General features: G+C 36.6%; 42 protein-coding genes and 1 tRNA gene (1 of these 43 running past the window's edge). 27 read left to right on the top strand and 16 right to left on the bottom strand.

The features are described 5' to 3' along the window. The 3 genes from FB2170_RS02775 to FB2170_RS02765 all read right to left on the bottom strand — a co-directional run. Positions 1-4, bottom strand: the start of a protein-coding gene (locus FB2170_RS02775) for a PSD1 and planctomycete cytochrome C domain-containing protein (protein WP_013304983.1). It extends 2,342 nt beyond the left edge of the window; only the first 4 of its 2,346 coding nucleotides appear in the window; its start codon is at positions 2-4; its stop codon lies off the left edge, out of view. 188 nt (positions 5-192) lie between these two features. Beyond that, positions 193-909 carry a LytR/AlgR family response regulator transcription factor gene (locus FB2170_RS02770; RefSeq protein ID WP_013304982.1) on the bottom strand — a complete coding sequence of 239 codons (717 nt, stop codon included), beginning with the start codon at positions 907-909 and terminating at the stop codon, positions 193-195. Beyond that, a complete protein-coding gene (locus FB2170_RS02765; RefSeq protein ID WP_013304981.1) occupies positions 909-1,994 on the bottom strand; it encodes a sensor histidine kinase in 1,086 nt (361 codons plus the stop codon). The genes FB2170_RS02770 and FB2170_RS02765 overlap by 1 nt, the downstream gene beginning before the upstream one ends. 211 nt (positions 1,995-2,205) lie before the next feature. On the opposite strand from FB2170_RS02765, the gene FB2170_RS02760 reads away from it, so the two are divergent. The 13 genes from FB2170_RS02760 (at position 2,206) to FB2170_RS02700 (ending at position 27,931) form a co-directional block, all read left to right on the top strand. Further along, the gene (locus tag FB2170_RS02760) at positions 2,206-4,458 is read left to right on the top strand and encodes a GH92 family glycosyl hydrolase (RefSeq protein WP_013304980.1); all 2,253 of its coding nucleotides are present in this window, start codon (positions 2,206-2,208) and stop codon (positions 4,456-4,458) included. A 6-nt stretch (positions 4,459-4,464) separates the two neighbouring features. After that, a complete protein-coding gene (locus FB2170_RS02755) occupies positions 4,465-6,342 on the top strand; it encodes a sodium:solute symporter family protein (protein ID WP_013304979.1) in 1,878 nt (625 codons plus the stop codon). A gap of 25 nt (positions 6,343-6,367) precedes the next feature. Further along, complete coding sequence (locus FB2170_RS02750; RefSeq protein WP_013304978.1) at positions 6,368-7,330, top strand: glycoside hydrolase family 130 protein; 963 nt, start codon at positions 6,368-6,370, stop codon at positions 7,328-7,330. 6 nt (positions 7,331-7,336) lie between these two features. Beyond that, the gene (locus tag FB2170_RS02745; protein ID WP_013304977.1) at positions 7,337-8,410 is read left to right on the top strand and encodes a carbohydrate-binding family 9-like protein; all 1,074 of its coding nucleotides are present in this window, start codon (positions 7,337-7,339) and stop codon (positions 8,408-8,410) included. Further along, positions 8,407-10,731, top strand: a complete 2,325-nt coding sequence (locus FB2170_RS02740) for a GH92 family glycosyl hydrolase (protein WP_013304976.1) — start codon at positions 8,407-8,409, stop codon at positions 10,729-10,731. The genes FB2170_RS02745 and FB2170_RS02740 overlap by 4 nt, the downstream gene beginning before the upstream one ends. 1 nt (position 10,732) lies before the next feature. Further along, the gene (locus FB2170_RS02735) at positions 10,733-12,079 is read left to right on the top strand and encodes an alpha-L-fucosidase (RefSeq protein WP_013304975.1); all 1,347 of its coding nucleotides are present in this window, start codon (positions 10,733-10,735) and stop codon (positions 12,077-12,079) included. A 58-nt stretch (positions 12,080-12,137) separates the two neighbouring features. Continuing rightward, positions 12,138-13,343, top strand: a complete 1,206-nt coding sequence (locus FB2170_RS02730; RefSeq protein WP_148232046.1) for a PNGase F N-terminal domain-containing protein — start codon at positions 12,138-12,140, stop codon at positions 13,341-13,343. 59 nt (positions 13,344-13,402) lie between these two features. Beyond that, a complete protein-coding gene (locus FB2170_RS02725) occupies positions 13,403-15,628 on the top strand; it encodes a GH92 family glycosyl hydrolase (RefSeq protein WP_013304973.1) in 2,226 nt (741 codons plus the stop codon). Positions 15,629-15,773: 145 nt separating this feature from the next. Continuing rightward, positions 15,774-16,982 (top strand): glycoside hydrolase family 18 protein, encoded by a 1,209-nt coding sequence (locus FB2170_RS02720; protein ID WP_013304972.1) that lies wholly within the window; start codon positions 15,774-15,776, stop codon positions 16,980-16,982. Positions 16,983-16,999: 17 nt separating this feature from the next. After that, entirely contained in the window at positions 17,000-19,231 is a 2,232-nt protein-coding gene (locus FB2170_RS02715) for a DUF4838 domain-containing protein (RefSeq protein ID WP_013304971.1), read from the top strand. 244 nt (positions 19,232-19,475) lie between these two features. Beyond that, positions 19,476-22,592: a SusC/RagA family TonB-linked outer membrane protein gene (locus FB2170_RS02710; protein WP_013304970.1), complete on the top strand. Its 3,117-nt coding sequence runs from the start codon at positions 19,476-19,478 to the stop codon at positions 22,590-22,592. A gap of 11 nt (positions 22,593-22,603) precedes the next feature. Next, the gene (locus FB2170_RS02705; RefSeq protein WP_013304969.1) at positions 22,604-24,517 is read left to right on the top strand and encodes a SusD/RagB family nutrient-binding outer membrane lipoprotein; all 1,914 of its coding nucleotides are present in this window, start codon (positions 22,604-22,606) and stop codon (positions 24,515-24,517) included. Positions 24,518-24,619: 102 nt separating this feature from the next. Beyond that, positions 24,620-27,931 (top strand): VCBS repeat-containing protein, encoded by a 3,312-nt coding sequence (locus FB2170_RS02700; RefSeq protein ID WP_013304968.1) that lies wholly within the window; start codon positions 24,620-24,622, stop codon positions 27,929-27,931. Positions 27,932-28,006: 75 nt separating this feature from the next. Here FB2170_RS02700 and FB2170_RS02695 read toward each other — a convergent pair. Next, positions 28,007-28,080 (bottom strand) — tRNA-Arg (locus FB2170_RS02695). 63 nt (positions 28,081-28,143) lie between these two features. Between FB2170_RS02695 and FB2170_RS02690 the strand changes: the two genes are divergently transcribed. Next, positions 28,144-28,656: an adenine phosphoribosyltransferase gene (locus tag FB2170_RS02690; RefSeq protein ID WP_013304967.1), complete on the top strand. Its 513-nt coding sequence runs from the start codon at positions 28,144-28,146 to the stop codon at positions 28,654-28,656. Here FB2170_RS02690 and FB2170_RS17130 read toward each other — a convergent pair. The 4 genes from FB2170_RS17130 to FB2170_RS02675 all read right to left on the bottom strand — a co-directional run bounded on the left by FB2170_RS17130 (position 28,653) and on the right by FB2170_RS02675 (position 32,729). Next, positions 28,653-28,796 carry an SsrA-binding protein gene (locus FB2170_RS17130; protein ID WP_148232137.1) on the bottom strand — a complete coding sequence of 48 codons (144 nt, stop codon included), beginning with the start codon at positions 28,794-28,796 and terminating at the stop codon, positions 28,653-28,655. The two genes, FB2170_RS02690 and FB2170_RS17130, sit on opposite strands and share 4 nt — an antisense overlap. Before the next feature lie 77 nt (positions 28,797-28,873). Beyond that, on the bottom strand, positions 28,874-30,211 hold the full coding sequence (locus tag FB2170_RS02685) for an SPFH domain-containing protein (protein WP_013304965.1): 1,338 nt from the start codon (positions 30,209-30,211) through the stop codon (positions 28,874-28,876). A gap of 446 nt (positions 30,212-30,657) precedes the next feature. Next, positions 30,658-32,370, bottom strand: coding sequence for a M56 family metallopeptidase (locus FB2170_RS02680; protein ID WP_013304963.1), 1,713 nt, complete (start codon positions 32,368-32,370; stop codon positions 30,658-30,660). Further along, the gene (locus FB2170_RS02675; RefSeq protein WP_013304962.1) at positions 32,370-32,729 is read right to left on the bottom strand and encodes a BlaI/MecI/CopY family transcriptional regulator; all 360 of its coding nucleotides are present in this window, start codon (positions 32,727-32,729) and stop codon (positions 32,370-32,372) included. Before FB2170_RS02675 ends, FB2170_RS02680 begins: the two co-directional genes overlap by 1 nt. Positions 32,730-32,889: 160 nt before the next feature. On the opposite strand from FB2170_RS02675, the gene FB2170_RS02670 reads away from it, so the two are divergent. After that, positions 32,890-33,828, top strand: a complete 939-nt coding sequence (locus FB2170_RS02670) for a calcium/sodium antiporter (protein WP_013304961.1) — start codon at positions 32,890-32,892, stop codon at positions 33,826-33,828. Between the two features lie 11 nt (positions 33,829-33,839). Next, positions 33,840-35,450, top strand: a complete 1,611-nt coding sequence (locus FB2170_RS02665) for a carboxypeptidase-like regulatory domain-containing protein (RefSeq protein WP_013304960.1) — start codon at positions 33,840-33,842, stop codon at positions 35,448-35,450. A gap of 63 nt (positions 35,451-35,513) precedes the next feature. On the opposite strand, the gene FB2170_RS02660 is transcribed toward FB2170_RS02665, so the two are convergent. Continuing rightward, positions 35,514-36,524, bottom strand: a complete 1,011-nt coding sequence (locus tag FB2170_RS02660) for a glutamine synthetase beta-grasp domain-containing protein (protein WP_013304959.1) — start codon at positions 36,522-36,524, stop codon at positions 35,514-35,516. Positions 36,525-36,736: 212 nt separating this feature from the next. Here FB2170_RS02660 and FB2170_RS02655 point away from each other — a divergent pair, with 212 nt between their 5' ends. The 9 genes from FB2170_RS02655 to pyrF all read left to right on the top strand — a co-directional run bounded on the left by FB2170_RS02655 (position 36,737) and on the right by pyrF (position 45,784). Then, on the top strand, positions 36,737-38,923 hold the full coding sequence (locus tag FB2170_RS02655) for a glutamine synthetase III (protein ID WP_013304958.1): 2,187 nt from the start codon (positions 36,737-36,739) through the stop codon (positions 38,921-38,923). A 109-nt stretch (positions 38,924-39,032) separates the two neighbouring features. Continuing rightward, positions 39,033-40,211, top strand: coding sequence for an AIR synthase related protein (locus FB2170_RS02650; RefSeq protein WP_013304957.1), 1,179 nt, complete (start codon positions 39,033-39,035; stop codon positions 40,209-40,211). A 49-nt stretch (positions 40,212-40,260) separates the two neighbouring features. Further along, positions 40,261-40,701 carry a ubiquinol-cytochrome c reductase iron-sulfur subunit gene (locus tag FB2170_RS02645; RefSeq protein WP_013304956.1) on the top strand — a complete coding sequence of 147 codons (441 nt, stop codon included), beginning with the start codon at positions 40,261-40,263 and terminating at the stop codon, positions 40,699-40,701. Positions 40,702-40,724: 23 nt separating this feature from the next. Continuing rightward, the gene (locus tag FB2170_RS02640; protein ID WP_013304955.1) at positions 40,725-41,159 is read left to right on the top strand and encodes a thioredoxin family protein; all 435 of its coding nucleotides are present in this window, start codon (positions 40,725-40,727) and stop codon (positions 41,157-41,159) included. After that, the gene (locus tag FB2170_RS02635) at positions 41,156-42,151 is read left to right on the top strand and encodes an FAD:protein FMN transferase (RefSeq protein WP_013304954.1); all 996 of its coding nucleotides are present in this window, start codon (positions 41,156-41,158) and stop codon (positions 42,149-42,151) included. The genes FB2170_RS02640 and FB2170_RS02635 overlap by 4 nt, the downstream gene beginning before the upstream one ends. 9 nt (positions 42,152-42,160) lie before the next feature. Further along, entirely contained in the window at positions 42,161-42,370 is a 210-nt protein-coding gene (locus tag FB2170_RS02630; protein WP_013304953.1) for a DUF4266 domain-containing protein, read from the top strand. A 119-nt stretch (positions 42,371-42,489) separates the two neighbouring features. Continuing rightward, complete coding sequence (locus FB2170_RS02625) at positions 42,490-43,770, top strand: DUF3570 domain-containing protein (protein ID WP_013304952.1); 1,281 nt, start codon at positions 42,490-42,492, stop codon at positions 43,768-43,770. Positions 43,771-43,872: 102 nt separating this feature from the next. After that, on the top strand, positions 43,873-44,949 hold the full coding sequence (gene prfA / locus FB2170_RS02620; protein ID WP_013304951.1) for a peptide chain release factor 1: 1,077 nt from the start codon (positions 43,873-43,875) through the stop codon (positions 44,947-44,949). A 10-nt stretch (positions 44,950-44,959) separates the two neighbouring features. Next, positions 44,960-45,784: an orotidine-5'-phosphate decarboxylase gene (pyrF, locus tag FB2170_RS02615; RefSeq protein WP_013304950.1), complete on the top strand. Its 825-nt coding sequence runs from the start codon at positions 44,960-44,962 to the stop codon at positions 45,782-45,784. A gap of 3 nt (positions 45,785-45,787) precedes the next feature. On the opposite strand, the gene FB2170_RS02610 is transcribed toward pyrF, so the two are convergent. Next, positions 45,788-45,982: a hypothetical protein gene (locus tag FB2170_RS02610; RefSeq protein ID WP_013304949.1), complete on the bottom strand. Its 195-nt coding sequence runs from the start codon at positions 45,980-45,982 to the stop codon at positions 45,788-45,790. 227 nt (positions 45,983-46,209) lie between these two features. Here FB2170_RS02610 and FB2170_RS02605 point away from each other — a divergent pair, with 227 nt between their 5' ends. Both FB2170_RS02605 and FB2170_RS02600 read left to right on the top strand, forming a co-directional pair. Further along, the gene (locus FB2170_RS02605) at positions 46,210-46,998 is read left to right on the top strand and encodes an alpha/beta fold hydrolase (protein WP_013304948.1); all 789 of its coding nucleotides are present in this window, start codon (positions 46,210-46,212) and stop codon (positions 46,996-46,998) included. A gap of 18 nt (positions 46,999-47,016) precedes the next feature. After that, positions 47,017-47,529, top strand: a complete 513-nt coding sequence (locus FB2170_RS02600) for a hypothetical protein (protein WP_013304947.1) — start codon at positions 47,017-47,019, stop codon at positions 47,527-47,529. Between the two features lie 289 nt (positions 47,530-47,818). Here the strand turns inward: FB2170_RS02600 and FB2170_RS02595 are convergent, their stop codons facing one another. The 6 genes from FB2170_RS02595 to purU all read right to left on the bottom strand — a co-directional run bounded on the left by FB2170_RS02595 (position 47,819) and on the right by purU (position 57,596). Then, a complete protein-coding gene (locus FB2170_RS02595) occupies positions 47,819-48,694 on the bottom strand; it encodes a hypothetical protein (RefSeq protein WP_013304946.1) in 876 nt (291 codons plus the stop codon). 11 nt (positions 48,695-48,705) lie between these two features. After that, positions 48,706-50,373, bottom strand: coding sequence for a SusD/RagB family nutrient-binding outer membrane lipoprotein (locus FB2170_RS02590; protein ID WP_013304945.1), 1,668 nt, complete (start codon positions 50,371-50,373; stop codon positions 48,706-48,708). 21 nt (positions 50,374-50,394) lie between these two features. Then, the gene (locus FB2170_RS02585) at positions 50,395-53,607 is read right to left on the bottom strand and encodes a SusC/RagA family TonB-linked outer membrane protein (RefSeq protein WP_013304944.1); all 3,213 of its coding nucleotides are present in this window, start codon (positions 53,605-53,607) and stop codon (positions 50,395-50,397) included. A 602-nt stretch (positions 53,608-54,209) separates the two neighbouring features. Next, positions 54,210-55,637 (bottom strand): helix-turn-helix domain-containing protein, encoded by a 1,428-nt coding sequence (locus tag FB2170_RS02580; protein WP_013304943.1) that lies wholly within the window; start codon positions 55,635-55,637, stop codon positions 54,210-54,212. 376 nt (positions 55,638-56,013) lie between these two features. Further along, a complete protein-coding gene (locus FB2170_RS02575) occupies positions 56,014-56,721 on the bottom strand; it encodes a DUF4197 domain-containing protein (RefSeq protein WP_013304942.1) in 708 nt (235 codons plus the stop codon). 23 nt (positions 56,722-56,744) lie between these two features. After that, entirely contained in the window at positions 56,745-57,596 is an 852-nt protein-coding gene (purU, locus tag FB2170_RS02570) for a formyltetrahydrofolate deformylase (protein WP_148232045.1), read from the bottom strand. Between the last annotated feature and the right edge of the window lie 75 nt (positions 57,597-57,671).

The raw sequence follows: 57,671 nt of genomic DNA, 5'->3' as shown, positions 1-57,671 counted from the left end.
TCATAGCGTATGCACAGCAATTTATAAATGATGATGATTGATGAATAAAGACAAAAAGGTATTCTAACTGTATTAAAGTCCTAACAATAGCATGGAGTAGCAATTAAATTCGACTAATAACCAATCTAGTGGGCTGAATATTAGTGTTTAACTCGCCAATTGGTCAAGCGGAATTTTTAATACAAAAAACCTTTAGGAAATGGAGTTATTCAATATCTTACTTTTTACATCATTGAGGTAACTTCTACCAATCGTGTACCTGGTGTTGTCTATCTCAACGCTATTACCCTCAACAACCTGTACTTTATCAATGGAAATTGTGAATGATCTGTGTATCCTGATGAATTGATCTGATGGTAATTCGTCGGTAAAGCTAGTGAGCGTTTTGTGAATTATATATTTACCTGTGGTGGTTTTAATTCGGATATAATCTTTAAGGCTTTCGACCACTATGATTTCATCCAAATAGATTTTTTGCAACTTCTTTTTGTCAACTTTTACAAATATACTTGGGTGATCATGTGGGCCATTTCTATCATTCGAATGGTTCATCTGCTTCAATTTCATGATTCTGTTCACAGCTTTCATGAATCTTGGAAAGGGAATAGGTTTAACCAAATAGTCGATAACCTCAAGATCATAACTCTCCAGGGCAAATTCTTCATGGGCAGTGGTAATAACCACCATAGGCGCATCTTGCAGGGTTTTTAAGAATTCCAACCCATCCAAAATTGGCATATGAATATCAAGAAATATGATATCAATTTCATTCTCTTGCAAGAATGAATAGGCATCCACCGCGTTGGAAAATGAATTTACAAGCTCTAATTCCTTGATTTGTTGAATGTAGTTCTTTAGCACGTTTATTGCCAATGGTTCATCGTCAATAATTATCACTTTCAATTCCATTATACTTTTAGTTTTAATTCAACATGAAATTTTTTATCCAATTCCGAAATTTTAAGGTCATACTCATTTTTACCATAACCCAATTCGAGTCTTTTCTTTACATTGGAAAGCCCAATACCCCCAATTTTTTTTTCAGATTTTTCTTTTTTTCTTTTCTCAGGTACCGTATTCGAGACATTAAAATACAGAAAATCTTCTTTAACACTGATATCAACATCAATATGCATTTTACCAATATTTTTGCTGGCCCCATGTTTGAAGCAGTTTTCAATAAGAGGAATCAGCAACATTGGCGCTATTTTTTTATTCTCTAAATCGCCAGAAATCTGCATATTCACCTCTAACGAATCATCAAAGCGTATACGCTCAAGGTCAATATAGTTCTGAATACAGTCTATTTCATTTTTCAGGTTTTGTTTTGGCTTTTTTGTGGCATATAAAAGATACCGCATAAGCTCAGAAAGTTTTAAGACCACTTCCGGTGCTTTATCTGACTTTTCAAGCGTTAATGAATAAATATTGTTGAGTGTATTGAAGAAAAAATGTGGAGAAACCTGAGACCTTAAAAATTTAAGTTCGGTTGTCAATTGTCGTTTTTCAAGGTTATGAAACTTATTGTTTTCTTGTAACCAGTCCGCAGTTATTTTAATGGCCGTAACAAACGAGACCACATATAGCTCACCCAGCATTGTGGTGATAGCATAATTTAAGGTAAGGGTATTAACAATTTCATCGGCCTCGGGCATTACATTGGTACTAATAAAATAATAGGTGAGGTTGAATTTTACCAAAAGCATAACCCCAAGTGATATAAAGATTAAAAGGGCATAGGTGAAGTATTTTTTTTGAAATACGAATTTGGGCATTAAGTAATACACATTGAAATAGGAGAGGGCAATATGAATTGGAAAACCAATGAGATTGGTCTTTAAAGAATATATTAAATCATCATGAACGCTTCCCCATCTGAGTGCGTTGAATGCAAAATAAATAAGCCAAAAAACAATGTGGTGTTTATATGATATTTCATATCCTTTTGGTTCGTCACCACTTAATATATCATCTAATCTTTCATTTATCCGCATCTGTTCCTGCTAATGATTTTATTGCTTTTATTGACGTTTGGCATTGGTGTATAGTTGTTGGTCTAAAATTGTTTTTGATACGACCTAAAGTATAAATATTTAATATGCCCAATAAAAAAGTGAAGATACTTATTTTAGTTTAATCACCTTTATGCAGTGTTTACAATCCAATCAGTTAAATTGACCTTTAAAACCCTTTAAAACCCTTTAAATGCCAATCTCCCGAGTTTTTTTATTAATTACTGTTTTGCTGTTTTTATCATGTAAAAACGAGAAGGGCAATGATGATACAAATGCCCTTGTGACATATGTTGACCCATTTATCGGTACAGGAGGTCATGGTCATACATATCCAGGTGCAACTTCGCCTTTTGGCCGCGTTCAACCTAGCCCGGACAACGGTACACCAGGTTGGGATTGGTGTTCTGGTTACCATGTTAGTGATTCTGTTATATCAGGTTTTGCACAGCTGCATTTAAGTGGGACGGGAATAGGTGATTTGGCTGATGTTCTTTTGATGCCCACCAATAAAAAAGTGGATTTGACTTTATTTGGGAAAAGTAAGGATTCTTTACCCTACGGGTCAAAATTTTCACATGAAAGCGAAAAAGCGATCCCTGGTTATTATGCGGTGAAATTGGATGACTCGAATATTGATGTTGAACTTACTGCCAATGACTATGTTGCCTATCACAAGTATACTTACAATACTGCTGAAACACCTTCTTTTATTGTTGATTTAGGCTATGCTGTGAATTGGGATAAACCATTGGAAACAAGCCTGAAAGTCGTTGGTGACAACAAAATTGTTGGCCATAGAAATAGTACGGGCTGGGCGAAAAACCAGAAAGTATTCTTTGTTATTGAGACATCTTCGCCAATCATTGATTCTAATTTTGTTGCCGACGGAGCGGAAATGAAATCTAAAGATGGAGCAAAAGGAATAAAAACTGGAGGACAGTTTTTCTTTAAAAAAGAAATAAGTCAGGTTGAGGTTAAAATATCGGTTTCTTCGGTAAGTATTGAAAATGCTGGGTTGAACATGGAAGCCAGAGGAGGTTCTGGTTTTGATACCGTTACCGCTTCTACAAAAAACGAATGGGAAGAGGTACTTTCAAAAATACGGGTCGAGACTCCAATTGATTCATTGAAGACCATTTTTTATACGGCCTTATATCATACCCAGATTGCACCTACAATTTATAATGACAAGAACGGGGAGTTTAGAATGCAGAATGACAGTATTGCCATTGCAAAAGACTTTGCTCAGTACTCATCACTCTCTCTTTGGGATGTTTTTAGGGCGGAAACGCCATTATTGAGCATTATGGAGCCAAATCGTATTGACGATATAGTAAAATCGATGCTCGCTTATTACGACGAAAGCGGTTTAATACCAATTTGGGTTTTATCCGGTAACGAAACAGGTACTATGCCTGGTTTTCATGGTGTGTCCGTGATAGCAGAAGCAATATTGAAAGGACATCAGGGTTTCGATATTGAAAAAGCTTATGAGGCTATGAAAGTCACTATGATGGATGATAGTAGAGGTCTCGAGGCCTATAAAAAGCATGGATACATTCCCTATGACGTAATGGATCAGTCTGTTTCAATTAGTTTGGAATATGCTTATAACGATTGGTGTGTTGGCCAAGTGGCCAAGAAATTGGGTAAGGAAGAGGATTATCAATATTTTGACAAGAGATCCAAAGCCTATCAAAATTTTTATGATGTTGCTTCGGGTTTTTTGAGAGGAAAATCCTCTGATGGCAAAACTTTTCACGAACCATTTGACCCTAAATCATCAAACCATATAGAGGATACTGATTATACCGAAGGTAATGCCTGGCAACACAGCTGGTATGTTCTGCATGATGTTGAAGGGCTTATAAACCTTCACGGAAGAAAGGAATCTTTTACACGAATGGTAGAACAGCTCTTTACAGAAAGCTCGGATTTGAGCGGGCATAATGTATCTCCTGACATTTCTGGGTTAATAGGCCAATATGCACATGGTAATGAACCAAGTCATCATATTGCCTATATGTTGAACAAAGCAGATGCTCCTTGGCGTACGCAATACTGGGCAAGGGAAATCATGAACACCCAATACAGTACCCAACCTGATGGTTTAAGTGGTAACGAGGATTGTGGTCAAATGTCGGCTTGGTATGTAATGAGTGCATTGGGCATTTATCCCATGAACCCGGGATCGGGCGAATATGAAATTGGAAGTCCAATTTTTGAAAAGGCTACCGTTCAGCTTGAAGGGGAGAAAACATTTGAAATTTTAGCACCTAATACCTCTGCAGAGAACATCTATGTACAATCAGTAAAATTAAATAGCACAATACTAAATAGAACTTTCATCCTTCACGATGAAATTATGGCCGGTGGCACTTTGGAGTTCGAAATGGGACCAATGCCAAATAGGTCATGGGGAATTTCCGCAGATTCAGAATAAAGATTTATGAACATAATAGACATATCAATAATTGCCATTTACATAATTCTCACCCTAGGAGTCGGTATTTGGGTATCCAAAAAGGCCTCAAAGGGATTGGAATCCTACTTTTTGGGAGATAATGGCATTAAATGGTACTACCTAGGGTTAAGTAATGGGTCGGGAATGTTCGATGTATCTGGTACCGCATGGATGGTAGGTATTCTTTTTCTATATGGGGTAAAGAGTTTTATGTTCATGTGGCTATGGCCAATTTTCAATCAGATTTTTGTTATGATGTTTTTGGCCATGTGGATTCGACGGTCAAATATTATGACAGGCTCTGAGTGGATTTTAACCCGTTTCGGAAATGATAAGGCAGGAAGGGCGTCCCATTTAATTGTTGCTGTTTTCGCCATTGTTTCAGCTATTGGTTTCATAGCATATTTTTTCGAAGGCGTGGGTAAGTTCATGACAATTATACTTCCGTGGGACTTTTCTTTGTTTTTAGGAGAATCTTTATTACTTAGTTCCGAACAGTCCTATGCCTTGATCATAATAATCCTAACAACAATTTATACGATTAAAGGAGGAATGTTTTCAGTGGTAGCTACTGAAGTTCTACAATATATTATTATGGTCATTGCGGGCATATTGGTGGCTGGCTACGCCTTTTTTGCAATTAGTGATGTTGAGATTACCAATGTTATAACCGAAGAGTGGAGAAATATCTTTTTTGGTTGGGAATTGGGAACACATTGGGACGAGAAATATCAAGCATTTAATAATTTGATTGATTCTGAGGGATACAAAATGTTCGGGGCCTTTATCGGAATGTCACTTTTCAAAGGATTTTTTGCAAGTATTGCAGGACCTACGCCAAGTTTTGATATGCAGCGTATTCTATCCACAAAGACTGTGAAAGAGGCAGCATATATGAGTGGTTTTACCAATTTGGTATTGTTTATTCCTAGGTATTTATTAATAGCGGGTATTGTTGTAATAGCCTTAGTGGTATTAAGTCCGGGAATGATTGCTAACCCTTCTTTGGCCGGTGGCGATTTGGAAATATTGTTGCCGCAGGTGATTAATTTTCATGTGCCCGTAGGAATCAAAGGTTTATTGTTGGCAGGCCTCTTGGCAGCTTTTATGTCCACGTTCTCGGCTTTTGTTAATGCAGGCCCGGCGTATATTGTAAACGATATTTATAAAAAATACTTTAAGCCTTCAGCATCAGATAAGCATTATATTAAGGCAAGTCATATTGCATCCTTCGCAGTTGTAGGACTTGGTGTATTTATGGGTTTTTTCGCAGAATCAATTAATTCGTTGACGCTTTGGATTACCAGTGCACTTTTCGGTGGTTATGTTGCCGCCAATTTCTTGAAATGGATATGGTGGCGTTTTAATGGATGGGGATACTTTTGGGGCATGCTCGCTGGTTTGATCATAGCCACATTACAGTTTGTTTTAGATCATAATAAGGGAAGTTTTTCTGAAGACACTTGGCTGAATGAGCTATCGCATTTACACGCTATTTATTTGTTTCCGATTATTTTCGGCTTCTCTTTGTTGGGTTCTTTCTTAGGCACCTATTTGAGCAAACCAACGGATATGAACGTGTTGAAGTCATTTTATAAAAATGTACATCCTTGGGGTTGGTGGAAACCGGTTTTGCATGCACTTAAAGAAGATGGAGTTGCAATAAAAAGGAATAATGAATTTTGGATGGATATGTTGAATTGCGGGATAGGAATTGTTTGGCAGTCCAGTATGATTGTGCTTCCAATTTATTTTATGATACGTGATTATCCTAAAACGTGGATTGCTTTGGCGGTATTTGCCCTAACATCAATTATTTTGAAGTATACTTGGTTAGATAAAGTGAGGAAAATCCCGAATTAACAGAATTAAGAATTAATAGTAAAGAATGAAATTACCTTGGCAAGATAGACCTGATAATTGTGATGATGTGCTTTGGCGTTTTTCAGAAAACCCAATCATAAATAGAAACGATATACCATCATCGAACAGTATTTTTAATAGTGCTGTTGTACCATATAAAGATGGGTATGCAGGAGTTTTTAGATGTGATAACAAAGCAGTGCAAATGAATATTTTTGCGGGCTTTAGTAAAGATGCAATCCATTGGGAAATCAATCACGAACCCATTGTAATGCAAGAGGGAAATACCCCAATGATCGAGTCCGATTATAAATATGACCCACGTGTGGTTTTTATTGAAGATCGGTATTGGATTACTTGGTGTAACGGCTGTCATGGTCCAACCATTGGTATCGCTTATACTTTTGATTTTAAGGAGTTTTTTCAGTGTGAGAACGCCTTTTTGCCCTTCAATAGAAATGGGGTTTTATTCCCTTCAAAAATTGGCGGAAGATACGCTATGCTAAGTAGACCCAGTGATAATGGTCATACACCTTTTGGAGATATTTATGTGAGTTTTAGTCCAGATATGAAATACTGGGGTGAACATAGATGTGTAATGAAAGTCACTCCTTTCGAGGAAAGTGCATGGCAAAGTTGCAAAATCGGTGCCGGTACGGTTCCGTTTATGACCGACGAGGGTTGGTTAATGTTCTATCATGGGGTAATAAATACATGTAACGGATTTAGATACTCAATAGGGTCTGCCATTCTTGATGCAAATGAACCTGATAAGGTTAAATACAGAACACAACCTTATCTTTTAGCACCTACAGAACTATATGAGCAAGTAGGTGATGTTCCTAACGTAGTATTTCCGTGTGCAGCACTACATTCTTTAGAAGAAGATAAAGTGGCAGTATATTATGGTGCGGCCGATACGGCAGTAGCAATGGCATTCGGACGTATTTCTGAAATTATAGAATTCACAAAGAAAAATAGCATTTAAGAGGTCATGAATAAGTTTTTAGACAATAAGAAAATAGTGAGTCTCATTCTCTTTTTACTGTATATAGGATGTGTTTGGGTGGCTGCCCAAGAAGTACCTAGGTCACATATTGTTTATAAATCCATTGATGAAATCAGTATAGATGGTTTAGGTAATGAAGCTTCATGGCAAAAAGCCCCTTGGAGCGATACTTTTATTGATATTGAGGGAAAAAAAGAACCAACCTATAAGACCCAAATGAAAATGCTCTGGGATGATACCTGTCTGTATTTCTTTGCTAAAATGGAAGAACCACATGTTTGGGGAACTCTAAAGAAAAGGGACACTGTAATATTCTATAATAATGATTTTGAGATTTTTATTGATCCCGATGGAGATTCTCACAATTATATGGAGTTTGAAATGAATGCCTTGAACACAGTTTGGGATTTATTTTTGACCAAACCCTATCGCAATCATGGAAAAGTGTTGGACAGCTGGGATATTCAAGGTATAAAAACTGCTGTCAATATTGATGGTACTTTAAACAATTCAAGTGATAAGGATAAAGGGTGGAGTGTTGAGATAGCTATTCCATGGGAAGTGCTAAAAGAGGCAAACACGCATAACAACATTCCGGTAAAAGAATTTTGGCGATTCGGTTTTTCAAGGGTGAACTGGGAATATGATTTAAATGATGGAAGGTACTCTAGAAAGAAGAATAAAGACGGAAAATACCATCATGAATACAATTGGGTATGGTCACCACAATGGGTCATAAATATGCACGAACCTGAAAAATGGGGGTATATATATTTTTCAGATAAAGAATCTGGAGAGAATGATGCTTTCGAGATTCCGAAAGGAGAATATGTGAAGTGGCACATGTACAGTTTGTATAGAAAATTGCTTCAGGCCAAGGAAGATTTTAGAAGTGTGAAAAATAAAGTCATCGGAATCTCTAAAACGATTCATGGAGAGATCATCAAGGTTAACTTCGAATCCCATTCTTCAGGTTGGAATTTGTCTACAATAGATCCTTTTACCAGAAAAAAACTGATCATCAAGGAAGATGGAAAATTTATAAGCACAAACAAATGAGGCTCACAATAGGAATTTTACTGATCTTTCTGATTGGTTGCAAACAAGAAAAGGTAGTAGAAAAGAATAGGAGCGCCGATGAAGTTTCATTAGTGGAATATGTGAATCCTTTAATGGGTACCGATTCTGATTTTAGTCTATCAAACGGAAATACGTATCCAGCAATAGCCACCCCGTGGGGTATGAATTTCTGGACGCCAATGACCTCAAAAATGGGTGATGGGTGGACGTATAAATACCATGACAAAAAGATCAGGGGAATAAAACAGACGCATCAACCCAGCCCGTGGATCAATGATTACGCTGCTTTTTCGTTGATGGCAGTTACCGGGGATTTAAAGTTTCAGGAAGATGAGCGGGAATCTTATTTTTCACACAAAGCCGAAACAGTTCGTCCAGATTACTACAGCGTGTACTTGGCTGATTATGACGTAGTAGCAGAGGTTGCGCCCACAGAAAGGGCAGCACACTTTAAATTTACATTTCCTGAAGATCAATCGTACATTCTTCTAGATGGTTTTTTCAAAGGCTCGATGGTCAAGATCATTCCAGAGGAAAGAAAAATTATTGGCTATTGCCGTAATAATAACGGAGGCGTTCCAGAGAATTTCCATAATTATTTCGTGGCCGAGTTTGATGTCGATTTTGAGTTGACGCATACTTGGGGTGATGAATGGAAATTAGTTGAAAATTCTAAAGAAAATGAGGGTGATCATGTTGGGGCCATTGTCGGTTTTAAAACAAAAAGGGGGCAACAGGTAAATGTCAAGGTAGCTTCATCTTTTATTAGTCCAGGGCAGGCACAATTAAATCTTGATAGAGAAATTGGCGAGGATACTTTTAAGGCAACCCAGGAGAAAGCGAAAAATGCTTGGCAGAAGGAATTGAGTAAAATTCAGATTGAAGATGATAACATAGATCATATTAGAACTTTCTATTCCTGTTTGTATCGCGTATTGTTATTCCCTCGTAAGATGTATGAGTTGGATCAGGCGAACGAAATTGTTCATTACAGTCCGTATAACGGTGAAGTTTTGCCAGGGTATATGTTTACGGATAATGGATTTTGGGACACTTTTAGGGCAGTTTTTCCATTTTTTAATTTGATGTATCCAGAGCAAAATGGCCATATAATGGAAGGCTTGGCCAATACCTATAAAGAATCAGGATGGTTGCCAGAATGGGCAAGTCCGGGGCACCGGGATTGTATGATCGGATCAAACTCATCACCCATTATTGCCGATGCCTTCTTAAAAGGAATTGATTTGGGTGATACAGAGGTATTGTTGGAGGCTATGGTCAAAAACGCTACAACATCGAACAATAGACCTTTGTCAAACGGTAATGTAATACGCTCTGTTGGTCGAGAGGGAGTCGACTATTACAATAAGTTAGGTTATGTTCCTTACGATGTAGGCATCAATGAAAATGCCGCGAGAACATTGGAATATGCATATGCCGATTTTACGATTGGTCAGATGGCAACCAAGTTGGGGAAAACTGAATTGGCCAATACGTTTTACAAACGCTCGATGAACTACAAAAACCTGTTTGATCCGTCAACAAAATGGATGCGTGGCAAAAATGAAGATGGGACTTTTCAAAGTCCATTCAATCCTTTAAAATGGGGAGATGCCTTTACCGAAGGAAACAGTATTCATTATACATGGTCTGTATTTCACGATATTAACGGCTTAATGGATTTAATGGGTGGAAAAAAAGAATTTGAGAACCAGTTGGATGCCGTTTTTGATATGCCACCAGATTTTGATCATTCGTATTATGGGTTTACGATTCATGAAATTCGTGAAATGCAGATTATGAACATGGGTAATTATGCTCACGGTAATCAACCTATACAGCACATGATCTATTTGTACAATTATGCAAATGCTTCTTATAAAGCCCAGGAAAAAATAAGAACCGTTTTGACCAAATTATATGCCGCTACACCTGATGGGTATTGTGGTGATGAGGACAATGGGCAAACATCAGCTTGGTATGTGTTTAGTTCCCTTGGTTTTTATCCAGTTACACCGGGTGTTGATGAGTATGTGATAGGTAGCCCATTATTTAAAAAGGCCAGTATTTATTTGGAAAATGGCAATCGTTTTGAAATTTCTGCACCAGAAAATTCCGGAAAGAACTTTTATATACAATCTGCAAGTTTAAATGGTGCTGAGTATGACAAATCCTATTTAAAATACGAGGATATTCAAAAAGGTGGAAAATTACAATTCAATATGGATAATCAACCCAATAAAAACTGGGCAAATGAAGATAGTTCGGTTCCATATTCCTTAAGTAATAAATTGAATTAAGATGGGAAAATATAGTTTGTTGTTTTGTTTTAGCCTTTTCATGTTTGGTGTTGCAATGGCGCAAACGAATGAAAATAATCAGCGACTGGATTGGTTCGAAGATGCAAAATTGGGTGTATTTATCCATTGGGGATATTATGGGGTGAACGGCATTACAGAATCTTGGTCTCTTTATCATAAGCGGATAGCCTATGATGATTATATGGCACAGGGTAAAAAGTTTACAGCCGCCAACTATGACCCAAACAAATGGGCACAATTATTTAAAAAAATAGGAGCTGATTACGTTGTGATGACAACCAAGCATCATGATGGAGTGGCCTTGTGGGATACAAAATTGAGCCATCTGAATGTGTTGGACAAAACTCCCGCAAAACGCGATCTTGTTGCACCTTATGTTGATGCATTGAGGGCAAACGGACTTAAAGTGGGATTATATTATTCTTTGTGCGATTGGTCACATCCTGATTATGATGTTGTTTTTCCCAGACCGAATACAAAGAAGAATTATCCGCAAAAAGGGCAAAAAAAGATGGATGCCTGGGAGCGGTTTGTCTTGTTCAACCAAGGGCAGATGAGGGAGTTGAGTTCTCAATTCAACCCGGATTTGTATTGGTTTGATGGAGATTGGGAAAAGTCTGCGGAACAATGGCGTTCTAAAGCGTTAAAAGATTCATTGTTAAAGTGGAATCCAAACGTAATCGTAAATTCGAGATTGAATCAATATGGGGATTATAAAACCCCAGAACAAGGTGTTCCAGTTGTTAGACCAGAGGGCCCTTGGGAGTTTTGCATGACCATGAACGACAATTGGGGGTATTATCCATCAGACACCAATTATAAGCCCATTTCGCAAATCGTGAGAACATTTGTTGAGGTAATTTCAAAAGGTGGGAATATGCTTCTTAATATTGGTCCAAAACCGGATGGCACCATTGCCGCGGAGCAACTGGAGCGCTTAGAAACTTTGGGTACATGGATAAATAAACATAAGACTGCTGTTAAAGAAACCACAGCTGGACTACCGTATGGTCATTTTTTTGGGCCTACTTTGCTTTCCAAGGATAAAAAGAAAATATACCTCTGCTTGTTCGATGAGCCAAAGAACTTCATTCAATTAAAGGGAATTCAGAATAAAGTAACCGGTATCAAAGTTCTTGGTTCAGATGAGGAATTGACATCGGTTAGAAATGGAGGCGCAGCCTGGAACAACATCCCAGGAATCCTTAGAATATCTCTCCCAAAAAATGAGAACTTGGACAAATACGTAACAATCGTTGAGGTTTCCCTTGAAGATGAATTGGTATTGTACAGAGGCCATGGCAATGCAGTAGAATTGAATAATTAACCAAGAGCACAAAAAATTCCTATCGATTTTTTTATCCTTTAGTTTATTACAAATGAAAATGATTAGACTTTTCAAATTAGTATGGTTACTGACATTTTGTTTATCTGCAGGGGCAATAAGTGGACAAGAACAAGATGGATTTAGGTCAATTTCTGTTTTTGAGAATGTTCCCGTAAATTTTAATGGTGAAACCGGAGATACAATATCCTTAAAACGATTACAAAGTGGTCGCTTGGTTTTGAAGAAAGTAACGCTGCCTGTTTTTGAAAAGGGGACCGATGTTTCTTTAAAATTACAATTAAGGTCCAATGGTGATCCATGGGATAAATCAGGATCTTGTTTTGTAGTGACCGATCCTGAACAAATTGACATCTTGGATGTAGCTTTGGGAAAAGAAATATTCCCTGAAACATCAGGAATCAATGGGGATTATCTAGGTGTTTTACGAACGGATTCATATTTTCCACCAGTGGAACTATTACGTTTTATGACACCATTTGGCGTTGGCCATTTTAGTGATGAACAAAAAAATCCAAGAGTTAAATACAATAGACCCGTCTATGTGCCAAAATGGGAAAAGGAAGTGGTCTGGGAAAAAGACATCTCTGAACTTGAGTCATTGGTCACAGGAACTTTTTACATTGGTGTTTGGATAGATACTTGGACAGCGGAAGGTTATATCATAGATCTTTCTTTAGAATATTCAGGAAGAACAAGACCTAAGTTAAAAGTAGTGCCACTGGTAAATACTATATATTATGTAGCTGGTCAAAAAATACCTGATCTGTTTGCAAAGTCTACCCTGAATCTAGATTTTTCAATTAACGACAGCTATAAAAATGTTGATTTATACGTTACCACAACCGGCCATGGGGGGCATAGTGGTGGGGATGAATTTATTCAACTGCCTAATCGGGTCGTTTTTGATAATAACAAAATATTGGATACTATTCCTTGGCGTGATGATTGCGCATCTTTTAGGAGGTTCAATCCATCTTCGGGAGTTTGGACCAAGAAGGATACGGCTTTTGCTTATAACAAAAACCATGAAAAGGAATATAGGGAAATAGAGGAGCGCTTGGCCTCTTCAGATTTATCCAGATCAAATTGGTGCCCAGGTTCATTGGTAAACCCATATAAAGTAAGTCTTGGGGATTTGGCAAAGGGCAATCACAAACTTGTCGTAAAAATTCCCGCAACTTCAAATGAAGGCGATCAGCTCAACCATTGGTTGGTATCTGCATATTTGACGTATGAGGAGTAAGGATTTAATTTTGGAGCGGAAACTCTGTTTTTAAATGGATTGGCTAAATAAAATACAATATGCGGAATAAATTGATTTTTCTTTTTTGTTTGACAACTTCACTGGTAATGGGTCAATATCAACCCGTTGACTATGTAAATCCGTTTATTGGTACTTCAAATTTTGGCACAACAAACCCAGGGCCAATTGCTGTGCGTGGTATGGCCAATGTATCTCCTTTTAATGTTGCTGGTCCACAGAATTTACCATTAGAGAAAGATAGCCGATGGTTGTCTACCCCTTATGTTCATGAAAATAAATTTTTAACGGGGTTTAGCCATGTGAATTTGAGCGGTGTTGGGTGTCCAGAATTAGGGGTTATTCTAGCAATGCCAATTACTGGGGAGCTAGAGACCGATTATTTGAAATATGGCAGTACCTATTCCAATGAAGAGAGTAAGGTTGGGTATTATTCGACCACACTGGATAAATATGATATAAAAGTTGAAGCGACTGCAACGACTAGGGTAGGGGTCAGTAAGTATTCATTTCCTAAAGGCTATTCAAATATATTGCTCAATTTAGGTTTAGGACTTACCAATGAACAGGGAGCAAGTGTAAAAGTGGTTTCCTCTACCGAAATAGAAGGAGTTCGCTCGGTAGGTTCATTTTGTTATTATAAGCCAGAAGAAGCATACCCAGTTTATTTCGTGGCTCGTTTTTCAGAACCTGCCGCTGAATTTGGGGTATGGAAAAGACCAACAAAATATAAAGGTGAAGAGGCACAATGGATGGGATATAATGGAAAAACCCGAATCATGAAAGGCTATACCAAAGAAGTTGTTGGGGACAGTATTGGGGCTTATATGCATTACAATTTTGATAAACCTACACAAGTTGAAATGAAAGTGGGAGTTTCTTATGTGAGTCTTGAAAACGCACGTGAAAATCTAGAAAAAGAAACTTCTGACAAGTCTTTTGAGGAGTTGTTGCAAGAAGCACAAGATGAATGGAACACCTATCTTTCAAGAATTGAGGTTGAAGGTGGTAGCGAGGATGATAAGACAATTTTTTACACTGCATTATATCATACATTGATACACCCAAGTACGTTGAACGATGTAAACGGAGACTATCCTAAAATGAAGACGCGTGAAACCTTGAAAACCAAAGGAACACGATACACCGTGTTTTCACTATGGGATACATACAGAAATCTGCATCAACTAATGAGTTTGGTATACCCAAAGCAACAATCGAATATGGTGAAGAGTATGTTGCAGATCTATGATGAAAGTGGATGGTTGCCAAAATGGGAATTGAATGCAACCGAGACAACTACAATGGTTGGTGATCCAGCAGGTATCATCATTGCCGATACCTATTTAAAAGGAATTAGGGATTTTGATGTCGAAAAGGCTTATGAGGCAATGGTTAAAAGTGCCGACCAATTGAAGGACAACCCTCTTCGGCCGGGGATTGATGATTATATTACAAAAGGGTATTTAACAACAAAAACTACTAAAAGTGGGTCTGTATCAACAACACAAGAATACAATATAACAGATTATGCCATAGCACAACTTGCTTGGGAAATGGGGTATAAAAAAGATTACAAGCGATTTTCGAAAAGGTCTATTTCATACCGTAATTTATTTGATAAGGAGTTTAATCTGCTAAGGCCCAAAAACGATGATGACAGTTGGTTAACCCCTTATAACCCTGAATCGGGAGCCAATTTTGAGAAGAACCTAGGTTTTATTGAGGGGAATGCTTGGCAATATACCTTTATGGTCACTCATGATGTGAAGGGACTTATACGATTAATGGGCGGACAAAAGAATTTTGCACAACGATTGCAAGATGTTTTTGATAAGAACCAATTTGATATGGCAAACGAGCCCGATATTGCCTATCCATACTTATTCAATTATGTAAAAGGGGAAGAGTATCGAACACAGAAAATGGTTCGCGATCTATTAAAAAAACACTTCAAAAACAGTCCTGATGGCATTCCTGGCAACGACGATACAGGTACGATGTCTTCGTGGGCCGTATTATCAATGATGGGGATTTATCCCGTTAATCCATCTGAAGCATCTTATGCGATTACGAAACCTAAATTCGATAAAATCACAATGCATCTAGATGACGAATACTACAATGGAAAAACCTTGGAAATCAAAACGAAAAGGGAATCTAACAAAGAAGCTATAAGAAATATCATGATTGATGGTAAAGCTCATAAAGGGTATTTTATTGAGCATCAAAAATTGGTAAAGGCATCAGTAATTACCATTGATTAAAAGTTGATGTTTGTTCTTTAAATGAGTTTCCATTTTGGTAAACAACTTGAAGTTTGTTGTTTATACTTTCGCAAGTGCCCTCGGTCTAATAGATATAGATAATCCTCATTAAAATGAGTAAGTTTTATATTTAAAACCCGTTCTCATGAAAATCGTCAAAATTCTAGGATTCCTTTTTTTGGGAATCGCACTCGTTTCATTCACTTTTAATCTTGACTTTGATAAAACCGTTGAGGAAAGTACTACCGTGGTAATGGCTTACTATGTGCCTGAAAAAGAGTATGCACCTGAAAAACTTCCCTTGGGGCAATTGACTCATATTATTTTTTCATTTACCAATGTTATTGATGGTGAAATGAAATTTCGGCATGAAGAAAATGGTGGGAAATTAAAGCAGTTGGTTGCGCAACGTAAAAGTCATCCAGATTTAAAAGTAATGATAGCCTGTGGAGGTTGGGGTGCAGATGGTTTCTCTGATATGGCGCACACAGCAGAAAATAGAAAAAAGTTTGTTGAAAGTGTTGTTGCATTTAATGCCAAGTATGAACTCGACGGTTTGGATATGGATTGGGAATATCCTGCCATTCCTGCTGCAGGTACTGGAGCACGACCAGAAGACAAAGAGAATTTCACGCTGTTGATGAAAGAACTGCGAGAAGGGTTGAATACCTTAAAAAGGGTACAGACCTTGACTTTTGCATCAGCTGGTTGGGAACGGTATTATAAGAATGTCGAAATCAATGAGGTGATGAAACATGTTGATTATATGAATGTGATGACCTATGATCAGATTGGTTCAACATCTCCGTTTACAGGCCATCATACAGCACTAGGATTAATTAAACTGGAACATATTCAAGGTACTCCTGCTTGGGATTTTTTGGAAAGTAGAAAGGAAGAAATGAAAAAACGAGGCTATACTTTTAAACCACGGTCTGTAAAGAGTATAGTTGATTTTTGCATAGGACAAGGTGTTGATCCCAAACAGATTGTTATAGGGTCAGCGTTTTATGGCAGAGCATGGAAAGGTGTTCCGCCTAAAGACAACGGGTTGTATCAAGAAAATTCAGGTTCCCATATTGGATGGAGTGGCTATAGCCAAATTCGAAAGGAGTTTGAAGTCAATAAGAATTATAAAAGATACTGGGATCCCGTTGCGGAAGCACCTTATTTGTATAGTGCAAAAGACAGTATTTTCATTAGTTATGACGATACCGTTTCGGTTCGTTTGAAAACAGAATATGCTCTAAAAAAGAAATTAGGAGGTATAATGTTTTGGCAATTGGGAAACGATACCAAAGAAGTGAACAGTCTTTTAAAATCTATGTACGATGCCTCTGTGAAAGGTCTATAAATATCTAAACTACCATCATGAAAATTAATTTAATAATCGCTTTTGTTGCTGTTGTAATCTTAAATACTTCTTGTTCTGATTCCTCGATAAACCTTGTTGAAAATGGTGTGTCGGACTATGAAATTGTTTTTAAGGGCGATGCTACGAAGGAAGTTTATAAATCTGCTGAGGTATTACAAGCTTATCTAGAAAAAATTAGTGGTGCTCGGCTAGATATTGTTGATGAGAGTTCTCAAACTGTTAAAAACAAAATATACATCGGCAATATCAATGATGAGGAATTAGGGGTTCATCAATTAAAAATCACCACCTCAGATGAAAATCTGATTATTTCTGGAGGCTCAGATAAGGCAATCAATAATGCAGTTTATGTTTTTTTGGAAAATTATTTAGGGTGCAAATGGTACTCACCTACAGTTGAAAAAATTCCAGAGTCTAATTCTGTTTCAATACCGTTAACTATCAATTATTCATTTACTCCAGAAATCACAACCAGAACGGTTCATTCAAGGTTGTTTTATGAAAACCATGATTATGCCGATAAGCAGAAAGTTACGTATGAAGCATTTCCCAAATACGTTCCCAAAGCTCGGGTACATACATTCCACCGATTTGTTCCAGAAGAAAAATTCTATAAATCCAATCCTGAGTTTTATGCCTGGCGAGGCGAAAAACGTTTGCCAACCCAATTGTGTTTAACCAATGAAACTGTATTGAGCATTGTAAAGGATTCTGTTAAGGCGATGTTTGAAAGAAACCCTGAAGCTTCGGTCATATCTGTGAGTCAAGATGATAACCAACAATACTGTTTATGTGATTCCTGTAGTGCCATAGACAAAGCGGAAGGAAGTCCTGCGGGCACCATGATCCATTTCGTGAACAAGGTAGCTGAGGCATTTCCAGATAAAATCATTTCAACCTTGGCCTATCAGCATACAAGGAAGCCGTGTAAAACGCAACCTGCTGAAAATGTGTTGATAACACTTTGTTCTATTGAATGTGACCGTAGTGGTCCCATAGAGGATAAATGCGCTGATTTTTCTGAAGACTTAAAAGGTTGGGGGAAATTAACCGATAATATTCGCATTTGGGACTATACCACCCAATTCACGAATTTTTTAGCGCCCTTTCCAAACATCCACACACTTAAACCCAATATTGAATTATTTAAGAACAATGGCGCCCAGTGGATTTTTGAACAGCATAGTAATAATCCCAGTGAATTGTTTGAATTACGTTCTTATATCACTGCAAAACTCTTGTGGGATCCTACATTAGAATTGAATGGGTTAGTGACTGAGTTTACGAACGGTTATTACGAAGAGGCAGGTGATTTTATAAAACAATATGTTGATTTAGTGCACACAAAAATAAAAGCTGATCCAGAGTTTTTCCTCTTTTTATATGGTGATCCATCACAAGCATTTGATTCATTTTTATCAGCCGAATTACTATCAGAATACTCTATTTTGTTTGATAAGGCGGAAAAGGCTATAAATGATAGTCCGGAAGTTTTAAAAAGAGTGAAAAGAGCGCGATTAGGTATTGACTATGCAGTGCTTGAAGCTTCTAGAAAAGGGATTTCCGAGCAGTTTAAACTTATTGTTAATGAAGGCGGGAATATGAAAATCAATCCTTTGGTTGAAAAATTGCTCAATGATTTCAAAAAGACCACAGACGAGGGTGAAATACTATTGATGAACGAAATGGGATTCACGGTTGCCGAATATTTGAGTTCTTATCAAAAAGCTTTGGATGTTGCCATCCAGCCCAATATTGCTTTGGGCAAAAAAGTGCAATTATTGACAACGCCAAAGAAATACGCCGATGAAGATCCACAGGTATTGACTGATGGAGCCTTGGGTGGTAATGGGTTTTATGCCAATTGGTTAGGTTTTGAAGGCAATGATTTGGAAGCCGTAGTTGATTTAGGAACTAGTCAAGAGATAGCCTATATCTCGGTGGCTTTTTTACAAGTAACGAACCATGTTGTTTTCTACCCGACCAAAGTAACCTATTATGGCTCTGCGGATAATAAAAACTTCGAGGTTTTGGGAACGTTGGAAAATAAAAATCCGCTCTCCAAAAAAAGTAAGGTAAACGATATTCAGTATTTTGATCTAAAAGAGATAAATAAGAATATTCGATATTTGAAAATAAGAGCGAATAATATGGGGCAGCCACCATATTGGCATCATGCGGCAGGAACGCCAGCTTGGATATTTGCCGATGAGATTCTAGTTAATTAGTAGGGGGAAATAGTATGTTTTTTGGAGTTTAAGTCCTCAATTATTTTAGTATTTCAACAAGGGTCTATTTGCGATGGTCAAGCGTTAGTATTCAAACGTTTTCGCATTACTGTTCTTTAGCTTTTAACTAGGGTTATTGGTCGAATTTTTTTTTAAATCCATTATCATTTCGCAAAATTCGTATCTTAGGATAATTTTAACATTCTAGAGATTCAAACAATTAACTAATCAAAACAAAACTAACATGAATCAAAAATTTAAGTATTTATTGTTGTTTGTTGCTTTGCTCTTTATTCAGGGAGCAGTAGCTCAGACTATTTCCGGTACGATAACGGACGGGGATTCTGGAATGCCAATTCCAGGTGCAAACGTTATTGAAAAAGGAACAACTAACGGTGTGGCTACTGATTTTGATGGTAATTACACCATCGAAGTTTCTGACTCGGCTGCTACCTTAGTGTTTTCTACTTTAGGATTTACATCCCAAGAAATTTCCATTTCAGGTAGAACCACTATTAATGTAGTGTTAATGGTAGATGCTGAAATGCTTGATGAGGTAGTGGTAACAGCTTTGGGTATTAAAAGAGAACGTAAATCTTTGGGATATGCCGTTCAAGAAATCAAGGGTGCTTCTATTGTAGATGCTAGAGAGCCAAACATGGTTAACGCATTATCTGGAAAAATAACAGGATTACAGGTTATTAAAGGAAGTAATGGTCCTGCTGGATCATCTAAAATTGTATTAAGAGGGTATAGTTCATTAACTGGTGACAACCAACCATTGATTGTAGTTGATGGTACTCCCTTGGATAACTTTACAGGTTCAAGTAGTGAAGGTTTCTGGAGTCCTTCTGCTGATTTAGGTAATGGACTAGCGGATGTGAACCCAGACGATATTGAATCTTTATCAGTTTTAAAAGGAGCTTCTGCGGCTGCATTGTACGGTTCGCGAGCGGGTAATGGTGTTATATTGATTACGACTAAAACTGGTAAATCCAATCAAGGATTGGGTATTTCATACTCAGCAACAACTGGTTTTCAAACTATATTTACAAAACCGGAATTGCAGAGCAGTTTTGGGCAAGGTTCTTTAGGTGCTTATGGTGAATATGATAGTACTAGTTGGGGACCAAGAATTTCTGGACAAACAGAAACAGGTCCTGAGCAAGGGTCAGTTGTTTTTGATAAGGCTTATGATAATGTAGGGAACTACTATAAAAATGGGCTTAGTCAAAACCATAGTATTTCAATCCAAAATCAAACGGATTCAGGTTCTTATTATACCTCTGCAAATTATTTGGATGATGAGGGTATTTCTCCTTCGGCCACTTTAGAACGTTTAAACATGACGGCGAGAGGTGTATCCAAATTTGGAAAGGATAAAAAATGGACTGTTGATACAAAAGTACAGTACAATAAGACTACGGCCAATAATAGGCCAAGAACTGGTTTTGGGTCCCTAAGCCAATATCAAACCATCATAAATTTTCCACGATCACGTGATATTACACAATATTCTGATGGCGTGGACGAATTTGGTAATCAAGTATGGTATGATCCCAACTCCTCACAAATTAATCCTTATTGGGCGAACGAAAGACGTTTAAGCTGGGATTCCAGAGATAGGTTTATTTTAACAGGATCATTAAAGCATGAATTTAACGATTGGTTGAATGCAGAAGTTAGAGGTGGTGTAGATATGTATACCACGAATACTGAATCAAAAGTATTTGCAGGAACTTCAAGTAATTCCACTTATGGCTTAGGTAAAAGTACTTTTAATGAGCAAAATTACAGTGCTTTGCTAGTAGCTGCTAAGGACAATATTTTTGGAAAATTAGGAGGGTCTGTTACTTTAGGTGGTAACTTAATGAATACTGAGAATAGTAGAATAAGTAGTAATTCTGGTACCCTACTGGTTCCTAATTTATTTAGCTTAAATAATGGGGTTAATCCAGCAAGTGTTTCTCAAGGATTTAGCGAAAAGAAAATAAATTCATTATACGGTCTTTTCCAAATAAACTATGATGGCTATTTCTTTATAGATGTTACAGGTCGTAACGATTGGACTTCTACATTAAGCGAGGAGAATAGATCGTTTTTCTACTCATCTGCAAGTGCCTCACTTGTAATTTCTGATATGATTACCAATAATGGCGGTGAATTGCCAAGTTGGTTTACTTTCGGTAAGCTAAGAGGTTCTTATGCCGAGGTAGGTAATGATTTAAGTCCTTACCAGTTGTACAATTCATTTTCAATAGGTAATGACTCACAAGGTAACACCACGGCTTCAACAAATAATACTTTGCTTAACCCAGATGTTGTAAATGAGTTGATCAAATCTGTTGAGTTTGGTTTAGATGCGCGTTTTTTTAACAATCGTGTAGGATTGGATATTGCTTGGTATAAATCCAATGCAACGAATCAATTGATAGATCTTCCTTTAGATCCTTTTAGTGGGTTCAATTCTAAAAAGATAAATGCAGGTGATATTCAAAATAAGGGTGTTGAGGCAACTTTAAAGACCAAAATTTTGGATAATGATGATGGTTTGTCTTGGCATATGGATGTTAATTACTCGAAAAACGAAAATACCATAGAAGAATTGGCCGACGATGTTACTGAATATACCTTAGGAGGTTTTGATAACTTTAGAATTAGAGCAGATGTTGGTGGCGATTATGGGGTCATCGTAGGGACCAAGTTCCTAAGAGTTGAAGATGAAGCCAGTCCTTTCTTTGGAAGAATATTGGTTGATGGTGAAGGCTTACCGTTAGCTACAGCAGACAGACATGTTTTAGGTTCTCAGGTACCTGATGCATTATTGGGCGTTACAAATATGTTTACTTATAGGAACTTTGCTTTCAGTTTCCTATTTAGTGCGAGCATAGGAGGAGAAATTTTCTCTGGTACCAATCATGCCTTGCAGAGATCTGGTTTGGCCGCTGTTACTACAGTTAATGGAGATAGAGGGGACATTGTTGTTGATGGTGTTGTAGATGATGGCGCTGGTAATTTAAGTGAAAATACCGTTGGTGCCACACCACAAAACTATTGGGCAGCTATTACAGGTCGTTCAGGGAATTTAGGTATTAATGAGGCCAATGTATATGATGCAACACATTATAGACTAAGAAATGTTAATTTAACCTATACCTTTGATAATAAATTTTTAGATAGAACACCTTTTAAAGGGTTATCTGTTGGTGTATCGGCCAACAATGTATGGATGATTTCAAATAATCTAAATGGTGTGGATCCCGAGGCTGTAAATGGTACTCGATCTAATGCCAATGGTTTTGAGAACTTAGCACCACCAACAACCAGAACGGTGTTTTTTAATGTAGCGGCTAAATTTTAAAAAAAAAAGATATGAAAAATGTATTAAGTAAAAAACTGGCACTATTCAGTGCTTTGCTATTGATTTTTTCTTGTAGCGATTTTGAGGAAATCAATGAGAACCCCTTGGCTGCAACCGCAGAGCAAGTAGAAGTAGAATTTTTTATTAACAATTCTATTCAAGCAGCACAACAAAACCCACATATAGCTGAACGTATTTTTCGTCTATATTGGATGGATGCAGGGAGGTCAGCACGTGTAGGTACCCTATCGGAAGGTTTTACAAACGATGGATGGACCAATGACTATTTTCAAAGTTATGTATCCAGATGGTTGCGTGATATTACTACCGGTGTTTCTGTAGCAGAGGAGAAAATTGCCACTGGAAATGTCAAGGAATATACCGAGAATTTACTGCATGTTGCACGAATTTGGAGAGTCTATATTTTGAGTGAAATGACTGATAACTTTGGGCCAATACCTATTGATGGCTTCCAAGGTGAAAACCCTGAATACAATAGTGTTGAGGAAGTATATACTTTTATGTTGGCAGAATTGGCAGATGCTGTTAGCCAAATAGATGAATCAAATACATTCAAGCCTGATGGTAATCTTGATCCTGCTTTTGGATATGATTATGCTAAATGGAAAAAGTATGGTAATTCTATGCGTATGCGTTTGGCTATGCGTTTATCTGAAGTTGCACCTGGTGTTGCCCAACAGCATTTTGAAGCTGCAGCGAATAGTGGAGAGATTATTGCTGTACCGGGCGATGACATGAGTGTTTATGAAGAAGGCGGATGGAATAACTATACCAATGTAATGTCTAGACAATGGAATAGTAATTATATAAGTGCTACTTACAAAAATATAACTGTAGGCTTGGGTAGTGTTACGTCTTTGGATCAGTTACCGGTTGAAGATCAAATTAATATAAAACCTGCCGGTTACCTAGGTATGAAATTTGATGATCACTTTACACAACTTACGAATGACCCAGCTAAAGGTTTCTTTTTTGATGGACTACCAAATACAATTGATCCTAGAGCGTATAAGACGTTCCCAATTCCTGGAAATCAGGATGATCCCCAGTTTAGTAATTTCCCAACTTGGAGTAGTAATCATACGTTGACGGAAAGAGATTTATTGGATGATGCTGGCGAGGTTCAACTTACTTTGGATTGTGCTTTTACCTATAATGCTTTTGCAGCTGGTGAATGGGGAGATTTTGGAACGAAGAACCAATTAATAGCCTCAGGGTCTTACCCACGTTTAGGACTTAATTTCAGAGGAGCTGGAGAAACCAAAAGGCGAATATTTTTCCCTTCTTGGGAGACACATTTCTTAATAGCGGAAGCTGCTGTTAGGGGTTGGAATGTTCCAATGAGTGGCCAGGCAGCCTACGAGCAAGGTATTGCAGATAGTTTTGCATATTTTGGGGTTTCTGATCACTTAGGAACGTATATTGCTTCTCAGGATTATAATAATGCTGGAACATCAGTAAGTTGGAGTCATACGACCGAACCTCCTGCAAGTGTAACTATGGATTATGTTGATGGATATACGGGTACGCCAGGTACTTATGAATTTACATATCCTGAAAACACAATTTACGAAGGTGGTACTGTTAAAAATGATCTTTTGACTAAGATTATTACTCAAAAGTATATAGCACAAACACCATGGTTAGGTTTGGAAGCATGGAGTGATCATAGAAGGTTAGGTTTGCCATTCTTTGAAAACCCTGCTATTGAAAACCCAATTCCGGAATTGCCAATACTAAATAGTGGTAATGTGTTGACTAATCAAATAGGCTTCTTTGGACAACGTTTAAAATACCCTTCGTCTTTTGAAAATAATGTTCCAGCTGGTCACGCGCAAGCTCTAGGGCTATTAGGAGGTGCAGATAATGTGCATACACCATTGTGGTGGGCACAACAAAATTAGATTCTTAATGTTATTTCATTATTTATATAATTAGTTTAAAAAGGGAGAACTGTTCATGTTCTCCCTTTTTTTTTACCATAAATTTGATTTTTTATAGAAATTATGTTGAAACAAATACCTCAATTCTTCTCTCTTTGTATTTTATTGGTTGGCTGTAATAATTCTAACTATAAAGTACTTAATCACCTTGATGAAAAGGACTCGATAAACGACACCCAATTCTCCTTAATACCTGTGAGTCAATCTTCCATTGATTTCAACAATAAGATTGAAGAAACCGAAGCACTGAATTTTTTGAATTTTTCCAATATTTATAATGGAGGCGGTGTAGCGACGGCCGATTTTAACAATGATGGCTTGGTGGATGTGTTTTTTGTGGCCAATCAACTATCCAATAAACTGTATTTGAACAAAGGCGAGTTTAAATTTGAAGATGTTACTACTGGATCTGGATTGGAAGATGTAGAAGGATGGTCTACAGGCGTTTCTGTTATTGATATTAATAATGATGGCTGGCTTGATATTTACGTGTGTAAATCGGGTGAAATAGAGAATAGTGCCCTCAGGGAGAACAAACTATTCGTTAACCAAAAGAACAATACATTTAAAGAAGAGGCTGAAAAGTGGAAAGTCAACGATCCTGGTTTTAGTACTCAAGCATATTTTTTTGATTTTGATAAAGATGGTGATCTGGATATGTATTTGGTTAACCACCGAATCGATTTTGAAAACACTTCACGACTTAATATGCAAATAGAAAGAGCTTTCAATAGATTGAACTCTGATATACTTTATAGAAATGATGGTGATTTCTTTACTGAAATAACCCATGAAGCAGGAATGGTTAATAAGGCATGGGGCTTAAGCGCATCAATTGGTGATTTTAATAACGATAATTGGCCAGATGTATATGTATGTAATGATTTTCTAACTCCAGATATGCTTTACATCAACAATAAAAACGGAACGTTTTCCAATCAAATTTTGGATAGAATAAACCATATCTCTTATAGTAGTATGGGATCAGACTTTGCCGACATCAATAATGATTTATTGCCAGATTTAATGGTGCTGGAAATGGCTAATGATGACCATAAGCAGAGTAAACAGAATATGGCAACCATGAGTACTGGTAATTTTAAGGCTTTGGTAGAGAAGAAGTATCATTATCAATATATGGTAAATACACTACAGTTGAATAAAGGTAATGGTCAATTTAGTGAAATTGGACAGTTGAGTGGGCTGGCCAAAACTAATTGGAGCTGGGCGCCACTCATTACCGATTTTGATAATGATGGTTTTAAAGATGTTTTTGTTACCAATGGGATTTTAAAAGAAATGGGGAATCAAGATTTTAGGATAGAACTCTCAAAAAGATTTGCACAAAAAAACAAACCGGATTTTAATGAAGTCAGTAGTATGATGCCCTCTTTTAAAATCAATAATTATAGCTTCAAAAATAATGGCGATTATACCTTTACAAATACATCAAAAAAATGGGGTTTTGATGTAAAAACGCAATCCAATGGAGTGGCTTATGCAGATTTTAATAACGACGGTAATTTGGATTTAGTTATAAATAATATTAATAGTACGGCCCAGGTATATAAAAACAATGAGTCCAATAACTTTATTCAAATCAGGTTAGAGGGAGACATAAAAAACACACTGGCCATCGGTTCCAAGGTAACAATTAACGTAAAAGGTAAAAAACAATATCAGGAACTATACTTGAGTAGAGGGTTTTTGTCATCAGTCCAAAACGTGATGAATTTTGGTGTAGGAGATGCTTCTATGATTGATGAGATTCTAGTAGAATGGCCTAACCAAATGGTGACCAAAATTGAGAACATTGAGGTAAATCAAGTAATTAAAGTAGAACAAAAAAATGCAATAGCTTCAATTGAAAAAGACAAGTCAGAAGAGAAAACACTATTAACTGAGATGAATTCAGAAAAAAGAGGAATATCGTTTAAGCATGCTGAAAAAGATATAGATGATTTTAAAAAGCAAGTACTTTTACCTCATAGCCAATCACATAATGGTCCGTTTATAGATAAGGCGGATGTTAACAATGATGGTTTGGAAGATTTTTTTGTTGGAGGAGCTGCCGGACAAAGTGCTGAGTTGTATGTTCAAACTAATGACGGAAACTTTAAGAAACAAATTTCTTCAACCTGGGAAAACGATAGAGCTCATGAAGATTTAGGAGTTTTATTTTTTGATGCAGATGGCGATGAAGATCAAGATTTATATGTAGTTAGTGGTAGTAGTGAATTTTCTGAAGGCGACAGTTTATTTCAAGATAGATTATATGTCAATAATGGTGAAGGTGAATTTGCAAAGAGTGTAAACAGCTTGCCATTAATCAATTCAAGCGGACAAACTGTAAAGGCATCGGATATGGATAATGATGGGGATATGGATTTATTTGTGGGGGGTAGAATTATCCCTGATAAATATCCCTACGCGCCAAAATCTTATATTCTCATTAATGAAGGTGGGAGGTTTATTGATAAAACAAAGACGATTGCTCCGGAAATTGCAAACATAGGAATGGTCACAGATGCTATTTTCTCAGATTTTGACCATGATTCAGATGAGGATTTGATACTTGTTGGTGAATGGATGCCAATAACAATATTGGAGAACAATGAAGGTATATTCCAAAGTAAAACCATTGAATCACTTAAGAATACTACTGGAATTTGGTTTAGTGTAGCGTCCCATGATATTGATAACGATGGGGACATAGATTATTTTGCAGGTAATTTAGGATTAAATGCAAAGTATAGAGCTAATAAGAAAAAGGAGCTCCATATTTTTTGTGATGATTTTGATGGCACCGGAACCTACGATATTGTGCTATCAAAGAATTACAAAGGAAGTTTGGTACCAGCAAGAGGAAGAGAATGTTCATCGCAACAAATGCCATTTGTTTTAGATAAATTTCCAAATTTTAAAATGTTTGCAGAGGCGGATCTCTATGATATTTATGGTGAAGACAAACTGAGTAATGCCCTTCATTACCAGGCAGACCTTTTAGAAAGCATTTATCTTGAGAATTTAGGTAACGGGGAATTTAAACTAAGAATACTACCGAATACCGTTCAAATTGCTCCAATAATGGATTTTAAATTTATTGATTTGGATAATGATGAATTAGATGAAATAATTATTGTGGGTAACCATTATGATTCGGAGGTTGAAACGGTACGCTACGATGCTTCTTATGGCTCAATATTGTCGTACCAGAAAGATGAATTTGTTTATAGACAATTTACAGAAACAGGATTTTTTAATAATGGCAATGCAAAAGACATGGGTACTGTCAAGACTAAAAATGAAGATTTGATCATTGTTACAAATAACAATGCTGGTTTGCGAACTTTTTCGTTGGATGCTTCGCTTTAAAGAAAGTTACTTTGAAAAAAAAGCGAGCTTCTTTTTGAAACTCGCTTGCATTTCCACTTTTTTGTGGTTTATTCGTGACCTCGACAGGATTCAAACCTGTAACCTTCTGAGCCGTAATCAGATGCGCTATTCAGTTGCGCCACGAGGCCATTTATAGGGCTGCAAATATATTTCTTTTTAACTTTACCACAAAATAACCAGAACCTATTTAAATGAATTTAAAATCCTTTGTTCGCGATATACCTGATTTTCCATCAAAAGGAGTGATTTTTCGTGATATAACCCCACTTTTGAAAGACCCAAAGGCCATAGAATATGCAAAAAAAGCATTGTTGGAACTTTTAGGAAATGTTAAAATTGATAAAGTTGTCGGAATGGAAAGCAGGGGGTTCTTTTTTGCACCTATGCTTGCTACAGAGTTAAATGCTGGGTTTGTACCTGTTCGGAAACCTGGGAAATTGCCTTATGACACAATAAGACAGGATTACAGCTTAGAATATGGCACCGACGCCCTAGAGATGCATTCTGACGCCATTTTGAGAGGTGACAAGGTTTTGGTTCATGATGACGTTTTGGCTACGGGAGGTACAGCCAAAGCCACTTGCGAACTAATTGAAAAAATGGGTGGGGAGATTGTTCAATGCAATTTTTTATTGGAACTTGATTTTCTTAATGGAAGAGGTAAATTACCGGATTACGATGTGAAGTCTTTATTACTCTATTAACCCAACGCTTTTGTAGTCACAAAGTAGCGCCACCCGATAATCGCCAATTGCATTTTGGAAGCCTTAGAAAGGTCTAGCCTTTTTTTGGAGTAAGATGGTAGTATTGCCTTATTGATTTTTGCCAGTATTTTATACACGATTATCCAATTTTGGTTATTTGCCAAATGTATAAAAAAAACCCTGACAGTTTAGTCAGGGTTAGATAATGATTTGAAGTTTACTTGTTGGTATTTGAATCCATCATCTTTTTGGCTAAATCTGCGCCAATCAATGATTGCAAAAGATTGCTCTCAGAACTTTTTGCATTTCCACCTTCAATGAATATTTCTGGTAGATTCAGACTTTTTAGCTCGCGAGCAACTCCTACAGAAGTTTTAAACGCCCATTCAGCTCTTTCTTGTGGTGTAAGTCCGGCATGCACCAATTTAGCATTTTGATAAGCTTCTGCGTCGGCTGCAACCTTTTTACTTTGTGCTTTGTATTTTTCCACTTCGAATTGCTTCTTCTCTTTTACAAGATTAAACTCAGCAACTTTAGCTTCTGTTTCGGCAGCTATGGTTTTTTGAATTTGCTCTTTTTCCAATCGAGCACGTTCGGTGGCCTTATCCGCTTCACCACGAGCCTTTTCCTTTTGAGCACGATAGAATTCACGCTCTGCCTGTTGTTTTTCCAATTGGGTTTGTGCAACCTCTTCTTTTTGTAATTGAAGACGATTGTCAAAGGTTTCTTCCCAATCTATTTCAGTAACAACAGCCTGGATAACTGTAAGCCCATAGGCCTTTAATGAGTTGCCTTTTTCACGAACTGGCTCTCCATTTTTTATTTGAATGCGAAAACGTTTGTGTTTTGATTCTTTGTTCACTACCGTACGTACCGTGCTACTGTCTCCGATAATTTCCTGTGTTTCGTTTTCCGCATATTCTTCAAGAACGTACATTCCATTTTCCAATTGATCTTTGAAGTACCTGTCAAAATCCGAAGCTTGACCTGAAATGTAATCCTGGGCATCCATCAATTTACAGGTATTTTTAATTGACTGGTCTATGTTGGGTATGATTCTGGAGCGAATCATATTTTGCTCAGTTTTATTACGATCGGCAACTGACAAAAATTGCGATTGGTCGTCAGTGTTTATACTAATTACTACAGATGTGGCTATTCTGGCCTTTACCGCATCGCTAAAAGCCCAGTACTTTGCGCGATCAACATTCGCATATTCACTTTGTTCACCTAGTTCGCCATCTGCGGTTGGGATTACGTATTTGATGGGGAGCTCAAATTGAATTGGGATTAAGCGTCCCCACATTTTAGTATGAATTCCCTGTCTAAAGACAGCTTTTTGACCGCCCCATGGATATTGTACCGCATAAGCGGTTCCGGGCTCCGCATAAAAGAAAGCACCAGTTACAATACTAAGGACCAGCCCTACAAGTATTAATTGTAAACTTCGTTTTTGATTGAACCAATTAAGTATGTTACTATTTTTAAATATTGGTTTGGCCAGTAGACTGACCAAACCAACTAGTACGATGAGTATTCCTATATATGTTATCATAGTTTTAGGTTTTAGAGGTTAGACAATAAAATGAATATTAATATTGAAACAATATATTTGATTATGGTTATCATATGTAAGGTTTTGACAATTAACAATTAATATTTATAATCGATTATCCAAATAAGATATATAAATAAAACATTTACTTCCAAGAAAAAAGAATGAATTCGATACAACTGAATACACTATTGTAAGTGTAATAATCAGAAATGTTATAATATTTTAACATGACTCTACTATATGGTTATAAAATGAAATTGTAAATACAATATATTGTTATTAATGTTAACAATTGTAGGGGTGTTTTTGAGGTTTTTTCGCGAAGCAAGGGGCTTTTCATTGTCTAAAAGCGTATTTTTTGATTTCTCATTTAATGGAACTAAAAAAGCCGACTCATTTTTGAGTCGGCTTTTTTTTGAAGTTTGATTTAGTTCTTTATCTCGTTATTCTTTTTTGGTCTTAATTTGAATGACCCCGTTTTTCCCTTTTTTCCCATATAAGGTTTTTGCACTTTCACCTTTTAAAACATTTATTGATTCAATTTCCGAGGGATTTAAGAACTTCATGTCTTTTTCTTTTGATTCCTTACCATCAATTATATACAATGGTTTTTTATCTCCATCACTATTCACAAAGAAAAATCCATCTTTCTTTTTTGAAATCACTTTAATATCCATATCACCATCATGGTCCGAGTCGGTCATGATGAATACATTTTTGTCCTCATCGCCATGTGATTTTCTAATTTTGAAATGTTTTTCGTGTAGACCATCTTCTGTCTTCAGCTTATCATATTCTTTTCGACTTACCTCTTTTCCGTTGATTTTTATGGTTTCTTCACCATTTTCATCAATTATTTCGATGGTCTTGTGGCCTTCACCATCACTATCGGCATGAACCCAAATCGTCTTATCTGAATCTGCATGAACATCAACGTGAATTTCTTCATCCTCATGTATGTCGGCATGTACACCTGCTTTGCTACCCATTGAGATTGTATTGGTATCCTCATCATAGGCTATGTGTATGGGGTCAATCCCGTCATCTCCGTTGCTGAAGCTTGAAGAACTTTTCATTTTTTTGCCATCCTTCGCAGTAGTTGCAAAATCCACTGAGATATCGGTTATTTCGTTTTTGGAGTTATGAACTACCGTATATGAAAAGTCCACTCCTTTTTTTGCTAGATCTTTCTTAATCTTACTCAACTCCTTATCCGTGGTTTTTTTGTCTATTATTATTTTAATGAGTCCGGTAGCATATTCATTATTTGTTTGGGCGCCTATCGCTGGATCCATTGGAATATAAACGTTCTTGGTATTGAAACTTAGAAGAAAGACAGCCAAAGCAGGTAATATTAAGGCAACTTTAAAAATGTTTCTTTTGTTTGATTTTGATTTGTTTAGCATAACTATTCGCTTTTTGATTAATGAATTATAAAAATTATTGACGATGGGAGTATAGAATTGATTCCCCGACACTTTAAGTAAGGTGTATTGATATTTTTTTATTGATGGCACTTCTTTGGTGGCACTATCATCTGCCAAAAACTCTAGGTTTTGTTTAATGTTGGCTTGGTACAACCAACTAAAAGGATTGATCCAAGTAAATATTGTTATTAGATGCGATAAAAGAACATCAATAGAATGCCATTGGGAACTATGTGCTTTTTCATGCTTTAAAATTGAAGACAATTCACTATTGGAATAAAGTGATGGATTATAGAATATATGGTTGAAAAAGGAAAAAGGGGCAATGTTTTTATTTGTTTCCACATAATAGAACTTTCCTTGTTTGGCTATTTTGTTCTTTTTAATAAGTTTTATCAGTGATCCAATCTGGATAAACAATCTTGTTGTGAAAATGAGTAGACCGGCTATGTAGATCCCAAATAATAAACTGACCCAATTGAATTGTTCTACCGCATTGATTGGAGTATTTGATGCTACATTTTCAGAAAAAACCATTGGTACAGAACTGATTTCAACATAATTCGTAATGGTTATGAAAGGAAGTAATAACGCCGTTAGTATGCCCAATATCAGGAAGTGTCTATTTACCGAGAAAAATGTTTCTCTTTTTAAAAATACTTGATAGGCCAAATAAAAGATAGTTAGAATGCCAGAGGCTTTTAATAGATAGATAAAAAGTGCTTCCATTATTTTTTCTTTTCTATAAGGTTGATTATTTCCTTTAATTCTTCAACTGATATTTTTTCTTCCTTGGCAAAGAACGAGATCATACTTTTGTAAGAGTTGTCAAAATATTCCACCATTTTTGAGTTTACAAAACGTTTGCGATAATCCTCTCGAGAGATTATTGGAAAATACCTATGCGTTTTACCAAAGGCTTCGTAGCCCACAAATTGTTTTTCTTCAAGGTTGCGAACCATTGTTGATAAGGTATTGTAATGAGGTTTGTCCCCAACGATTTCTGCCATGATTTCTTTAACAAAGGCCTTCTTTAAACGCCAAAGTATTATCATGATTTCCTCCTCTTTATTTGTTAGTTTCTGCATCAATTCTATAATTGTTTATCCAAACTTAAAGTGAATAATAATCTTATACAACTATTTTAATAGTTATTTAACTATAAAAATAGTTATTATGTTGGATTTATATGTTCTTGTTTGATTCTGAAAACAGAAATCTTGACATATATTTGTTAAAATTGAATCAATGCAAAACATTCTTTTTATTGCCCTGGGTCTTACTTTTTTGATTGCAGGAGGCAATTGGCTCTTGAAATCTGCGGTAGCTTTATCATTAAGACTGAATATTCCTAAAATTGTAATTGGGATGACCATCGTGTCATTTGCAACTTCGGCTCCAGAGCTGATTGTGAGCATTAATGCTGCAGTAGACGGTTTTCCTGATTTAGCCCTTGGTAACGTAGTAGGATCCAATATTGCAAATTTGGGATTGGTCTTGGCTGTGATATTGCTAATGGGTAGTATTGATGTTCGTAGAAGTTTTTATACCACAGATTGGCCAATGATGATGTTGGCATCAGTGATATTTTTTGTATTCATTTTTTTCGATAAAAAGATAGTGCGGTATGAAGGGGTGATTATGGTAGTTGGTCTCTTTCTTTTTCTTATTTATCTATTAAGGTTTCAGAAGACCGCTGTTGTGGAAGAGGCTCATGAAGATGATATTCCATTACCACTATATAAAGCGGTTTTATTTTTGGGTCTTGGGGGTGTTGCACTTTGGGGTGGCTCTGAACTTCTTGTTGATGGTGCTGTTGGTCTTGCCAATAATTTTGGGGTAAGCGAAAGAATTATAGGTATTACGATTGTTTCTGTAGGGACAAGTATTCCAGAGCTGGCTGCATCGATCATTGCTATAATTAAAAAGGAGAAGGCTATTTCACTTGGAAATTTAATAGGTTCTAATGTCTTTAATTTAATGGCGGTTCTTGGTATTACTTCGATCATCACTCCGATTCATGTTATGGATGAGGGCTTGTTGAATAATGATATTTACTGGATGTTGGGCATTTCTTTTCTAATTTTCCCTCTTGTATTTTTTCCAAAAGGTCTTCGTTTAGGATGGCGAGATGGTATAGTTCTTGTGGTATTTTATTTGACCTTTCTTTACTTTACCATTACCTAAAAAAGCAAATTATGCTTGCCAATTCGCTTAAATTTTATTTCCTCGTTTGTCTTTTTTCAACAAGCATTGTTTTTTCACAGGATGATTTTATTACTGGCCAACTTTTGGATAAAGGAAATGGCGATCCTGTAGTCTTCGCTACCATTCGGGTTAAGGATAAGGCAATTGGTGTTATTTCAAATTTGGATGGAAGTTTCAGGATACCTGAAAAATTCAAGGAGTTTGGAAGCATTTTGGAAATTTCGTCATTAGGTTATGTCACAAAGGATATTTTTCTGTCAGAACTAGCGGCTAATAAAACGAATATTATTCGACTGGACCCGGCTATAGAGCTTTTGGATGAGGTAGTTGTAGAAGGTATAATACGTGCCAAGAAAAAAACAAATAAAAAGGAAAGATTATCAGCATATCAAATTGTTGAAAGGGCTATAAAAAATATTTCTATTAATTATCCAATATCGCCCTTTACTGCTATAGGTTATTATCGTGATTTTCAAATAAATGAAAATAATTATAGCAACCTTAATGAAGCTTTATTGGAGGTATGGGACCAAGGTTTCAATGCTTCGGATTATGAAACTACAATGGTTAGGGTCTTCGAACATAAAAGGAACCTAGACTTTCCAATTGATTCTATTGCTGAAAAACCATATGATTACCTCAATAGGGGAAAAACAATCCCAGGGTTGCATTTGGACAATTACGGAGGTAATGAATTCACGATATTACGTATTCACGATGCCTTAAGAAATAATGAAATAAATGCCTATGATTATGTGAATGTTTTTAAAACAGATTTTATTAAGAATCATTATTTTAAAAATGAGGGCGAAATAATACTAAATAATGAACAGCTATATAAAATCACCTTCAAAAAAAACAAAGGTGATGTTACTATTAAAGGTAATCTATTTGTTTCGCAAGAAGATTTTTCCATTTATAGATTTGAATACGCTATGTTTAGTTATCAAAAAGGTAAATCAAGAAAAGAAAGACGGACTAAAACCAGAAGAGGTAAAAAATTGCTTTTTGAAATAATAGTTGGGTATACACCAATTGATGGCTTGATGTATCCAAATTACTACTCTATGAATAACACCTTTAACGTTAAAGAACCACCAAGGTTCAAAGTGACTAAGGCCCACTACAGTATAAATAAGAGGTATTTTGTGATTTCCATGAACAATAAAGCCAACAAAAATGATGCTCTTAGAAAGAACAATTATAAGTTGAAATTTATGGGAAAGAAAATCAAGATTGGCAGAATAGTGCATATTGAAGACGAGATACTTTTATACCCCGACCCTAAAATTTCGGCTACATTATTTGAGGAAATTGCCAAAGCTGACAGAAAAGATATTGTAGATGGAGGTAATTTCAATATTGAGGTCAAGAATCTACGTGATATTAATAATAATCAAATTAATGAACCAACATATAAACGGGTAAAACAATATCGAGAATTTTTTGTTCAACGAATTAAATCTAAACCAGAGGCTATTCCGGTTGATGATTTTTATATGAACAAGAATTTGCCGATTTTTGAGAATCAACCAATCTCAAGACGTGCTAATTTTTCGGATTATTGGATGAATACTCCACTACCCAATATCGAGGAATAAAAAAACCCTGACAATTAAGTCAGGGCCTTCTTTTTTATAAACAATTAATCAAACTATATCGCATTAGATTTTAGCAGATTTTACAGTCTTGATGATTCTGCCAGCAATCTTGTAAGGATCACCATTTGAAGCTGGTCTTCTATCTTCCAACCATCCTTTCCATCCATTTTCTACAGTAATGATAGGAATTCTAATTGATGCTCCTCTATCAGAAACACCGTAAGAGAAATCAGATACATGAGCGGTTTCGTGTAATCCTGTCAAACGCTCATCATTAAATTCTCCATATACATCTATATGTTCCGAAGTAACGGGTCTAAATGCCTCACATATTTTTTCATAGGTCTCTTTAGAGCCACAAGTTCTTAACGTTGTATTAGAGAAGTTTGCATGCATACCCGAACCATTCCAATCACCTTTTACCGGTTTAGGATGGTATTCAATATAATAACCATGATGTTCAGTCAATCTATCCAAAAGATAACGGGCTATCCAAATTTCGTCACCTGCTTTCTTGGCACCTTTAGCGAATAACTGGAATTCCCACTGGCCAGGGGCAACTTCTTGGTTTATGCCTTCAAAGTTTAATCCAGCTGCAATACATAAATCAGAATGCTCTTCAACTATATCTCTTCCCCAGGTGTATCTACCACCTACAGAACAATAGTATTTACCTTGTGGTCCAGGGAAACCTCCACGTGGAAATCCTAACGGTAAATCTGTTTTAGTATCCATCAAGAAGTACTCTTGTTCAAACCCAAACCAAAAATCATCATCATCATCATCAATGCTAGCTCTTCCATTTGAAGCGTGTGGAGTTCCATCAGCACTTAAAACTTCTGCCATAATCAAGTATCCATTTTTTCTTACTGGATCTGGGTAAATGGCTACAGGTTTTAATAAACAATCAGAAGCTCCTCCTGAAGCTTGTTCAGTTGATGAGCCATCAAAAGACCAAATTGGACAGTCTTCTAGTTTTCCACTAAAATCATTTTCGACTTTAGTTTTACTTCTCATGTTTTGAGTTGGTTCATGACCATCTAGCCAGATATATTCTAATTTTGATTTGCTCATAATTATTGAATGTTATTGTTATAAATTTAAAGACAAGCAAAAATATGTTTTTTGTGAAATATATATAATTTTTTAGGGGGTATTTATCAACATCTAGTTGATAATTCTCAACACCCCCTTATTTTGAGGGGTATTTTACTTAAAATTTATTTTTTGGTATCATATATTATTAAATCGTTAATTATTATTTTTGCCAAAACTGAATATAGATTATGTCCAAATTAAGGTTTAAGGCGATTCTTGATAGCCAAAAAAGGTCTCGTAAATATGTAGAGGAGAAAGGGAGGCGTTCCGAACAATTTGCTTCCAACGTCTTCAATGAGGACAAAATGCTTCAACATTTGACCAAAGATGCTTTGGCAAGTGTAAAAAGTGCCATTGTTTCTGGTTCAAAAATAGATCGCAAGATAGCTGACCAAGTTGCAGAGGCAATCAAGGGTTGGGCAATAAATAATGGGGCCACACATTATACACATTGGTTTCAGCCATTAACGGGTTCTACAGCCGAAAAACATGATGCATTTTTTGACCTCTTACCAGATGGGAGGGCTTTAGAAACCTTTGGAGGAGGGCAGTTGGTGCAACAGGAGCCAGATGCCTCTAGTTTTCCACACGGTGGCATTCGCAATACGTTTGAAGCAAGGGGGTATACTGCCTGGGATCCTACGTCCCCTGCATTTATATATGGAACTACCTTGTGTATTCCCACAATCTTTGTTGCGTATACAGGTGAGGCGTTGGACAATAAAGCACCTCTGTTAAGGGCGTTGCATTCAGTGGATCAAGCAGCGACCGCGGTGGCGAAATACTTTGATAAAAATGTGTCCAAGGTAAATGCAACTTTAGGATGGGAGCAAGAATATTTCTTGATTGATAAGTCTCTAGCACAATCGAGGCCAGATATTGTGATGACAGGGCGCACCTTGATTGGGCAAACCGCAGCAAAAGGACAACAGTTAGATGATCATTATTTTGGGGTAATACCGAGTAGGGTACTGAGTTTTATGAAAGAACTTGAAGTTGAATGCACCAAATTGGGTATACCTGTAAAGACAAGACATAATGAGGTAGCTCCTAATCAATTTGAGCTGGCTCCGGTTTTTGAAGAAGCGAATTTGGCCGTAGATCATAATTTACTCTTGATGGATGTAATGGAAAAAGTTGCTGAAAAACACAGTTTAAAGGTACTTTTTCATGAAAAGCCATTCGCAGGAATCAACGGATCTGGTAAGCATAATAATTGGTCTTTGGCAACTGACACCGGGGTTAATCTTTTGAGTCCGGGTTCTACTCCTATGAAGAACCTTCAGTTTCTTACCTTCTTCGTGAATACGATAAAGGCTGTTGACGAATATGAAGAATTGTTACGTTCATCAATTGCATCTGCAAGTAATGATCATAGATTGGGTACAAATGAAGCTCCACCTGCCATACTTTCGATTTTTATAGGAAAACAATTAAACGGGGTCCTTGACGAGTTGGAAGGTGTCTCAAAGGGTAAATTATCTCCTGAAGAAAAAACAGAGCTTAAATTGAACGTGGTGGGCAAGATTCCTGAGATAATGCTCGATAACACGGATCGAAATAGAACTTCACCATTCGCTTTTACAGGAAATAAGTTTGAGATGCGTGGAGTTGGCTCCAAAACCAATTGCGCCAAACCAATGACCGTTTTGAACACTATAGTGGCAAAACAGCTAATAGACTTTAAAAAAGAGGTCGATATATTGGTAGATAAAAAGAACCTCAAAAAAGACGAGGCTATTTTTAATGTTTTGAGAGAATATATTAAAACATCAAAGAGGATACGTTTTGATGGGGATGGGTATAGTTCGGAATGGGAAAAAGAGGCCAAGAAACGAAAACTAAGTAACAATAAAAATACACCTGATGCTCTACAAGTATTGACTTCGAAAGAGAGTTTGGCTCTTTTTGAATCAATGAAAGTGATGAGTGGGGTCGAGATAAAGGCACGTCAAGAAGTTGAACTGGAAGCTTATATTCTTCATGTGCAAATTGAGGGGAGAGTCTTTAATGAACTTATTTACAGTTATATCATTCCGTCGGTTATTGAATACCAAAATAGATTGATTGATAATGTTATGGGTTTAAAAGACGTTTTCGGAGCCTCTTATAAAGATTATGCCAATAGTCAATTGGTGATTATTCAAGAGATTTCTGAGCATTTGGATATTTTGAAAAGTAAGACTGATGCCATGGTGGAAGAGCGTAAGAAGGCAAACAAGATGACAGATAGCCATAAGAAAGCTTATGCGTATTGCGAAAAGGTAAAACCCTATTTCGATGAGATCAGATATCGAAGTGATAAATTGGAGCGATTGGTTGATGATGAACTCTGGCCATTGACTAAATATCGTGAATTGCTTTTTGCCAAGTAATTAAAATTATTAGATAAAGGAATAAAATCCTTCAAATAAATAAATATAAAAGCTCGCAACTAGCGGGCTTTTTTAACTAATCCACTATTTTTGCCACAAACTACAGAAAATGAGTTCTTCAAACAGCGAAAGATATAATCAACGTGGGGTTTCGGCCTCCAAGGAAGATGTGCATAATGCTATTAAAAACATTGATAAAGGGTTGTTTCCAAAAGCTTTTTGTAAAATAGTTCCTGACTATCTTACCAATGATGATGAATTTTGTTTGGTGATGCATGCCGATGGTGCTGGGACAAAGTCGTCCTTAGCTTATATGTATTGGAAAGAAACTGGGGATATTTCTGTTTGGAAAGGTATTGCCCAGGATGCTCTTATCATGAATATCGATGATTTGATTTGTGTTGGTGCAACCGATAATATTATGTTGTCCTCTACCATCGGTAGAAACAAGAATTTGATACCTGGCGAGGTTATTTCTGCAATTATCAATGGTACTGAAGAACTGATTGCTGATTTGGCAAAACATGGAATGGTGATACATTCTACTGGTGGGGAAACTGCCGATGTAGGTGATTTGGTCAGAACCATAATAGTTGATTCCACTGTAACTGCGAGATTAAAACGTAAAGAGGTTATAGATAATGCCAATATCAAAGCTGGCGATGTAATTGTTGGGTTAGAATCTTTTGGACAAGCTATTTATGAAAAGGAATATAATGGTGGTATGGGAAGTAATGGTTTGACATCCGCACGGCACGATGTTTTTTCTAAATATTTAGCTGAAAAATACCCAGAGAGTTATGACGCCGCTGTGCCTGAAGATTTAGTGTATTCGGGAAATGTCAAATTAACAGAGCATGTATCAGATTCTCCTATTGATGCGGGTAAATTAGTGTTATCCCCAACTCGGACTTATGCCCCTATAGTTAAAAAAATGCTCTCCAAATATACCTCTACCAATATTCATGGTATGGTACACTGTAGTGGTGGGGCCCAAACCAAAATACTTCACTTTGTTGAAAATCTTCATATAATCAAGGATAATCTATTTCCTATACCTCCCTTGTTCAAATTGATTCAGGAACAATCAGGAACCGATTGGCGAGAAATGTACCAGGTTTTCAATTGTGGGCATCGTTTAGAGATTTATACGAATGAGACTGTGGCACAGGATTTGATTGAAATATCAAAGAGTTTTGACGTAGATGCTAGAATCGTTGGTAGGGTAGAAGATGGTCCAGAAAAGAAACTCACGATAAATAGTGAGTTTGGATCCTTTGTATATTAAAGCATACGATTAGCACAATTACTACGTTGTTTATTATAAATACGTAGCTATGGAAAGAAAGGAATTTCTAAGAAGTTTGGGTGCCGGTGCGGCTTTTGCATTAACTTTTCCCTGTATGCATGGTTGTTCAAAGGATGACGAAAATGGTGATATTGTAGAAATACCTACAGGAATTGATTTTACAATTGATTTAAACTCCACTGAAGGTGCTCAACTTGCCGATAATGGCAGTTTTATATTAAAAAATTTGGTCGTGGTTGTTAAGGACTTGGAAGGGAATTTTGTTGCTGCCAGTCAAGTCTGTAGCCATCAATCTTATGATCAAGTGCGTTTCCTGACCAACGATGGGGGCATTTTTCATTGTGATGTACATGGATCAAGGTTTGCCCTTGATGGAGCCCCTTTGAATCAAGTAGATAACAATGCTGCCAAGCCTTTAATAGTTTATAATACTGAACTCAATGGAGATAATCTCCGAGTTTTTGAGTAAATTTATGTGCCTCAAAATTTATTATGAAAAAGTTGACCTTCATACTGGTTATGCTATGCTCGATTGTGGGCGCTGCCCAAAATTGGGAGTCCTCATTTGAGCAGGCCCTATTGTTATCCAAACAAGAAAAAAAACCAATAATTCTAGTTTTTTCTGGTTCAGATTGGTGTGCTCCCTGCATCAAATTAGAAAGGGATATTTGGCAATCGGAAGAATTCAAAACCTATGCAGACGAACATTATGTGCTTTACAAGGCAGATTTTCCGAGGAAGAAGGTTAACCGACTTTCAGATGAAATAAAGGGTCAAAACGACAAATTGGCCAAAAAATATAACCCCAACGGGCATTTTCCATTAGTAACAGTGTTGAACTCAAACGAAGAAGTATTGGGAAATACCGGGTATAAAAAACTTTCTCCTGATCAGTACATGTCACTTTTAAATTCTTTCGTAAAGTGAAAAAAGTTCTTCCCCTGTTATTGATTTTCTTTGTCTTTGCAGGTTTTGGGCAGGAGCGTAAATATATTACCGTTCATAGGACCCAAAAGTTAATGGGTAGTCGTTTTGATATTACTGTTGTGGCCATGAATGAGGAGATTGGGTATATTAATATTGATCAGGCGATTGCGGAGATAACACGAATTGAAAAACTTATTTCTTCTTGGGACCCTGAATCAGAAACTTCACTTGTAAATAGGAATGCCGGAATAAAACCGGTAAAAGTAAGCTTAGAGCTTTTTAAACTTATAGAAAGGGCTAAACAGATTTCTATTCTAACCGATGGTGCCTTTGATATTTCATATGCTTCTATGGATGAGGTTTGGAAATTCGATGGTAGTATGCGGTATAAACCGACACAAAAGGAGGTAAGAGAATCAATTACCAAAATTGGTAGCGAAAGAATAATTTTGGATAAGGAAAAAAATACGGTATTCCTAAAGGATGTTGGAATGAAAATATCATTTGGGGGCATTGGCAAGGGATATGCTGCAGATAAGGCTAAGAAGCTTTTAGTTTCAAAGCAAGTTATAGCAGGCATCATTAATGCCTCAGGTGATTTGACAACATGGGGAACTAAAGCAAGTGGAGAAAAATGGTTGATAGGTATCGCCAACCCTCTTAGTAAAGACAGAATATTCTCATGGCTTCCTGTAATTGAGTCTTCCGTTGCTACTTCTGGCAATTATGAAAAATATGTGATTATCAACGGTAAAAGGTATTCCCATATCATTGATCCAAGAACTGGCTATCCATCTCAAGGTATAAACAGTGTTTCCATTTTCGCGAAAGATGCTGAGTTATGTGATGCTTTAGCAACCGCGGTCTATATTATGGGAAAGGAAGCGGGTTTGGGGTTGATTAATCAACTCCCCGAGGCGGAAGTAATCATAGTGGATAGCAAAAATAAAATCCACAAGAGTAGGGGAATTCTGTTTGATAATAATCCGTAACTTTAAAATATGAAAAAGGTCTTCGTTATTCTATTATTCGCGATATTATCAACTTCGTGTGTGGTGGTAAAAGAGTATGATAAAGTATACCTTAATGATGAAGAAATGGCGTTGGGTGCGAAAAGTTCTGAACGTTTTGAGACTATTTTTCAAATATATCGTGAGGCAGCCGCAGGTGCCAATGGAGGGAAATCTGGTGGAGGATGCGGATGTAATTAAGAAAAACCCTATTTCAACAATACTATTGGTGGTGTAGTTGAAATAATAGGTTTGAATTTATCCCGACTATCGGAGGGGTCATTTTTTACTAAGGTACTAATGAATAACTTCATACATCATTGAAAAATCTCTGGGTTTTATTTTTTATTTTAATAATCAGCGGGAGTTTTGCCCAAGATGGCAATACGAATAGTTACAAGAAAAGAGTGCTTGAGACTGCTGAAATTGATTTGTTGTTCAGTTTTTACGATCAAGATGGTCAGAACGCTGCTGTATCGGGGGGAGAAGGTACCGAAAAACTTACAGATGCTACATCGAGCATTGTGGTTAAAATTCCTTTGAATGCCGATGATGTCCTTACCGTTGATGCAGGTATATCCGCATATTCCTCAGCTTCTACCAGCAATGTGGATCCGTTCGATAAAAACAGTAGACGAGCAAGCCCGTTCAGTGCATCTTCTGGAGCTTCCCAAAGTGATGTTTTAGCCCATTTTAACCCTTCCTATGAGCATAGTTCTGATGATAGAAACTCGGTTTATAGGGCCCAAGCCTATGTCTCTTCTGAATATGATTATTTTTCAATTGGTTTTGGGGGAGGATATACTCGTTTGTTTAACGAAAAGAATACTGAGGTATCTGCGGACCTTCAAGTGTTTTTAGATAATTGGATTCCTCAATATCCCGTTGAATTACGGGGTGGTTTTTCAGATTCTAGGATAACGGGCACCGGTACTTACAATCCAGTTTTTAATGCATTCAATGATGAAACAAGAAATTCATACTCACTTTCTTTAAGTTTTTCTCAAATCCTAAGCCAAAGAATGCAAGGTTCTATTTTTATGGATATTGTGTCGCAAAGTGGATTACTGAGTACACCTCACCAAAGAGTATATTTTGGTGATGTGAATGATTTCTTTATTGAAGATTTTCAATTAGCGGATAATGTTGAGCAATTGCCCAATAGTCGTTTTAAAATTCCTATCGGAGCTCGTTTAAATTATTATGTCAACGATTTGTTTGTATTGCGTAGTTATTACAGGTATTATTCAGATGATTGGGGTATTACGGCTCACACTGCAAGTCTGGAAGTCCCTATTAAACTAACAGATAAATTCACCTTTTATCCAAATTATAGATATTACAGCCAAACGGCAGCGGATTATTTTTATGCAAAAGAAGCTGCAATTTCCAGTTTGGATTTTTATACTTCCGATTATGATCTTTCGGCCTATGATTCGCATCAATATGGGATGGGAATCAGGTATAAAGATATTTTCACCAGCGCCAAGGTTTTTACTTTTGGATTAAAGACCATTGATTTTAGGTTTGGTAAATATGACCGAAGCGATGGTTTGGATTCCTTTATTTTTAGTTTGGGAACTACCTTTGTTGGAGATTAAAGTTCCTATTATTTGTTCATAAGCTGTCGTACTTAACTTAATATTTTCGTACTACGAGTGTGTAAATTTATCGTAAATTCGCATTCCAACAGCGTAAAGATTATGATTGATAAATTAAATATTGTAAAACAGCGTTTTGATGAGGTTTCCGACCTAATTATACAACCTGATGTGATTTCGGATCAAAAAAGGTATGTCCAATTAACCAAGGAATATAAGGATCTAAAAGACCTTATGGAAAAACGTGATGCCTATGTTGAACTTACAAACAACATTCAAGAGGCAGAAGAGATTATCTCTGATGGGAGCGATGCCGAAATGTTGGAAATGGCAAAAATGCAATTAGATGAAGCAAAAACGGCTTTGCCAAAATTAGAGGAGGATATAAAGCTGATGTTGATTCCAAAAGACCCTGAAGACGCCAAAGATGTTGTCGTTGAGATTAGGGCAGGAACGGGAGGTGATGAAGCTAGTATTTTTGCAGGTGATCTCTTTAGAATGTACACCAAATATTGTGAAGGTAGAGGTTGGAAAACCAATGTAATAGATTTAAGTGAAGGTACCAGTGGTGGTTATAAAGAAATACAGTTTGAGGTGAGTGGGGCGGATGTTTATGGCACTTTAAAATTTGAAGCAGGTGTTCACCGTGTTCAACGTGTTCCGCAAACAGAAACACAAGGTCGGGTGCATACAAGTGCCGCAACCGTTATGGTTTTACCCGAGGCTGAGGATTTTGATGTACAGATTGATCCAAAAGATGTTAGGATTGATTTTTTCTGCTCTTCTGGCCCAGGTGGTCAGTCGGTGAACACAACATATTCGGCAGTACGCCTTACCCATATTCCTACTGGGTTGGTGGCACAGTGTCAAGATCAAAAATCCCAGCATAAAAATAAAGACAAGGCTTTTAGGGTTTTGCGCTCAAGATTATATGATCTAGAGTTAGCCAGAAAACAAGAGGAAGATGCGGCGAAACGAAATTCTCAGGTAAGTAGTGGGGACCGGTCAGCTAAAATTAGGACCTATAACTATGCTCAAGGTCGTGTTACTGATCACAGGATTGGTTTAACACTTTACGATTTGCAGAATATTATCAATGGTGATATTCAAAAAATCATTGATGAGTTAAGCTTGGTAGAGAATACGGAAAAACTTAAAGAAGCTTCAGAGATATTTTAATTGTTATTGAATGAAGATTGAAAAACTCGTTGAACAGATCAACAAAAAAAAATCTTTTCTCTGTATTGGTTTGGATACAGATTTAGACAAAATCCCAACACATTTATTAGAGGAAGAAGACCCCATTTTTACTTTTAATAAAGCCATAATCGATGCCACCCATCATTTATGTGTGGCTTATAAACCAAATACTGCATTTTACGAGGCATACGGTCTTAAAGGGTGGAAGTCTTTGGAAAAAACCATCAATTACCTTAATGAGAATCACCCGGAAATATTCACAATAGCGGATGCCAAACGTGGTGATATTGGGAATACCTCTACGAGATATGCAAAAGCCTTTTTTGACGAAATGGGCTTCGATTCAGTGACTATTGCTCCCTATATGGGGAAAGATTCTGTGGAGCCATTTTTAGCTTTTGAAAACAAGCACTCGATTTTGTTGGCCTTGACTTCAAATGAAGGAGCCTATGATTTTCAAACCAATAAAGTCGACGGAGTAGAATTGTACAAGAAAGTTTTACAGACGTCGCTTAGTTATAAAAATTCGGAGAATTTGATGTATGTAGTGGGCGCGACCAAAGCAAGTTGCCTCGGCGATATTCGAAAGATTGTTCCAGACAGTTTTCTGTTGGTTCCCGGTGTGGGAGCTCAAGGAGGTAGTCTAAAGGAAGTTTGCCATTACGGGATGAACAACCAAATTGGTTTGTTGGTGAATTCCTCTAGAGGAATTATTTATGCCTCAAAAAACTCTGATTTTGCGATAGAAGCTGCAAAAAAGGCAATGGAATTACAACAACAAATGGAGGAAGAACTTGATTCTTTTGGCCAATAATTGTTATACAAATTCCTCAAGGGTTTTTTGAATTTTTTTCGCTTTTTGCTCAAAAAACTCACCTAACTTAGTGTTATTATATTTAATATTTGATGCTTTTTCCTTAAAGCACTGATATTGATACTCTAAGAGCGAAATAGCCTGATTTCCTGTTGTCATCGGAGTAATAGATCCGACTCTGCAATATTGCTTTTCCATAATAATTAATAGTTCTTACAAATATACGAGGCAAATAGCTGTTTTAGATGTCGATATGGTTGACGAACAACTAGTTTTCAGGTAATTTGTCTATTTATTAACAATTCCTTAATGATGTTGACAAAAAGTAAGGTGAAAATTGTTAAAAAAACTTACAAAGCAAACGGGCTATCAAAAGTTTTAATACATTGCAAGATTCCTTAAAAGGGACGCTTTAAGAGAACACTTTGTTAAGTTACAATACATATCTGCACCAAGAATCCACAACTTGGGTGACCTTCGTACATGGGGCGGGGGGAAGCTCTTCTATTTGGTATAAACAGGTTAGGGAATTCAGAAAGCATTTTAACGTATTATTATTAGATCTAAGAGGACATGGAGATTCTAAACCCAGTCTAAAGGATGCGTTTAATGACAAGTATACATTTGATGCAATTACTGATGATATTGTAGAGGTAGTAGACCATTTGAAAATTGAGAACTCACATTATGTGGGGATCTCTTTGGGTACCATCTTAATTCGCAATTTGGCAGAGAAACACCCACACCGCGTTGTGAGTATGGTGATGGGCGGGGCTATTATGAAACTCGGAATACGTTCTCAAATACTAATGAGATTGGGGATTATCTTTAAATCCATTATCCCTTATCTTTGGCTTTATAAGTTCTTTGCATTTATTATAATGCCTTATCGAAACCATAAAGAGTCTCGACTACTATTTGTTAGAGAGGCGAAAAAAATATATCAAAAAGAGTTTACAAGATGGTTTAAATTGACCTCAGAAATAAACCCTTTGCTGCGGTTGTTCCGTGCCGCCGATATTAAGATTCCAACTTTGTATGTTATGGGGGGCGAAGACTATCTATTTCTTCCAGCGGTCAAGAAAATTGTGCAAAAGCACACTACTTGTAGCCTTTTGACTATTGAACATTGTGGGCATGTTGTGAATGTGGAACAACCTCAAATTTTCAATCACCTGGTTATTGGTTATGTGAGTGATGCAAGTCATTCATAACCGTTTTCTATTCCATATATGAAAAAGCTTAGAACTCACTTTCTCATTTGTTTTTTGTTAATATTTGGCTTCTCTGGAATAGCACAAGATTCTTGTAATTGTTGCTCAGAAAACCACAAAGCGTTTGATTTTTGGATAGGTTCGTGGGACGTTGTAAATCCCGACGGAAGTGCTGCCGGTAAAAGCACAATAGTAAAATCGGAAGGGGATTGTGTTGTCCGTGAAAATTGGGTCAGTGCTAAAGACGGGTATACTGGGACAAGTACAAATTTTTATAACAAAGTAGCCGAAGAATGGGAACAATTATGGGTTGATAACTCTGGAGCTCATTTAAAACTAAAAGGTAATAGAAAGAAGAATCAGATGATACTTTCCTCGACAGAAGTGAAAAACAAGAGTGGTGTATTAATTAAGAATAGAATCACTTGGACCTCGAATGATGACGGCACTGTACGTCAATTATGGGAGATAACCCACGAGGGAAAAGTAATTAGTGTAGCTTTTGATGGTCTTTACAAAAAAGTTGAATAAGTAAGGGTGGATTTATGTAAATGGCAGCCCTGAATATTTTGATAGCTAATTCAAATAATTACTCTAAAAACTGAGATACTATAATATTTTTAGGAGTAGGCCTCAGGACTGCTTTACATTTAATTGGTTAATTGAATACAAAGATTGTCACTATTTCCATTCAATTGGGTAATGCTTATAAACGTTTCCATTACCGATATAAGTTTACCCTTTGTTTACATTATTTCTAGAATTGAAACAGCCATCTAAAAATGAGGTTATAGATGGCCATTTTCTATTAAAATGTTATTTATTCATTGCAAAGATTAAGAGTGATTTCGCCAGCTGTTGGACCAGGACCTTGTTCTGAAACAATATTGCCACTAGGAGCTTTTATTGTGAATGAATGTTCTGATTCAAAATTACCTGGCGTATATGTGAAAATTAGTGACGATGAGCCCTGAGGTACATTAACCGTATGGTTTGTGCCAAAATCGGTTGCCGTATAGTCAGTTCCAGTGCCATTAATAGTTGCCGTTATAAAAGCTCCGTCCCAACCATCGCCATAGGAATCAACCATTTCAATTATCCAATCTCCAGCTGGGGGCATAGGAAGAATACAAACTACAGAGCCAGTGTAAACCATTGGGGAACTAAAAAACAGTTCTCCTGTAACACTATCACCGCTATTTCCTTTTTCGAACTTTGTGCCATCTTGCATATTTATGACCACCCAAAAGAGAAATTGATCACCTCCCTCAATATCTCCAAGATCCAAACCTAAAGCAGTAGTAGCATCTGATATGCCAATATCAAAAGTGGTTTCTGGCAAACCATTTGAATTACTAACGAAAGTTGAAACATCAGCAGAAGCAACTAAAACAGGATCTATCGACTCATCATCGTTTGTTCCTGGATCATCATCTGTGGTTCGGTCAACGAACTCAACCATAATTTCTACATTTGAAACATCATCGTTACTGGCGGCTACTAATTCCCCTGTTATTGAATAAGATGAACCAGCTATGTCGGTCCTATTTATTACTCCACCAGCGTCAATAGTTCTTAAGAATGCTCCCTGAGTCTCATCGGCGTAAGGTGTAATACGGGCCTTATCTTCATCTTCACAAGATATGAAGCCCAGTAGAATACAAGGCAATGCAATTAGTTTTATAATTCTTTTCATAAGTCTATTTTTTAAAAATCTAAGTTTGTTGAATTAGTATCCCAAAATACCTTTACACCTTGATTTTCTTTAGGATTGATATTTGGATTGTTGTCTATTGCGACAGAAGGGTATTTAAATGACCTAATGAAAGCGCCAGGTGTTGAGGTTTGCGTTGGCTGCAAGTTTAGCGGCATTCCTGTTCTCCTATAATTATTGTACGCCTCAACTGGGTTACCCCAAGATGATATAAATGCTTGCGTCATAATAATATTGAGTTTTTCTGCATCAGATCCTGCTCCATAATCAGTTATAATTTCGTTCACATAATCATCAATATTCGTCGCTGTAGCGGCCAACGGACTATTTATACTACTGTCAAAATTGATAACCTTATTTAAAGAAGCTCTAATGCCAGCTTCTAACATTGCAGCTGCATCATCTGTTGTTCCTAGCGTTAAGGCGGCTTCGGCCCTCATTAGGTACACGAAAGATGATAACATAATCGGTTGAATTCCGGCACCACTCATTCCTGAGGATTTAGTAACTGCTGAGAATGAATCATCATCAAATTTTCCACCAATTGGGTAGGTGCCCCAAGTCGTTATCTTGTCAGAATCTGAAGGCAGACCTTGGTTATCCCCATGAATTCTACCCCAGTAACCATCACCGATAGAAGTACAGAACGGGTCAACACCGGGAACATAATGCGTAGGATAACTTTCCGCTAAACATGGAAAATCAAATATACCTTGGGCATCGGCAGGAGGATATTCATCAACCTGTCTATAGATATAATATCTTGTCCTTGGATCAGGGGAATCGAAACCATTTACCAATAGATTCATAAAATACATTGACATATACTCACCACTAGGAGTGTTTTCATAATTATTAATGAATTGAGGATGTCTGATATCAGGTGAGGATGAATTGGTGCCATAAAAAACCGTAAAATCTTCACTGGCTGAATCGATAAGATCACCATCAGCCAAAAGCGCGTTTATCCCTGCTAGGGCATTAGAATCAACCAACCTCGTATTGTTGTAAATTCTTAATTTTAAAGTTTTTGCTAAGGTGGTCCATTTATCTAAATCACCGAAGTAGAACAAATCTCCTGTCGAAGAAATACTTGAAGCTGGAGAAAGTGCTAAGTTTGCAATTGCCTCATCTAGCAATGACATGGCAATACCATAAACAGCAGCGTCATCATCCAGCGCAGCGTCAAAATTTTCAGCCCCGGCGAATGCCTCTGAATAAGGGATGTCACCAAAATAATCAACCAAAACAGTTAGCGTATAGGACTCCAAAATTTGAGCCACCCCTAAATGATGCGATAAATTATTTTCAATTGCATTCTTTTTAATGGTCTGAATATCAGATAAGTGACCGGAAAAACTTTGCCTCCAAACATCATCAAAATCTCCCGGCTCAAAAGCATTTTCATACAAAGGCCCAAACATATGGAGCATTCTAACAACCTGCATTCCTGCTTGAAATCCTTCACGGTTATCTTCATCCTCTTCACCAATCCATGATGTAAAGTTCAGCATGGCACCATTCAATAGTAAATTGACGTCTGAATTGTCCGGTGAAGCATTATTTGGGTCATTGTTCACGTTTAAATCTACCGACTCACAAGAGCCTAACAGAACAAACATTGCACAAATGGCTATAGATATTTTATATTTTGTACTCATAGTTATTTAATGTTTTTGTTTTTAAAATGACGCTCTTACAGATAAACCATACCTTTTGGCAGTTGGTCCTGTCAGTAAATCAAACCCCCGTGAATTTCCTACTCCTTCACTGGAAATAGCTGGGTCAAAATTTATGGAGTCAGGAAAATTGAAAGCCTTAAACCATAAATTGTTGCCTGTTGCAGAAAAAGTTATGTTGCCAAACGGAGTATTTTCTAAGGCCTTCTTAGGTAAGCTATAAGAAAGTGAGACCTCCCTTAATCTTAAATGTGTTGCATCGTAAACCTTAAACTCATCTTGTCCATAATTTTCCCAGTATTGGTCATTCGCTGTAATTTGGATATCATTCACAGATCCATCTTGTTTTACACCTGCTGCAACAACAGGAATTGATCGATCAAAATCAGTTTCTCCGGCCAAACCTCTTATGGTAATGGTATTTGCGGTAGCGGAATACATATCGCCTCCATGGGTGTAATCCCATTGCATAGAAAAGCTTAGATCTTTATATGAGATGTTATTAATGAAGCTCCCGCGCCAATCTGGATTGGGGTCTCCGATGATGCCTAGCTCATCTTCTGTTAGATAAAGTCCATCAGTTCCAACAATTGGGTTGCCCGCAGCATCTCTCTGAACCAATACCCCTTGCATTACATTAAATGGTTTCCCTTGAATAGCGAAGTTCCCTAAATTGGAAAAAGGACCAGACAAGAATAATGCATCTTCTTCACCACCTGGTAATTCCGTTACAATACTTTCGTAAGCATCATAGTTTAAGATAAAATCCCATTGAAAATTCTCAGTTCTAACAGGAATGGCATTAAATCCTACTTCAATCCCTTCAGTTTTTAATTTACCTGCATTTATCGCTGTAACTGTATAACCACTTGACGGATCCAGTCTTTTATCGAGAATTTGGTCGGTTGCTTCTTTTGAATAGACGCTTGCTTCAAGTCCTATTCTATTTTTAAAGGCTTTTAATTCAAGACCTAATTCTACCTCTGTGACCAGCTCAGGCTTCAAGTTTGGATTTCCTAGGCGATTGATTCCACTATCATTTATATTGACAGGGCTACCATTAATGTTGACTGCATTTCCGTTTGCGTCTAGCCATGCTTTTGCAGAAACACCTAATCTATCTCTGGTGACGTAAGGATCTGCAAAATTTGCGGAGCTTCCGTAGCCGACACGCAGTTTAAGATAATTCAACCCGTTATTACTCTTAAGTCCAGAGAATGCCGAGGTTGGAACAAATGATAAACTGGCACTAGGATAAAACAATGAATTGTTGCCTGTTTCATGTGTAGAAGCCCAATCGTTTCTACCGGCAATATTCAAATAAGCAAAATTCTTATATCCCAATGTAGCTGAACCAAAAGCACCAAAAACGTTTTCTTGTGATTGAAATAAGTCTGTTGCTACTTTGTCCTCGAAATTATTGGCAAAAAATGAACCATAGACCAATTGCTTGTCATACTGAACACTGGAAGAGTTGAAAGTGTTTCTTCTAGAGTTGAACCCGGCATCAAATGACAGATTGAAGTTATCACTGAAATCTTTTGAAAGATTTATTAGAAGCGAGTGATCCCAAATTTTTCCGGTATTTCTAGATTCGTAATACAAACCATCGGGAAGATATATACCCCCTTTGTTCACACTGAATGAAGATGTTTCATTATAACCATCGAAACCCGATCTCCAGGTCGCGGACAGATAATCATTGAATTTGTATGTGCCAGCCATAGAGAAAAACACTCTATCGGTAATCTCCGCATCAATCTCATTTTCCGCTGTCCATCTTGGGTTTTGGATACTATTGGTTGTTCTATAATAAACACTCCTATGTTGGTCATCTTCGAACGGGAGTCCCATAAGATCAACTGAACGTGGAGTATACAATACGTTTGCAAATATTCCTGATCCCCCAGAACTGACATTACTAGATCCTGTACTTGCGGCGTTTGGTGGATTTTTTTTATCGGTATTCACATAATTCATGGTGCCACTAAAAGTGAACTTGTTGGATAATTTTGCTGTTCCACCAACGCTGAAATTGTTTCTTCTAAGGGTGTTGTTTGGCGTAAACCCTTTTTGGTCACTATTCGAATAACTCAAGTTGAAGCTGGCATTTTCGGTTGACTTTGTGACATTAATATTGTTAACGGCTGTGTAACCAGTATTGAAGAAATTCTTAACACTGTCATAAGGCTTGTACTCATATGTTGTTACACCGGCGAATTGTGGGAATGAGGCGTTAAAATTTCCTCCACCTTGCTGAACAGAACTGTAAGCATTTCCCGAATAAACATGTAATATTTGCTCATAAGGTGTGGTGAATTCAGAACCCCAATTACTAAAGGCTTTTCCTCTACTTTGTTGCCAGCCACCACCATATCTGTCTTGATAATCAGGCAAAGAGGCGATTTGTTCTATGTAATAAGATGAGTTCACAGTTACCTCAAGCTTATTTTGTGTTGAATTTGATGAGCCACTTTTTGTGGTTATAAGAATAACACCGTTCCTACCTTGCTCGCCATAAAGAACAGTTGCACTTAGACCTTTTAAAACACTTAAATTTGAAATATTATTAGGGTCTAAATCCAACAATCTACTAGCTGAATTGTTCCCAGATTCACTTGTAGAAAAGGTACTTGTCTCGTTTGTGGCATTTGAAAACGGAACACCATCAACAATAATTAGTGGTTGGTTGCTTCCTGTCATTGTTGAGAAACCTCTAATTGTAATATTGGTTCCACTACCTGCAAGACCACTACCACCAAGAATATTTACACCGGGGATTTGGCCAGATAATGCACGGGCAACATCAGTTTCAGGCCTTTTGGCGACATCTTCTCCGTCTAATGTAGTAACGGCATAACCTAATGCCTTTTTCTCACGCCTAATACCCTGAGCGGTGACAACAACCTCTTCAAGCGATTCTGCTGCCTCATCCATTTGTATATTAATTACGTTGCTTGCCCCGATGGTAACCTCAACTGTTTTTTGCCCTATATAGGAAAAGACAAGAACTTGACCTTGGCTTGCTTGTATGGCATAGTTGCCATCAAAATCAGTTTGGATACCTGTTGTAGTTTCTTTTATTAGAATGTTCACACCGGGCAAGGGTACGCCTGCCTGATCCGTTACATTACCGGAAACTGTTTTTTCTTGTGCGTATGCTGAGGACAATCCAATTAAATAAAGCATAAACACCCAAATACATTTTTTTTTCATACTTAGAATTTTAATGAGTTAGTTATGAAGTGACTTTTGTGCAGCCTAAATTTGAATAGAGATTCAATCTATGATTACATTTTGATAAGATGTATTCATATTGTATTTACAATAGAGCTGTCAACATTTAATTAGTCATTCGGGTCAAAGAAACATCCTCTTAACATAATTTTGGGAAAGACTTATAAACGTTTACTTTTCCGATGAATGTTTACTCTTAATTTACCTTTTATAACAGAAGGAGTCCCTTATGTTATATTATTTGTGGCGTAGTAGTTAGTTTAAATATTTGATTTGCAGTGATTTGAAAGCGATTTGAACTAAAATATTCAAAGTCATTTTAGATGGACTCAAGTGATTAGTGCCGTGATTAGCTGATTTTTTAGAGGAGTGAAAGTAAATATAAAGCGCAGCCCTGAACATGTTTGATGACTAATTCAAACGTCACTCTAATTATTAAAAAGAAGTTTTCTAATACAATACAAGTAAGTTTTCAGAGCTGCTTTACATTATAGTAGTGTCCATCAAAATAAAGGGCAATAGAGGAATTAATAGGAAAGTCTTATAAACGTTTACGTTTCCGATGTATGATTACTGATTTTTTACATTGTTGTTGCTTTTAGAGCAACTCTTTGGTATTCGCTGGGGGTTAAGTTGGTATCTTTTTTAAATGCTTTGTTGAAAGTCACTTTGTTATTGTACCCAACTTCATATGCAACGTCAATTATATTCAGGTTTCTTTGGTAGTCCCTATTAAAAATATCTTTTGCTTCATCTATTCGATACTTATTGATCAATTCATGGAAATTCATATCAAAATGCTCATTAATGACTTGTGAAGCATTATGTCTGGTCGTATTCAATCTGTTCGCTAATTTTTCCAGATTGATATTATTCTCCCTATATATTTTTTCTTTGTTCAATAAATCCAATAAGAGGGTTTTTAATTCCTGGGACAAGCTGTTTGTAAGTCCTGATTTTTCGTATTTGAAGAAATACTTATCGCTAAGAGTGAAAATTCCGCTAAAAACATTAGGTTGAACATTGGCGGAATATCCAAGATACATTACCATTAATGCCATTAATATTACTTGTAAATGATATAAAAATCCAGAGGTTATGCCGTTACTTAGTAAAATTCCATATGCCGCATAGCTGCCTATATAAATGAAATGAATTGTATAAAGATTTGATTGCCATAATCTGTTTTGTTTGCCCAACCCTTTATTTGATTTGGAATTCAAATATACCTTGCGAATGAAGTAACCATAAATAGTCAATGACAAAAGTTTAAAAACGATGATGGCCAAATCAGTTACACTTCTACCCAGAGAAACCCTTTCTATCATCAAGGTTAGTTTTTCGTCAGAAGGCAAAATATAGGTAGGGAACAACACAAATAACAAAAGAAGTGTTGGGGTCAAATGCAATAGATCTTCTTTTTTAAATTGATATTGTTGGGTGATTCTCTTGAAATAGAAATATAACAGGGGACCATAAAGAAATGAAAATAAGGTGGACATCCTGAATGAATGAGGATATTGATAGTGATAATTGGTCATATTCAAACAAATATGAAGAATGAATATAGAGTGAATGAATATGAAACAACTTATCAATATTTTTGCGATGCGATCTATTTTTTTATTGAATTGTAGAACGGCGGCAATATAAAAGCCAATTAAAGCCACATATAGATACAAGAATGACGAAAGGTTAATTCTTGGTGGATAATCATTTGTGATTGATTGTGAAATATTCGCCGCAGAGGTATTATTTGAGAACAATGTAGGCTCAATGACGTTTAACGAAAATGTGTTTAATCCTAAAGAAATTTTTGTTATTCCATTGTCTAAAATTGGTGATTGACCATAGACCTCATCTTCCTCAAATAAGTTTGAAGTTGTTGAAAATATAAAATTGGGTAAGATTTTATTATTATAAAAACTCTCCTTATGTTCGATAGGTACGGCAGGATAGGCTTTTATGCATAATAAAAAGAATGTGATTAAGATTCCTATATGCCTCATTTGATTGATGAATTAGCTCGTTTCAAGTTAATCAATAAATGAAGTTCAAATCTTAAAAAAAACTTAAAAGAGTAATCCCCGATAATAGTTTACCCCTGAGATAAGTTAAAATTCAGCAGAAAAACGTTAAAACTTCTAATGTTTAAGCTTGCTAATTTTAAACTATTCTTAACGTTAGTGAATAAAAAAAAACCGGTGCTCCCACCGGTTTTAACTAACTAACTCAAAAAATTACTAACTCAAATAATTCGGTATAAAAATCTTTTATTATATAATTCTAAATGCTAACTAAAGATTAGCAATAGGAAATTATTGCTTTTTTTGTAAAACGGAATTTTAACAGTTTTATTGTCTGGTTCTGAGTGATTTTTTTGAGTTAATCTTGTAGTGTAAATACTTTTCTAAGCAAATCGGTAGTTCGGGACGATACCTTTGTTCTAATCTCTTTCTCTTCTATAGCTATCATAGTATACACACCATTCAAAGCCTCATTGGTTACATAGTCCGTTAAGTCCGGATTTACTTTTTTAGTAAGCGGTATGCTGTTGTACCTATTTATTAAATTGCTCCAGATTTGATCAGCTCCAACTTTTTCGAATGAATTCTTGATAACGGGATTAAACTTGGTGTACAAAGCATTTTGGGTTGCATTGGTAAGGTATTGGGTTGCGGCGTCGTCATCCCCCAATAAAATATTTTTTGCATCATTGAAAGTAATACCTTTTACGGCGTTAATAAATATTGGTGTGGCCTCTTTAACCGCATCTTCGGCAGCCCGGTTGAGGACTTTTAAGCCCTCATCAGCCAAATTACCCAGTCCTATATCTCTTAAGGTTTTATCCACCTTTTGAAGTTCATCGGGTAATAATATTTTTACCAATTCATTTTTATAAAATCCATCAGTAGCAGTTAGTTTGCTAACTTGTTTGTCGATGCCCAAGTCAAGTGCTTCCCTAAGTCCTTGCCCAATTTCCAAATTGCTTACTCCATTACCCCCCTGCGGTAGCTGATTTACAACTTGCTGTAGCTCTCCACAGGCCACTGCCTGAAATAAAACAATTAAGATCATTATTTTTCTTTTCATCTTTATTTTTTTGTTTTAACCTGTTAAGAAAATATTACTGTTTTGTTATTATAGACCATGGTTTTACGCTCAATATGTTGGGCTACCGCTCTTGACAACACTATTTTTTCAAGATCTCGGCCTTTGGCAATAAAATCTTTGATGGTATGGGAATGGGATACCGTTGTTACATCTTGTTCAATAATTGGTCCGGCATCCAACTCTTCGGTAACATAATGGCTGGTGGCACCAATAATCTTGACCCCTCTTTCAAATGCTGCATGGTACGGCTTTGCACCTGCAAATGCAGGCAAGAAAGAATGGTGGATGTTAATTATTTTATTAGGAAATTCATTGATCAACCCACTACTTATAATTTGCATATATCTAGCTAACACCACAAAATCAACTTTATGTTCTTTCAAAAGCCGTAATTGTTTCTTTTCGGCTTCTTGTTTTGAATCTTTTGTGACTGGAATATGATAAAATGGAATTTTAAACTGATTTGCGATATAACCTAAATCTTCATGATTGCTTATTATAAATGGGATTTCAACGTTTAATTCACCGGAATTGAACCTACTTAAGATATCATAAAGACAGTGATTATATTTAGAAACGAAAATGGCCATTTTGGGCAGGGTTTCGTCTAAATCCAAACTCCATTCCATTTGATAGTGATCAGCCAAAGTTGAATTAAATTCATTTTTGAAATCAATAGGTTGGAACGCATTTTTTTTAAAATCGCTTTCCAATCGCATAAAAAACACATCGGCCTGTTGGTCTACATGCTGATCTAGATAGGTAATATTCCCCCCTCTTGAATGAATAAAAGTCGTTACAGCACTAATAATTCCTGATTGATCTGGGCAATGAATAAGTATAGTAGTTTTCAACAGTAATGCTTTAGTTCTCAAAATTAGAACATAAATAACATCAAACTATTATAATATTGTTGAATTTTCTTGGTG

Origin of the sequence: Maribacter sp. HTCC2170, assembly GCF_000153165.2 — a bacterium.
Classification (GTDB): domain Bacteria; phylum Bacteroidota; class Bacteroidia; order Flavobacteriales; family Flavobacteriaceae; genus Maribacter_A.
This window is presented reverse-complemented; position numbering and strand designations above follow the sequence as displayed.

Excerpts from the sequence above, each read along its gene's own strand:
- FB2170_RS02685 (WP_013304965.1), bottom strand. The coding sequence starts at position 30,211 with ATGATAACATATATAGGAATACTCATCGTACTAGTTGGTTTGGTCAGT.
- FB2170_RS02755 (WP_013304979.1), top strand. The coding sequence starts at position 4,465 with ATGAACATAATAGACATATCAATAATTGCCATTTACATAATTCTCACC.
- FB2170_RS02690 (WP_013304967.1), top strand. The coding sequence starts at position 28,144 with ATGAATTTAAAATCCTTTGTTCGCGATATACCTGATTTTCCATCAAAA.
- FB2170_RS02595 (WP_013304946.1), bottom strand. The coding sequence starts at position 48,694 with ATGAAAAGAATTATAAAACTAATTGCATTGCCTTGTATTCTACTGGGC.
- FB2170_RS02720 (WP_013304972.1), top strand. The coding sequence starts at position 15,774 with ATGAAAATCGTCAAAATTCTAGGATTCCTTTTTTTGGGAATCGCACTC.
- FB2170_RS02710 (WP_013304970.1), top strand. The coding sequence starts at position 19,476 with ATGAATCAAAAATTTAAGTATTTATTGTTGTTTGTTGCTTTGCTCTTT.
- FB2170_RS02665 (WP_013304960.1), top strand. The coding sequence starts at position 33,840 with ATGCTTGCCAATTCGCTTAAATTTTATTTCCTCGTTTGTCTTTTTTCA.
- FB2170_RS02750 (WP_013304978.1), top strand. The coding sequence starts at position 6,368 with ATGAAATTACCTTGGCAAGATAGACCTGATAATTGTGATGATGTGCTT.
- FB2170_RS02610 (WP_013304949.1), bottom strand. The coding sequence starts at position 45,982 with ATGGAAAAGCAATATTGCAGAGTCGGATCTATTACTCCGATGACAACA.
- FB2170_RS02640 (WP_013304955.1), top strand. The coding sequence starts at position 40,725 with ATGAAAAAGTTGACCTTCATACTGGTTATGCTATGCTCGATTGTGGGC.
- FB2170_RS02590 (WP_013304945.1), bottom strand. The coding sequence starts at position 50,373 with ATGAGTACAAAATATAAAATATCTATAGCCATTTGTGCAATGTTTGTT.
- FB2170_RS02745 (WP_013304977.1), top strand. The coding sequence starts at position 7,337 with ATGAATAAGTTTTTAGACAATAAGAAAATAGTGAGTCTCATTCTCTTT.
- FB2170_RS02670 (WP_013304961.1), top strand. The coding sequence starts at position 32,890 with ATGCAAAACATTCTTTTTATTGCCCTGGGTCTTACTTTTTTGATTGCA.
- FB2170_RS02645 (WP_013304956.1), top strand. The coding sequence starts at position 40,261 with ATGGAAAGAAAGGAATTTCTAAGAAGTTTGGGTGCCGGTGCGGCTTTT.
- FB2170_RS02660 (WP_013304959.1), bottom strand. The coding sequence starts at position 36,524 with ATGAGCAAATCAAAATTAGAATATATCTGGCTAGATGGTCATGAACCA.
- FB2170_RS02725 (WP_013304973.1), top strand. The coding sequence starts at position 13,403 with ATGCGGAATAAATTGATTTTTCTTTTTTGTTTGACAACTTCACTGGTA.
- FB2170_RS02740 (WP_013304976.1), top strand. The coding sequence starts at position 8,407 with ATGAGGCTCACAATAGGAATTTTACTGATCTTTCTGATTGGTTGCAAA.
- FB2170_RS02765 (WP_013304981.1), bottom strand. The coding sequence starts at position 1,994 with ATGCGGATAAATGAAAGATTAGATGATATATTAAGTGGTGACGAACCA.
- FB2170_RS02735 (WP_013304975.1), top strand. The coding sequence starts at position 10,733 with ATGGGAAAATATAGTTTGTTGTTTTGTTTTAGCCTTTTCATGTTTGGT.
- FB2170_RS02680 (WP_013304963.1), bottom strand. The coding sequence starts at position 32,370 with ATGGAAGCACTTTTTATCTATCTATTAAAAGCCTCTGGCATTCTAACT.
- FB2170_RS02715 (WP_013304971.1), top strand. The coding sequence starts at position 17,000 with ATGAAAATTAATTTAATAATCGCTTTTGTTGCTGTTGTAATCTTAAAT.
- FB2170_RS02650 (WP_013304957.1), top strand. The coding sequence starts at position 39,033 with ATGAGTTCTTCAAACAGCGAAAGATATAATCAACGTGGGGTTTCGGCC.
- FB2170_RS02705 (WP_013304969.1), top strand. The coding sequence starts at position 22,604 with ATGAAAAATGTATTAAGTAAAAAACTGGCACTATTCAGTGCTTTGCTA.
- FB2170_RS02580 (WP_013304943.1), bottom strand. The coding sequence starts at position 55,637 with ATGAGGCATATAGGAATCTTAATCACATTCTTTTTATTATGCATAAAA.
- FB2170_RS02700 (WP_013304968.1), top strand. The coding sequence starts at position 24,620 with ATGTTGAAACAAATACCTCAATTCTTCTCTCTTTGTATTTTATTGGTT.
- FB2170_RS02575 (WP_013304942.1), bottom strand. The coding sequence starts at position 56,721 with ATGAAAAGAAAAATAATGATCTTAATTGTTTTATTTCAGGCAGTGGCC.
- FB2170_RS02760 (WP_013304980.1), top strand. The coding sequence starts at position 2,206 with ATGCCAATCTCCCGAGTTTTTTTATTAATTACTGTTTTGCTGTTTTTA.
- FB2170_RS02675 (WP_013304962.1), bottom strand. The coding sequence starts at position 32,729 with ATGCAGAAACTAACAAATAAAGAGGAGGAAATCATGATAATACTTTGG.
- FB2170_RS02655 (WP_013304958.1), top strand. The coding sequence starts at position 36,737 with ATGTCCAAATTAAGGTTTAAGGCGATTCTTGATAGCCAAAAAAGGTCT.
- FB2170_RS02770 (WP_013304982.1), bottom strand. The coding sequence starts at position 909 with ATGGAATTGAAAGTGATAATTATTGACGATGAACCATTGGCAATAAAC.
- FB2170_RS02730 (WP_148232046.1), top strand. The coding sequence starts at position 12,138 with ATGATTAGACTTTTCAAATTAGTATGGTTACTGACATTTTGTTTATCT.
- prfA (WP_013304951.1), top strand. The coding sequence starts at position 43,873 with ATGATTGATAAATTAAATATTGTAAAACAGCGTTTTGATGAGGTTTCC.
- FB2170_RS02600 (WP_013304947.1), top strand. The coding sequence starts at position 47,017 with ATGAAAAAGCTTAGAACTCACTTTCTCATTTGTTTTTTGTTAATATTT.
- FB2170_RS02585 (WP_013304944.1), bottom strand. The coding sequence starts at position 53,607 with ATGAAAAAAAAATGTATTTGGGTGTTTATGCTTTATTTAATTGGATTG.
- FB2170_RS02630 (WP_013304953.1), top strand. The coding sequence starts at position 42,161 with ATGAAAAAGGTCTTCGTTATTCTATTATTCGCGATATTATCAACTTCG.
- pyrF (WP_013304950.1), top strand. The coding sequence starts at position 44,960 with ATGAAGATTGAAAAACTCGTTGAACAGATCAACAAAAAAAAATCTTTT.